Annotated in this window: 49 protein-coding genes and 2 pseudogenes (2 of these 51 only partly in view); 34 read left to right on the top strand and 17 right to left on the bottom strand. The window is 72.4% G+C overall.

All coding sequences use genetic code 11. The features are described from left to right. The 3 genes in view from mrdA to ABLE53_RS03250 are tightly spaced (at most 46 nt apart) and all read left to right on the top strand, a layout consistent with a single transcriptional unit that may run on beyond the window. Positions 1-978 carry the final stretch of a penicillin-binding protein 2 gene (gene mrdA / locus ABLE53_RS03260; protein ID WP_348857184.1) on the top strand. Its footprint begins 1,143 nt before the window's first position, so the window shows 978 of its 2,121 coding nt (coding positions 1,144-2,121); its start codon lies beyond the left edge, outside the window; its stop codon occupies positions 976-978. Beyond that, positions 975-2,159 (top strand): rod shape-determining protein RodA, encoded by a 1,185-nt coding sequence (gene rodA / locus ABLE53_RS03255; RefSeq protein ID WP_348857183.1) that lies wholly within the window; start codon positions 975-977, stop codon positions 2,157-2,159. The genes mrdA and rodA overlap by 4 nt, the downstream gene beginning before the upstream one ends. Before the next feature lie 46 nt (positions 2,160-2,205). Beyond that, a complete protein-coding gene (locus ABLE53_RS03250; RefSeq protein WP_348857181.1) occupies positions 2,206-2,667 on the top strand; it encodes a GNAT family N-acetyltransferase in 462 nt (153 codons plus the stop codon). Between the two features lie 26 nt (positions 2,668-2,693). Here the strand turns inward: ABLE53_RS03250 and ABLE53_RS03245 are convergent, their stop codons facing one another. After that, complete coding sequence (locus ABLE53_RS03245; protein ID WP_348857179.1) at positions 2,694-3,287, bottom strand: HNH endonuclease signature motif containing protein; 594 nt, start codon at positions 3,285-3,287, stop codon at positions 2,694-2,696. After that, entirely contained in the window at positions 3,284-3,937 is a 654-nt protein-coding gene (locus ABLE53_RS03240; protein ID WP_348857178.1) for a DUF222 domain-containing protein, read from the bottom strand. The genes ABLE53_RS03245 and ABLE53_RS03240 overlap by 4 nt, the downstream gene beginning before the upstream one ends. A gap of 295 nt (positions 3,938-4,232) precedes the next feature. Here ABLE53_RS03240 and ABLE53_RS03235 point away from each other — a divergent pair, with 295 nt between their 5' ends. From ABLE53_RS03235 to ABLE53_RS03225, 3 genes are all read left to right on the top strand, one after another. Further along, on the top strand, positions 4,233-5,996 hold the full coding sequence (locus ABLE53_RS03235) for an MDR family MFS transporter (protein WP_348857177.1): 1,764 nt from the start codon (positions 4,233-4,235) through the stop codon (positions 5,994-5,996). 82 nt (positions 5,997-6,078) lie between these two features. Further along, entirely contained in the window at positions 6,079-8,067 is a 1,989-nt protein-coding gene (locus ABLE53_RS03230; RefSeq protein ID WP_348857176.1) for a TIGR03960 family B12-binding radical SAM protein, read from the top strand. Positions 8,068-8,233: 166 nt separating this feature from the next. After that, positions 8,234-9,325 carry an LLM class flavin-dependent oxidoreductase gene (locus ABLE53_RS03225; RefSeq protein WP_348857174.1) on the top strand — a complete coding sequence of 364 codons (1,092 nt, stop codon included), beginning with the start codon at positions 8,234-8,236 and terminating at the stop codon, positions 9,323-9,325. Positions 9,326-9,352: 27 nt separating this feature from the next. Here the strand turns inward: ABLE53_RS03225 and ABLE53_RS03220 are convergent, their stop codons facing one another. Together ABLE53_RS03220 and ABLE53_RS03215 are read right to left on the bottom strand one after the other, a co-directional pair. Continuing rightward, complete coding sequence (locus ABLE53_RS03220) at positions 9,353-10,468, bottom strand: endonuclease/exonuclease/phosphatase family protein (protein WP_348857173.1); 1,116 nt, start codon at positions 10,466-10,468, stop codon at positions 9,353-9,355. Then, positions 10,465-11,670 (bottom strand): MFS transporter, encoded by a 1,206-nt coding sequence (locus tag ABLE53_RS03215; protein WP_348857171.1) that lies wholly within the window; start codon positions 11,668-11,670, stop codon positions 10,465-10,467. The genes ABLE53_RS03220 and ABLE53_RS03215 overlap by 4 nt, the downstream gene beginning before the upstream one ends. Positions 11,671-11,805: 135 nt before the next feature. Here ABLE53_RS03215 and ABLE53_RS03210 point away from each other — a divergent pair, with 135 nt between their 5' ends. The 10 genes and pseudogenes from ABLE53_RS03210 (at position 11,806) to ABLE53_RS03165 (ending at position 22,925) form a co-directional block, all read left to right on the top strand. After that, positions 11,806-12,543, top strand: coding sequence for a TIGR03936 family radical SAM-associated protein (locus ABLE53_RS03210; RefSeq protein WP_348857170.1), 738 nt, complete (start codon positions 11,806-11,808; stop codon positions 12,541-12,543). Positions 12,544-12,960: 417 nt separating this feature from the next. After that, positions 12,961-15,549: pseudogene (locus ABLE53_RS03205) on the top strand (Rne/Rng family ribonuclease); the annotation flags it as partial. A 932-nt stretch (positions 15,550-16,481) separates the two neighbouring features. After that, a complete protein-coding gene (rplU, locus tag ABLE53_RS03200) occupies positions 16,482-16,784 on the top strand; it encodes a 50S ribosomal protein L21 (protein ID WP_348857762.1) in 303 nt (100 codons plus the stop codon). 61 nt (positions 16,785-16,845) lie between these two features. Continuing rightward, positions 16,846-17,100: a 50S ribosomal protein L27 gene (gene rpmA / locus ABLE53_RS03195; protein WP_348857166.1), complete on the top strand. Its 255-nt coding sequence runs from the start codon at positions 16,846-16,848 to the stop codon at positions 17,098-17,100. 197 nt (positions 17,101-17,297) lie between these two features. Then, positions 17,298-18,854 carry a GTPase ObgE gene (obgE, locus tag ABLE53_RS03190; protein WP_348857164.1) on the top strand — a complete coding sequence of 519 codons (1,557 nt, stop codon included), beginning with the start codon at positions 17,298-17,300 and terminating at the stop codon, positions 18,852-18,854. Continuing rightward, the gene (gene proB, locus ABLE53_RS03185) at positions 18,854-19,966 is read left to right on the top strand and encodes a glutamate 5-kinase (protein WP_348857162.1); all 1,113 of its coding nucleotides are present in this window, start codon (positions 18,854-18,856) and stop codon (positions 19,964-19,966) included. The genes obgE and proB overlap by 1 nt, the downstream gene beginning before the upstream one ends. Continuing rightward, the gene (locus tag ABLE53_RS03180; protein WP_348857161.1) at positions 19,963-20,922 is read left to right on the top strand and encodes an endonuclease/exonuclease/phosphatase family protein; all 960 of its coding nucleotides are present in this window, start codon (positions 19,963-19,965) and stop codon (positions 20,920-20,922) included. The genes proB and ABLE53_RS03180 overlap by 4 nt, the downstream gene beginning before the upstream one ends. Before the next feature lie 121 nt (positions 20,923-21,043). Next, positions 21,044-22,273 carry an inorganic phosphate transporter gene (locus ABLE53_RS03175; protein ID WP_348857160.1) on the top strand — a complete coding sequence of 410 codons (1,230 nt, stop codon included), beginning with the start codon at positions 21,044-21,046 and terminating at the stop codon, positions 22,271-22,273. Then, entirely contained in the window at positions 22,270-22,596 is a 327-nt protein-coding gene (locus ABLE53_RS03170) for a hypothetical protein (RefSeq protein WP_348857159.1), read from the top strand. The genes ABLE53_RS03175 and ABLE53_RS03170 overlap by 4 nt, the downstream gene beginning before the upstream one ends. Then, entirely contained in the window at positions 22,596-22,925 is a 330-nt protein-coding gene (locus ABLE53_RS03165) for a DUF3349 domain-containing protein (protein WP_348857158.1), read from the top strand. Before ABLE53_RS03170 ends, ABLE53_RS03165 begins: the two co-directional genes overlap by 1 nt. A 79-nt stretch (positions 22,926-23,004) precedes the next feature. On the opposite strand, the pseudogene ppk2 reads toward ABLE53_RS03165, so the two are convergent. Next, positions 23,005-23,894, bottom strand: a pseudogene (ppk2, locus tag ABLE53_RS03160) (polyphosphate kinase 2). Between the two features lie 95 nt (positions 23,895-23,989). On the opposite strand from ppk2, the gene ABLE53_RS03155 reads away from it, so the two are divergent. From ABLE53_RS03155 to ABLE53_RS03140, 4 genes are all read left to right on the top strand, one after another. Further along, positions 23,990-25,186: a cysteine desulfurase family protein gene (locus ABLE53_RS03155; RefSeq protein WP_348857157.1), complete on the top strand. Its 1,197-nt coding sequence runs from the start codon at positions 23,990-23,992 to the stop codon at positions 25,184-25,186. A gap of 13 nt (positions 25,187-25,199) precedes the next feature. Beyond that, positions 25,200-26,297 carry a tRNA 2-thiouridine(34) synthase MnmA gene (gene mnmA / locus ABLE53_RS03150; RefSeq protein ID WP_348857156.1) on the top strand — a complete coding sequence of 366 codons (1,098 nt, stop codon included), beginning with the start codon at positions 25,200-25,202 and terminating at the stop codon, positions 26,295-26,297. Beyond that, positions 26,294-27,331, top strand: coding sequence for a uroporphyrinogen decarboxylase/cobalamine-independent methonine synthase family protein (locus ABLE53_RS03145; protein WP_348857155.1), 1,038 nt, complete (start codon positions 26,294-26,296; stop codon positions 27,329-27,331). Before mnmA ends, ABLE53_RS03145 begins: the two co-directional genes overlap by 4 nt. A 200-nt stretch (positions 27,332-27,531) precedes the next feature. Next, on the top strand, positions 27,532-28,080 hold the full coding sequence (locus ABLE53_RS03140) for a type 1 glutamine amidotransferase domain-containing protein (protein WP_348857154.1): 549 nt from the start codon (positions 27,532-27,534) through the stop codon (positions 28,078-28,080). A gap of 83 nt (positions 28,081-28,163) precedes the next feature. Here the strand turns inward: ABLE53_RS03140 and ABLE53_RS03135 are convergent, their stop codons facing one another. The 5 genes from ABLE53_RS03135 to ABLE53_RS03115 all read right to left on the bottom strand — a co-directional run bounded on the left by ABLE53_RS03135 (position 28,164) and on the right by ABLE53_RS03115 (position 34,117). Continuing rightward, a complete protein-coding gene (locus ABLE53_RS03135) occupies positions 28,164-29,876 on the bottom strand; it encodes an MFS transporter (protein ID WP_348857152.1) in 1,713 nt (570 codons plus the stop codon). 19 nt (positions 29,877-29,895) lie between these two features. Further along, complete coding sequence (locus ABLE53_RS03130) at positions 29,896-30,621, bottom strand: TetR/AcrR family transcriptional regulator (protein WP_348857151.1); 726 nt, start codon at positions 30,619-30,621, stop codon at positions 29,896-29,898. Between the two features lie 198 nt (positions 30,622-30,819). Next, on the bottom strand, positions 30,820-31,440 hold the full coding sequence (locus tag ABLE53_RS03125) for a response regulator transcription factor (protein ID WP_348857150.1): 621 nt from the start codon (positions 31,438-31,440) through the stop codon (positions 30,820-30,822). Then, positions 31,437-33,401 (bottom strand): histidine kinase, encoded by a 1,965-nt coding sequence (locus tag ABLE53_RS03120; protein ID WP_348857149.1) that lies wholly within the window; start codon positions 33,399-33,401, stop codon positions 31,437-31,439. The genes ABLE53_RS03125 and ABLE53_RS03120 overlap by 4 nt, the downstream gene beginning before the upstream one ends. A gap of 41 nt (positions 33,402-33,442) precedes the next feature. Next, positions 33,443-34,117 (bottom strand): DUF4386 family protein, encoded by a 675-nt coding sequence (locus tag ABLE53_RS03115; RefSeq protein WP_348857148.1) that lies wholly within the window; start codon positions 34,115-34,117, stop codon positions 33,443-33,445. 172 nt (positions 34,118-34,289) lie between these two features. Between ABLE53_RS03115 and ligA the strand changes: the two genes are divergently transcribed. The 10 genes from ligA to ABLE53_RS03065 all read left to right on the top strand — a co-directional run bounded on the left by ligA (position 34,290) and on the right by ABLE53_RS03065 (position 46,266). Further along, complete coding sequence (gene ligA / locus ABLE53_RS03110; RefSeq protein ID WP_348857760.1) at positions 34,290-36,401, top strand: NAD-dependent DNA ligase LigA; 2,112 nt, start codon at positions 34,290-34,292, stop codon at positions 36,399-36,401. An 81-nt stretch (positions 36,402-36,482) separates the two neighbouring features. Continuing rightward, positions 36,483-36,821 (top strand): Asp-tRNA(Asn)/Glu-tRNA(Gln) amidotransferase subunit GatC, encoded by a 339-nt coding sequence (gene gatC / locus ABLE53_RS03105; protein WP_348857147.1) that lies wholly within the window; start codon positions 36,483-36,485, stop codon positions 36,819-36,821. Beyond that, positions 36,818-38,341, top strand: a complete 1,524-nt coding sequence (gene gatA, locus ABLE53_RS03100) for an Asp-tRNA(Asn)/Glu-tRNA(Gln) amidotransferase subunit GatA (protein WP_348857146.1) — start codon at positions 36,818-36,820, stop codon at positions 38,339-38,341. Before gatC ends, gatA begins: the two co-directional genes overlap by 4 nt. After that, positions 38,338-39,831 (top strand): Asp-tRNA(Asn)/Glu-tRNA(Gln) amidotransferase subunit GatB, encoded by a 1,494-nt coding sequence (gatB, locus tag ABLE53_RS03095; protein WP_348857145.1) that lies wholly within the window; start codon positions 38,338-38,340, stop codon positions 39,829-39,831. The genes gatA and gatB overlap by 4 nt, the downstream gene beginning before the upstream one ends. A 1-nt stretch (position 39,832) precedes the next feature. Further along, positions 39,833-40,576, top strand: a complete 744-nt coding sequence (locus tag ABLE53_RS03090) for an NYN domain-containing protein (RefSeq protein WP_348857143.1) — start codon at positions 39,833-39,835, stop codon at positions 40,574-40,576. 256 nt (positions 40,577-40,832) lie between these two features. After that, the gene (locus ABLE53_RS03085) at positions 40,833-41,963 is read left to right on the top strand and encodes a prenyltransferase/squalene oxidase repeat-containing protein (RefSeq protein WP_348857142.1); all 1,131 of its coding nucleotides are present in this window, start codon (positions 40,833-40,835) and stop codon (positions 41,961-41,963) included. Position 41,964: 1 nt separating this feature from the next. Continuing rightward, on the top strand, positions 41,965-42,666 hold the full coding sequence (locus ABLE53_RS03080) for an immunoglobulin domain-containing protein (protein ID WP_348857141.1): 702 nt from the start codon (positions 41,965-41,967) through the stop codon (positions 42,664-42,666). Then, positions 42,663-43,820, top strand: coding sequence for an energy-coupling factor transporter transmembrane component T family protein (locus ABLE53_RS03075; protein ID WP_348857140.1), 1,158 nt, complete (start codon positions 42,663-42,665; stop codon positions 43,818-43,820). Before ABLE53_RS03080 ends, ABLE53_RS03075 begins: the two co-directional genes overlap by 4 nt. Then, entirely contained in the window at positions 43,817-45,472 is a 1,656-nt protein-coding gene (locus ABLE53_RS03070) for an ABC transporter ATP-binding protein (protein WP_348857139.1), read from the top strand. The genes ABLE53_RS03075 and ABLE53_RS03070 overlap by 4 nt, the downstream gene beginning before the upstream one ends. Then, positions 45,469-46,266 carry an ECF transporter S component gene (locus ABLE53_RS03065; RefSeq protein ID WP_348857137.1) on the top strand — a complete coding sequence of 266 codons (798 nt, stop codon included), beginning with the start codon at positions 45,469-45,471 and terminating at the stop codon, positions 46,264-46,266. Before ABLE53_RS03070 ends, ABLE53_RS03065 begins: the two co-directional genes overlap by 4 nt. Positions 46,267-46,281: 15 nt before the next feature. Here ABLE53_RS03065 and ABLE53_RS03060 read toward each other — a convergent pair whose 3' ends face one another. From ABLE53_RS03060 to ABLE53_RS03050, 3 genes are all read right to left on the bottom strand, one after another. Then, positions 46,282-47,211, bottom strand: a complete 930-nt coding sequence (locus tag ABLE53_RS03060; protein WP_348857136.1) for an alpha/beta fold hydrolase — start codon at positions 47,209-47,211, stop codon at positions 46,282-46,284. Beyond that, positions 47,208-47,336 (bottom strand): hypothetical protein, encoded by a 129-nt coding sequence (locus ABLE53_RS03055; protein ID WP_348857135.1) that lies wholly within the window; start codon positions 47,334-47,336, stop codon positions 47,208-47,210. Before ABLE53_RS03055 ends, ABLE53_RS03060 begins: the two co-directional genes overlap by 4 nt. A 194-nt stretch (positions 47,337-47,530) precedes the next feature. After that, positions 47,531-48,394 (bottom strand): EamA family transporter, encoded by an 864-nt coding sequence (locus ABLE53_RS03050; protein WP_348857133.1) that lies wholly within the window; start codon positions 48,392-48,394, stop codon positions 47,531-47,533. Positions 48,395-48,412: 18 nt separating this feature from the next. Here ABLE53_RS03050 and ABLE53_RS03045 point away from each other — a divergent pair, with 18 nt between their 5' ends. Further along, the gene (locus tag ABLE53_RS03045) at positions 48,413-49,495 is read left to right on the top strand and encodes a WD40/YVTN/BNR-like repeat-containing protein (protein ID WP_348857132.1); all 1,083 of its coding nucleotides are present in this window, start codon (positions 48,413-48,415) and stop codon (positions 49,493-49,495) included. A gap of 28 nt (positions 49,496-49,523) precedes the next feature. Here ABLE53_RS03045 and ABLE53_RS03040 read toward each other — a convergent pair whose 3' ends face one another. Together ABLE53_RS03040 and ABLE53_RS03035 are read right to left on the bottom strand one after the other, a co-directional pair. Continuing rightward, positions 49,524-52,139: a glycoside hydrolase family 65 protein gene (locus ABLE53_RS03040; protein ID WP_348857130.1), complete on the bottom strand. Its 2,616-nt coding sequence runs from the start codon at positions 52,137-52,139 to the stop codon at positions 49,524-49,526. A gap of 8 nt (positions 52,140-52,147) precedes the next feature. After that, a complete protein-coding gene (locus ABLE53_RS03035; protein ID WP_348857129.1) occupies positions 52,148-52,903 on the bottom strand; it encodes an HAD family hydrolase in 756 nt (251 codons plus the stop codon). Positions 52,904-53,044: 141 nt separating this feature from the next. On the opposite strand from ABLE53_RS03035, the gene ilvD reads away from it, so the two are divergent. Genes ilvD through ABLE53_RS03020 form a run of 3 tightly spaced genes read left to right on the top strand, consistent with a single transcriptional unit; the run spans position 53,045 to position 56,552 of the window. Beyond that, entirely contained in the window at positions 53,045-54,748 is a 1,704-nt protein-coding gene (gene ilvD / locus ABLE53_RS03030; protein ID WP_348857128.1) for a dihydroxy-acid dehydratase, read from the top strand. Between the two features lie 57 nt (positions 54,749-54,805). Continuing rightward, positions 54,806-55,834, top strand: a complete 1,029-nt coding sequence (locus ABLE53_RS03025) for an FUSC family protein (protein ID WP_348857127.1) — start codon at positions 54,806-54,808, stop codon at positions 55,832-55,834. Positions 55,835-55,844: 10 nt separating this feature from the next. Continuing rightward, a complete protein-coding gene (locus ABLE53_RS03020; protein WP_348857126.1) occupies positions 55,845-56,552 on the top strand; it encodes a GNAT family N-acetyltransferase in 708 nt (235 codons plus the stop codon). On the opposite strand, the gene ABLE53_RS03015 is transcribed toward ABLE53_RS03020, so the two are convergent. Both ABLE53_RS03015 and ABLE53_RS03010 read right to left on the bottom strand, forming a co-directional pair. Further along, the gene (locus ABLE53_RS03015; protein WP_348857124.1) at positions 56,542-57,003 is read right to left on the bottom strand and encodes an NUDIX hydrolase; all 462 of its coding nucleotides are present in this window, start codon (positions 57,001-57,003) and stop codon (positions 56,542-56,544) included. The two genes, ABLE53_RS03020 and ABLE53_RS03015, sit on opposite strands and share 11 nt — an antisense overlap. 94 nt (positions 57,004-57,097) lie before the next feature. Further along, on the bottom strand, positions 57,098-57,671 hold the end of the coding sequence (locus ABLE53_RS03010; protein WP_348857123.1) for an APC family permease. The gene runs 1,100 nt beyond the window's last position; only the last 574 of its 1,674 coding nucleotides appear in the window; its start codon lies beyond the right edge, outside the window — the gene reads right to left on this strand; its stop codon occupies positions 57,098-57,100.

Raw genomic sequence — 57,671 nt, 5'->3', positions numbered from 1 at the left:
ATCGGCAACCGGTTCTTCAAGAACTACGAGTCCGAGTCGTACGGCGACATCTCCTTCGCCGAGGCGCTCAACGTCTCCTGCGACACGTTCTTCTACCGGGTCGGCCTGCACTTCTGGAACAGGTACGGCAGCGACCCCGCCAACGCGAAGGCGAAGGACCCGCTCGCGAGCGCCGCGCACACCTTCGGCTTCGGTGAGCCGACCGGCATCGACGTGCCCGGCGAGGCCAGCGGCCGGGTCGGCGACCGGGTCTGGCGGGCCGACTACTTCAAGGCCATGAAGGGCTACTACTGCCGGATGGACAGGAAGGGGACCGCGCCGGACGCCTACCTCAAGCTGTTCGCCCACGAGTTCTGTCTCGAGGGCAACTACTTCCGCCAGGGCGACGCCGCGAACTTCACCATCGGCCAGGGCGACACGATGGTGACCCCGCTCCAGCTCGCGAGGGCGTACGCCGCGATGTCCAACGGGGGCACCGTCTACGCGCCGACGGTCGGCAAGGCTATCGTCGGCGCCGACGGGACGGTCCTGAAGCGGATCAAGCCCAAGGTCGTCGGCCACGCGAAGGTGAGCAAGAAGGCCATCGACTACGTCAACACCGCCCTCCTCGGCACCCCCAAGGTCCAGGCCTGGAACGGCACCCTGGCCTGGAAGTTCAACGGCTTCCCGCTCGACCAGATCCACCTGCGCGGCAAGACCGGGTCGGCCGAGGTCAACGGCAAGCAGTCGACCAGCTGGGTCGCGACGTACGACAAGAACTACGTGGTCGTGATGATGGTCAGCCAGGGCGGCACCGGGTCCGGCACCTCCGGTCCGGCGGTGCGCAAGATCTGGGAGGCGCTGTACGGCGTCGAGGGCTCCACGGTGAACCCCGACAAGGCGCTCATCCCCGGCACCACCGAGCCGAAGGCGCTCCCAGTCTTCGGCAAGGACGGGTCGATTCTCCCGCCCCACGCCCGCAAGAAGGGGAAGCGATGACGCCCGCGACCGCCCGGCTGCTGCGCCGCGCCACCCGCCTCGACTGGGTCCTGATGGGCGCCGTGCTGCTGCTCCTGCTGCTCGGCTCGCTGCTCGTCTGGTCGGCGACCGCTCACCGTGAGGCGCTCGAGGGCGGCGACCCGACGGCGTACCTCCGCCGCCACCTCGTCAACATCGCCATCGGGCTCGGGCTGCTCGCGCTCGTCCTCGCCACCGACCACCGGTGGGTGCGGATCGTGGCGCCGGCCGTCTACCTGCTCTCACTGGTCGGGCTGGTCCTCGTGCTGGTGGCCGGGGAGACGATCAACGGCTCGCAGTCGTGGCTGGACGTGCTCGGCATGTCGGTCCAGCCCTCGGAGTTCGCCAAGCTCGCCGTCGTCATCGGGATGGCGCTGGTGCTCGCCGAGCGCACCGAGGGGCGGTGGCGGAGCCGGGTCGGCTCCGGCGACGTGGTCGCGATGCTGCTCGTGGCCGGGATCCCCGCGGTGCTCATCGTCATGCAGCCCGACCTCGGCACGCTGCTGGTCCTGACCGCGACGGTCTTCGGCGTCCTCGGGGCGGCCGGCACCCCACGGCGCTGGCTCGGACTGCTCGCGGTCGGCGGCGTCGCCGCGGCGGCGGCGGTGGTCGCCGGCGGGCTGCTCAAGGACTACCAGCTGCACCGCTTCATGGCGTTCACCGACCCCGGCCTCGACCCGCGCGGCGCGGGCTACAACGTGCAGCAGGCCCGGATCGCGATCGGCGACGGCGGGCTGTTCGGGCAGGGGCTGTTCCACGGCTCCCAGACCCGGGCCGGCTTCGTGCCCGAGCAGCACACCGACTTCATCTTCACCGTGGCGGGGGAGGAGCTCGGCCTCGTCGGGTCGGCCGTCCTGATCGGGCTGCTGCTCGTCGTGCTCTGGCGCGCCCTGCGCATCGCCGCCCGTACCGACGACCTCTTCGGCCGGGTCGCGGCGGCCGGGATCGCCTGCTGGTTCGGCTTCCAGGCGTTCCAGAACATCGGGATGTGCCTCGGGATCATGCCGGTGACCGGCGTACCCCTCCCGCTGGTGTCCTACGGCGGCTCCTCGATGTTCGCCTCGCTCCTCGCGGTCGGCCTGCTGCAGAACATCCACGTGCGCGCGACCGCCCCGGCCGCCGTACGCCGGGCCGCCGCCGCGCGGCCGCTCGTGCTGCGCTGACGAACCGGACATCATCCGCGGCTGCTGGTGCACGTGGTTCCACACCATGTCCGCCGACAAGGAGCGCACCGTCGAGGCGAACCGCGCCCTCAAGCAGCGCCTCGTCGAGGAGGGCCGCGCCCACGCGGCGGTCGTCTTCGACGGCGACACCGCGGTCGGGTGGTGCCAGTACGGCTCGCCCGCCGAGCTGCCGGACATCTACCACCGCAGGGAGTACGACGCGGGACTGACTAGCCCGCCGGCGTACCGCATCACCTGCTTCTTCGTGGACCGGCGCTACCGGCGCAAGGCCGTCCCCGCCCTGGCGCTCCGAGGCGCCCTCGACCTCATCGCCGAGGCGGGGGGCGGGACCGTCGAGGGCTACCCGCACGACCTGCAGGGCAAGAAGACCTCCGCGTCGTTCCTCTACAACGGCACCCGGACCCTCTTCGAGCAGGCCGGGTTCAGCTACGACCGCCCGAACGGCAAGAGCAACTGCGTCATGACCGCGACGGTCGCCGCGCGCTGACCTCGCCCGGGTGTCGGAGCCGCCCCTCACGTCCGTCGGTGGAATCTGATGCTGCCGTCGGGGTGTCTCGTCAGGGTGTATGCCGGGTTGTGGGCGAGTCCGTGGTGGTGTCGGCAGAAGAGGACGGCGTTGTTCATGTCGGAGAGGCCGCCGGTGGCCCAGGGGTGGAGGTGGTGGGCGTCGGTCCAGGGGGCGGGGACCTCGCAGCCGTCGACCGCGCAGGTCGGGTATCTGATTCGGAGGGCTTTGCGTTGGGCGGGGGTGAAGAGCCGGGTTTTGCGGCCGAGGTCCAGCACTTCGCTGTGGGTGTCGAGGACGGCGGGGATGATGCCGGCGGTGCAGGCGAGTCGGCGGGCCTCGGCGGCGGAGATCTCGGTGCCGTTGACGCCGCCGTCGCTGCCGATGGATGCCGAACCCAGCTCGCTGTTGAGCTGGTTGACGTCGATGGTGACGATGAGGGTGGTGGCGTCGCCGCCGTGATGGGGCAGGGTGTCGGGGTCGATCCGCTCGAGCATCTGGGTGAACGCGGTGCCGAGGAGCCGGTCGTAGGGGACGGTCTTGCCGCGTTCGGCGAGCTGGGCGAGGCGGGGTTGGGTGAAGGCGTCGAGGTAGGTCTTCAACCGGACCCCGGCCGCCCTGGGCAGCCGGCCGCGGAGGAGGACGTGCCGTCGCCGGGGTCGGTGATGGTCAGGGAGGTCCGCCGGTGGGCCCTCTCCTCCTCGGCGAGCAGTCTCTTGCCGAGCTCGGTCTCGGCGCGGTGGGGGTCGAGGACCTCGAGCAGGTGGGCCCCGACCCTGCGGAGCCGGGCCGGGTCGAGCCGTGCTGCTTCGTCGACCATCACCTGCTCGGCCTTCGCGACCTCGCCGGGGGTGAGGTCGTCGGGCAGCGCCTGGAGGGCTCGGGCGATCACGCGGGCCTGGTCGACCGACACGGTGCCGTCGGCCAGCGCGGCGGCCAGCACCTCGTACCGGTCGAGTGCTTTGGCGAGCTTGAGGTCGGCGCGAGCGGCGCGGTGGTCGGCACGCAGGGCGTCGGCCCACCAGGCGCCCACATCTCGGGCGCCGGTCTGCTCGGCGACCGGCCCGGCCGACGCCATCACCCGCAGCCGCAGTGCGGTGGTCTGGGCCTCGAGGGCGGCCAGCTCCCGCAGCGTCGCCTCGACCTCGTCGGGCCGCGGGAACAGCCCGGTCAGGTGGCTGGCGCGGGCGACCTCGCGGCGGGCGTGCCGCACCGAGGCGAGCACCGCCGGCGCCGGTGTCAGCTCGGCCATGACACACCTCCTCGGGTCCGAGACCGGTTTCGATCTGGTGTTCCCAAAGCTAGCGGCGACCACCGACAGTTCCGGTCCGGCCGTCCACACCGGCCCAGCCGGCCGGCGGGCATGGGCCCAAGCACGCCGGCGATGACTGTGTTGGTCTCGACGCCGGCTTGCTAGCGCACGCCGGGCTCGACCAACGAGGGGGGCTCGACCGACGGGCCACGAGCGACCGAGGGCACCGGCGACCGATGACAACTGTCATGGTTGTTTAACCGGGCCTCAGCATCCTCGATTAGTTTGGTGCCCGATGAGCACGAGCGCCGCTGCGCCGGGTCACGCGGGCCCCGGCGAATACAGCCACAAGCAGATCGTCACGATCCTCACCGGCCTTCTCCTCGGGATGTTCCTCGGGGCGCTGGACCAGACGATCGTGTCGACGTCGATCCGGACGATCGCCGACGACCTGCACGGTCTGGACGTCCAGGCGTGGGTGACGACGGCGTACCTCATCACCGCGACGATCACGACGCCGATCTACGGCAAGCTCGGCGACCTGTGGGGCCGCAAGAAGCTCTTCATGTTCGCGATCAGCGTGTTCATCGTCGGCTCGGCGCTGTGCACGTTCGCGCAGTCGATGTACGAGCTGGCGGCGTTCCGCGCGTTCCAGGGCCTCGGCGCGGGCGGGCTGTTCACGCTCGTGCTGGCCATCGTGGGAGACATCGTCTCGCCGCGGGAGCGGGCGAAGTACACCGGCTACTTCATGGCGACCTTCGGTACGTCGAGCGTGCTCGGGCCGGTTATCGGCGGCTTCTTCGCCGGTACCGACTCGATCGCCGGGATCGCCGGCTGGCGCTGGGTGTTCCTCGTCAACGTCCCGATTGGCATCCTGGCCCTGATCGTCATCTTCCGGACACTCCACGTGCACCACGAGCGGCGCAACGTCCGCGTCGACTGGCCGGGCGCGCTCGCGCTGATCATCTGCCTGGTGCCGCTGCTGACCGTTGCCGAGCAGGGTCGCACCTGGGGCTGGGGTTCGGGCCGCAGTGTCGTCTGCTTCGTCATCGGAGCGGTCGGTCTGCTGCTGTTCGTCGGCGCCGAGGCGAAGATGGGCGACGCGGCACTCATCCCGCTGCGACTGTTCCGGATCGAGCCCGCAGCGGTGACGATCGCCGCCAACCTGCTGGTCGGCGCCGCGCTGTTCGGCGGGATGATGATCCTGCCGCTCTACATGCAGATCGTCCACGGGGCGACGCCGACCGAGTCGGGCTTCCTCATGCTGCCGCTCGTCGCGGGGCTGATGTCCGCCGCGCTGATCTCCGGCAAGCTGATCTCCAAGACCGGCAAGACCCGGATCTACCCGGTCGTGGGCTCGGCGATCATGACCGTCGGGCTGCTGCTCCTCAGCCGGATCACCGCCGACACCAACCTCGTGCTCGTGATGGCGGCGATGCTCGTCGTCGGCTTCGGCATCGGCAACTGCATGCAGCCCCTCATCCTCACCATCCAGTCGGCCGTGCCGCCGCAGGAGATCGGCGTCGCGACCGCCTCGGCGACGTTCTTCCGCCAGATCGGCGGCACGCTCGGCGTGGCGGTCTTCCTCTCGATGCTGTTCTCGTCGGTCCAGGGCAACATCGTCGACGCCTTCCGCGACGCCTCGAACGACTCCGCCTTCACGACCGCGGCCGCGCAGGCGCAGGAGTCCGGTCGCGCCGCGGGTGAGGCGAAGTCCAAGCTGCCGGTCGACGCGGAGTTCGTCAACGAGCTGCGGATCCTCGAGTGTCAGCAGCACAACCAGCACTGCCCGGCGATGCCGAAGAACGGCGTCTTCGCCACCGTCACCTCCGACTCCTCGGTGATCAACTCGCTCGACTCGCGGCTCGCCCACCCGTTCAAGGTCGGCTTCGCGACCTCGATGTCGCGCGTCTTCCTCGCCGCCGGCGGTGTCGGCCTGCTCGCCTTCCTCGTCCTGCTGATGCTCCCCGAGGTCGAGCTGCGTCAGACCTCGGCGTCGGCGGCCGCCCGCGCGCAGGCGCAGGCGGGGGAGCCTGCAGTCCCGGCCGAGAAGGACTGACCGCCGGGTTTCGTGCCGCGGTCGCGGGCCGTCGTACGCTTGAACGACGTCCTTCCCCGACCCAACCGTTGAGGTGTCAGCAGTGCCCGTCGCCACGCGCGATCTCGACCGCGAGCCGGAGTCCGTCTTCCCCCGTCTCGAGCCGCGTCTGGCCCTGGTCTCGAAGCCGGTCCAGTACGTCGGCGGTGAGCTCAACGCCACCGTCAAGGAGTGGAGCTGCGCCCCCGAGGGCGAGACCGTCCGCTGGGCGCTCATGTATCCCGACGCCTACGAGGTCGGGCTGCCCAACCAGGGCGTCCAGATCCTCTACGAGGTGCTCAACGAGCGCGACTGGATCCTCGCCGAGCGGACGTACGCCGTCTGGCCCGACCTCGAGAGGATCATGCGCGAGGGCGACGAGCAGGGCCCGATCCCGCAGTTCACCGTCGACAGCCACCGGCCGGTGCGGGCCTTCGACCTGCTCGGCCTGAGCTTCTCGACCGAGCTCGGCTACACCAACATGCTCACCGCGCTCGACCTCGCCGGGATCCCGCTGCACGCCACGGACCGAACCGACGAGGACCCGATCGTGATCGCCGGCGGCCACGCGGCCTTCAACCCCGAGCCGATCGCGGACTTCCTCGACGCCGCCGTCCTCGGCGACGGCGAGGAGGTCGTGCTCAAGATCTCCGAGGTGACCGCTGAGTGGAAGGCCGAGGACCGGCCCGGTGGCCGCGACGAGCTGCTCCGCCGGCTCGCGGTGAGCGGCGCGGTCTACGTGCCGAAGTTCTACGACGTCGCCTACGACTGCGAGGGGCGGATCGAGGCCGTCGTACCCAACCGTCCCGACGTGCCGTGGCGGGTCCGCAAGCACACCCTGATGGACCTCGACGCGTGGCCCTACCCGCGCAACCCGCTGGTGCCGCTCGCCGAGACCGTCCACGAGCGGTTCAGCGTCGAGATCTTCCGCGGCTGCACCCGCGGCTGCCGGTTCTGCCAGGCGGGGATGATCACGCGCCCGGTGCGGGAACGGTCCATCACCACCATCGGGGACATGGTCGAGAACGGCATCCGCAAGTCCGGCTTCGAGGAGGTCGGCCTGCTGTCGCTGTCGAGCGCCGACCACACCGAGATCGGCGACATCGCGACCGGGCTCGCCGATCGCTACGAGGGCTCCAACGTCTCGCTGTCGCTGCCGTCGACCCGGGTCGACGCCTTCAACATCACGCTCGCCAACGAGTTCTCCCGCAACGGACGGCGCTCCGGGCTCACCTTCGCGCCCGAGGGCGGCAGCGAGCGGATGCGCAAGGTCATCAACAAGATGGTGACCGAGGAGGACCTGATCCGGACCGTCGCCACGGCGTACTCCCACGGCTGGCGTCAGGTGAAGCTCTACTTCATGTGCGGGCTCCCCACCGAGACCGACGAGGACGTCCTCGCGATCGCCGACCTCGCCAAGAAGGTCATCGCCAAGGGGCGCGAGGTCTCCGGCCGCAACGACATCCGCTGCACCGTCTCCATCGGCGGGTTCGTGCCCAAGCCGCACACGCCGTTCCAGTGGGCGGCCCAGCTCGACCACGAGACCACCGACGTCAGGCTCGCCAAGCTCCGCGAGGTGGTCCGCGCCGACAAGCGGTTCGGCCGCGCCATCGGCTTCCGCTACCACGACGGCAAGCCCGGCATCATCGAGGGACTGCTCTCGCGCGGCGACCGCCGTGTGGGCGCGGTCATCGAGGAGGTCTGGCGCGACGGCGGCCGCTTCGACGGCTGGAGCGAGCACTTCTCGTACGACCGCTGGGTGGCCGCCTGCGAGACGGCCCTCGCCGGCACCGGCGTCGACCTCGACTGGTACACCACCCGCGAGCGCGACCTCGACGAGATCCTGCCCTGGGACCACCTCGACTCCGGCCTCGACAAGGACTGGCTCTGGGCCGACTGGGAGGACGCGCTCGCCGCCGCCGACGGGGAGGACATCGAGGTCGAGGACTGCCGCTGGACGCCGTGCTACGACTGCGGCGTCTGCCCCGAGATGGGCACCGAGATCCAGATCGGCCCCACCGGCCGCAAGCTGCTGCCGCTGAGCGTGGTCTGAGGCTGAGGCCTCGGGCCGCGGCTGCACAACCGTGCAGACGTGGGGAAGCGCGGGCAGTCCGGGCGAGCGGAGCCGTCATTTCGGCACACCTGCGGGATTGTGTCAGTCCGCGTGCTCGGCGGTGGATGCATTAAGAACAGCGACTTAGTGTGGTTATGCTGGCGGCATGACGCTCGAGTTCCTCTGGTACATCCCGAACACCGTCGAGTCCGGCCACCGCGGCGACGACACCACCGACGACAGCTGGGGGACCCTGGACTACTCGGTGGACCTGGCACACCGCTGTGAGCGGGCGGGCTGGGGCGGCGCGCTGATCGGGACCGGCTGGGGCCGCCCGGACACCTTCACCGTCGGGACCGCCCTCGCGGCGCACACGACGACGTTCAAGCCGCTGGCCGCCGTACGTCCCGGCTACTGGCAGCCGGCGCAGTTCGCGACGGCCGCGGCGACGCTCGACCACCTCACCGGTGGCCGACTTCTGGTCAACGTCGTCAGCGGGCAGGACAACCCGGCGGCGTACGGCGACCCGGAGGCCGACCAGCCCACGCGCTACGCGCGCACGACCGAGTTCATGCAGCTCGTACGCCGGCTGTGGACCGAGGACGACGTGACCTTCAAGGGCGACCACTACTGGGTGGAGCACGCCACCCTTGCGCTGCGGCCGTACGTCGACGGCGACCGCCTTCACCCGACGCTGTACTTCGGCGGCGCCTCGCCGGCCGCGGAGCTCACCGCGGCGGAGGAGGCCGACGTCCAGCTCTTCTGGGGAGAGCCGCTGGACGGCATCGCCGAGCGGGTCGGCCGGCTCAAGGCCCTCGAGGCGAAGGCCGACCACCGGGCCAAGCCGCTGGAGTACGGGCTGCGCATCACGACCCTGGTGCGCGACACGACCGAGGAGGCGTGGCGGGACGCCGAGGCGAAGGTCGTGAAGTTCGCCGAGAACGCCGACATGTGGCAGGGCAACCGCCACAAGGGCAATGCCGTCGGCCAGAAGCGGCTGCTCGACCTCCAACAGCGCGGCGACGTGCTCGACACCTGCCTCTACACCGTGCCCGGCAAGGTCGGCGGTGGTGGCGCCGGCACGACCTGGCTCGTGGGGTCGGCCGACGACGTGGCCGAGGCGCTGGCGGCGTACCACCGCCTGGGCGTCAGCCACTTCATCCTCTCCGACACGCCGTACCGCGACGAGATCGCCCGGGTCGGCACCTCGGTCATCCCGCGACTGCGGGATCTGGTCGGCGAGACGGTGCCGGTCTGAGGTCAGACACGCGTCCGCCGAGGCGGCTCAGGTGCCGCAGCCTGCCTGCGACCACAGCGCGTAGCCGACCCGGAGCGCCCGGTGGTCCGAGACCGCCGAGGGCCGCACCTGCGCTGTGAGCGGCCGGAGCCAGGAGTTGTGGAGCAGGTAGTCGATGCGGAGGTGGTGCCGGCCGCCGTGGGTGGCGCCGGGACCGGTGCCGACCTCGGCCCAGCTGTCCCTCAGGAAGCCGGTCGCGATGCGCAGGACGTCGCTCCCGGGGACGGAGTTGAGGTCGCCGCCGAGGACCACCGGGTGGTCGACGCCCGCCAGCAGCTGCCGGACGCGGAGCATCTGCAGCCGTCGCGCGGTGGCCGAGGTGTTCTCGAGGTGGGTGTCGTAGATGTCCACCTGCTGTCCCGAGACCGAGATCCGGGCCAGGAGCAGTCCGCGCTGCTGGGTGCCCGCGGGCCGGGGTAGCGGAACGTTCTTCGTCTCCTCGATGGGATAGCGGGAGAGGATCGCGGTGCCGTACTGCCCGACGGCGCCGTGGCGGACGTTGAAGCCGAACGCCGAGGTCATGCCGAGGCGCTTGCCGAGGACGCCGGGTACGTCGAGGTCGCCGCTGCGACTGCGGAACCTGTCGACCTCCTGCAGGAGTACGACGTCGGGCCGGGCCGCCTCGATCTCGGCGGCGATGCGGTCGAGGTCGAACCGGTGCGGCGCCGTGACGCGTACGCCGCCGTGGATGTTGAACGTCATCACCGTGAGCGCCAGCGGCGACAGGCAGCCCGGGAGGGTGGGCAGCATCGACGGGTCGAGGCTCGGCGGGCCCGATGCGCTGCGCGAGGGCGTACGGCTCGCTCCGCCGGTGGCCGCCGACGAGCCGGAGGCCGCCGACGAGCCGGGGGGTGCGGGAGAGCCGGGGAGCCCGGGAGCGCTCGTGCCGGGCGACGGCGTCGGGGCGGGGCCGGCCTGCTCGGGACCGCCGGTCGTACGGAAGAGGACGACCGCGCCGATCAGGACCAGCACCGCGCCGAGGACGAGGGCCGGGGCGAGGTCGCGCCAGCGGACGCGCGCGCCCGGCACGGGCAGGTCGCGCCGCCGGAGCGCGCGGCCCAGGCGGCGGCCCAGCCCGCGGAGCAGGCGGACCAGGGCGTTCACGACGCGGTCACGGGTGTCCGGGACCGCAGCTCGTCCTCGATGTGCAGCCCGCGGCCGACGTACAGGGCCAGGAGGATGTGGGGGGCCTCGAGGAGCGCGAGCGCCACCAGCGGCCAGGTCCAGCCGCCGGTGGCGTCGTGGAGGAGGCCGACCCCGAACGGACCGATGACCGCGAGGCAGTAGCCGAGGGCCTGGGTGACGCTGGAGAGCGCCGCCGTGCCGGCCGGCGTCCGGCTGCGCAGACCGATCAGCACGAGGGCCAGCGGGAACGCCACGGTGCCGACGCCGAGCGCCAGCGCCGCGGGGATCGCCAGCGCGTGCGGGGCGACCAGCAGGCCGGTGTACCCCAGCGGGAAGCAGCAGCAGACGCCGATCACGAGCGCCCGTGGATCGCGCGCCCAGGCGGCCGCGGCGGGGACGAAGAGCGAGAGCGGGATCGCGGTCGCAGCGACCAGGCCGACGAGGAGGCCCGCCCGGCCGGCGGAGTAGCCGGCGTCGCGCCAGAGCGTCGCGAACCATCCGAAGATGGCGTACGCCTGCAGCGACTGGATCCCGAAGAATCCCGCCATCGCGAGGCCGAGGCGGCTGCGCGCGACGTCGACGACGCGGATCGTCTTCGCCGGCGGCGGGCCGGACCGGTCATGGCGTACGAGGCCGAGCCACGGGACGGCGGCGAGGACCGCGAGGACGCCCCAGACGGCGAGGCCGGTGCGCCAGCCACCGCGACCGGTCGAGACCGGCACGGTGAGGACGAGGGCCATCGTCAGGCTGACCGCGATGACGGTCGAGTAGAGCGCGGTGACCGGGCCGATCCGGTCCGGGAAGTGCCGCTTGACCAGGGACGGCAGGAGGACGTTGGCGACCGCCATCCCGGCCAGCGCCACCGCCGAGAGCCCGAGGAAGACCAGGTCGTTGGACGCGAGCGCGCGCGAGAACAGCCCGACCGCGATCGCGAAGAGCGACAGCAGCGTCGCGCGGTGGATGCCGAACAGCCGGGAGAACAGCGGCGCCATCGCACCGAAGACCGCGAACGCCAGCACCGGCAGCGAGGTGAGGACCGACGCCAGCTGCGTCGACATCCCCAGCGACCGGCGTACCTCCTCGAGGACCGGACCCACGCTCACCGCAGCGGGGCGCAGGTTGAGCGCCAGCAGCATGATCCCGGTGAGGAGGAGGGCGGCGGACGTCGTACGGCGGTTCACTGTCGGCATCCTCGCACCAGCCCTCATCGGGGCGCGGAGCGGCTCGCGGGTCTCCCCAAGATGAGGTCGCACGGGCGGACTACGCGCGGCGGTCCCGAATCGTTGCGGCGGTCCGGGCGGATCTACCCTGAGGCCGTGCGTCAGCAGCCCGAGCAGCAAGCCCCGCCGGTCCAGCGGCTGCGGATCCGGTACGCGAAGCGCGGCAGGCTCCGGTTCACCAGCCACCGCGACTTCAGCCGGGCCTTCGAGCGGGCGGTCATGCGGGCGCGGCTGCCGGTGGCGTACTCCTCGGGGTTCAACCCGCACCCGCGGATCTCGTACGCCGGTGCGGCGCCGACAGGGGCGGCGAGCGAGGCGGAGTACCTCGAACTCGCCCTCCAGGAGAGGGTCGAGCCGGCCGCCGCGCGGGCGGCGCTGGACGAGGTCATGCCCGACGGGCTCGACCTGCTCGACGTCGTCGACACCTCCGAGGCGCCGAGCGGCGCGCTGGCGGACCTGCTCGAGGCGAGCAGCTGGATCATCGACCTGCCGACGCCCGTCCAGGAGGCGGCCGCCGCGGTCGAGGCGTTCCTCGCGGCACCGGAGATCCTCGTGGAGCGGATGACGAAGAAGGGGATACGGGAGTTCGACTGCCGCGCGGCCGTGCACACGCTGACCGCTGCTGCGCGCGACGGCGGATCGCGGCTCGAGCTCGTGCTGCGGCACGGCACCCCCGCCGTACGCCCCGACGACGTCGTCACCGGGCTGCAGAAGGTCGGCGGTCTGAAGGTCGGGCCGGAGCACGGCGGCCTCGCGCTGCTCACCCGACTCGCACAGGGGCCGTGGGACGCGTCCTCGGGGTCGATCGGCGACCCGCTGCACCGCGCCTCCTGACCGCCCTCGCGGCGCCGGATCCCGCCCTGCGAACGCGGGGATGCCACGCATCCGTGGGGTCGTGTGCGATACTCGCCACGGTTGGTCACAGCGGCTGGCACCCCGCCGGCACAGCGACCGATCCGACGACGTTCTCGCCGTCACGGGCCCTCCCGGGGGCGCCGGGGCGGCACAGTGGGAGACCACGGCGTCGCCAGACCGCGACGCGGCCCGGCAGGTCGGTGACAGCGACCCGCCCCGGTGAGATCCATCGGAAGCCAGCGACCGCGGCAGGCGACTCGGGTGTTCCAGTGACGCACCGCGGAGGGTGTCGCCGCCACTTGACAAGCTTTGCGCCACGGGCGCGGCCGCAGCTGCGGGCCGCCCGGGCCGATGACCGTCCGGCCGCCTTACCGGCGGCGGACCTAGGAGTACGGCATGGCCGACGAGACCACCGTCGACAGCTTCGGGCCGACCGACAACGATCCGGACAACCCGGAGAGCGGCCCCGCTGCCACGGAGGGGGCCGCCGAGGCCCCCGCGAAGAAGACCGCCGCGCGCAAGACCGCGGCCAAGAAGACCGCAGCCAAGAAGACGGCAGCGAAGAAGACCACCGCGAAGCGGACGACCAGGAAGGCCGCCGCGTCCGCTGACGAGGCCCTCCCCGGGGTCGGAGCGGACGCGGACGCGCCCGCCGCCGACCCCGCTGAGCCGGAGTCGGAGCAGGCCGAGGGGCCCACCGAGGCGGCGGAGACTCCGGCGAAGAAGACCGCCGCGCGCAAGACCGCGGCCAAGAAGACCGCAGCCAAGAAGACGGCAGCGAAGAAGACCACCGCCAAGAAGACCACCGCGAAGCGGACGACCAAGAAGGCGGCTGAGCCGGAGGAGGCCGGGCCGACCGAGTCGACCGTGGTCGAGCCCGACGGCGTCGAGACGCCCGAGACCGCCGAGCAGACCGGCCCCGTCGAGTCGACCGAGGCGACCCAGTCGCCCGAGGACGTCGCCGCGTCCGAGGAGGCGGCCGGCGCACCCGCCGTACTCTTCCAGGCCCCGGAGGCCAAGCCCGCCCGCAAGCGCCCCTCCCGCAAGAAGGCCGCGCCGGAGCCGGAGGAGCCCGCGGAAGAGCCCGCCGAGCCGACCACCGAGACGCTGGTCGAGCCCGGCGAGCGCCAGCGAGCCGGTGACGAGACCAGCACAGCAGCCGACGCAGGCGAGTCGGCCGAGGACAAGGCCGAGGAGGCCGGCGAGGGCGGCGGGGCCCGCCGTCGACGTCGCCGCGGCGGCCGCCGGCGCCGGAAGTCCGGCGGCGACAACGGCGACAACGGTGACAACGGCGACAACGGCGAGGCGGCGGCTACCGACGATACCGCCGAGACCGAGGAGACCGGCGAGGCCGGCGACACCGAAAGCGCCGCGGAGCAAGCGGGCGAGGAGCAGGGCGGTGGCAGCTCGCGTCGCCGTCGTCGCCGTCGCCGTGCCGGTGACTCCGACTCGGCCGACGACGACAACCCGCCGAACACCGTCACCAAGGTCCGCCAGACCCGCTCCGCCGAGGACCAGATCACGGCGCTGTCGGGGTCGACCCGGCTCGAGGCCAAGAAGCAGCGCCGCCGCGAGGGTCGCGAGGCGGGCCGCCGTCGCGCGCCGATCGTGAGCGAGGCGGAGTTCCTGGCCCGCCGCGAGTCGGTCGAGCGGGTCATGGTCATCCGCCAGCGTGACGACCTCACCCAGATCGCGGTGCTCGAGGACAAGGTGCTCGTGGAGCACTACGTCGCCCGCGAGTCGCAGACGTCGCTGATCGGCAACGTCTACCTCGGCAAGGTGCAGAACGTCCTTCCCTCCATGGAGGCGGCGTTCGTCGACATCGGGAAGGGCCGCAACGCCGTCCTGTACGCCGGCGAGGTCAACTGGGCCTCGCTCGGCTGGAAGGAGGGGCAGCCGCGCAAGATCGAGTCGGTCCTCACCACCGGCCAGAAGGTGCTCGTCCAGGTCACCAAGGACCCGATCGGCCACAAGGGCGCGCGACTGACCTCGCAGATCTCGCTGGCCGGCCGCTTCCTGGTCTACGTCCCGGACGGCACCACCAGCGGCATCTCCCGGAAGCTGCCCGACACCGAGCGCAGCCGCCTCAAGACGCTGCTCAAGGAGATCGTCCCGGACAGCGCCGGCGTCATCGTGCGTACGGCGGCCGAGGGCGCCGCCGAGGACGAGCTGACCCGCGACGTCGAGCGCCTCAAGGCCCGCTGGGAGGACATCGAGAAGAAGGCCAAGGGCAACGCGCCGCAGCTGCTCTACGGCGAGCCGGACCTGACGCTGAAGGTCGTCCGCGACCTGTTCACCGAGGACTTCACCCGACTGGTCATCCAGGGCGACGACGCCTGGGCGACGGTCCAGAACTACGTCTCGTACGTCGCACCCGACCTCGAGGAGCGCCTCGAGAAGTACGAGCCGCAGAACGGCTCCCACGCAGACGCCTTCGCGGCGTACCGCATCGACGAGCAGATCGCCAAGGGCCTCGACCGCAAGGTCTGGCTGCCGTCAGGCGGCTCGCTGATCATCGACCGCACCGAGGCGATGACGGTCATCGACGTCAACACCGGCAAGTTCACCGGGTCCGGCGGCAACCTCGAGGAGACCGTCACCAAGAACAACCTCGAGGCCGCGGAGGAGATCGTCCGACAGCTGCGGCTGCGTGACATCGGCGGCATCATCGTCGTCGACTTCATCGACATGGTGCTCGAGTCCAACCGCGACCTCGTGCTCCGCCGGCTCGTCGAGTGCCTCGGTCGCGACCGGACCCGCCATCAGGTCGCCGAGGTCACCTCCCTCGGCCTCGTGCAGATGACCCGGAAGCGGATCGGCACCGGCCTCCTCGAGGCCTTCTCCGAGACCTGCGAGGCCTGCGGCGGCCGCGGCCTGATCATCCACGACCACCCGGTCGAGTCCGGCAAGAGCAGCACCCCCGACGAGCCGCGCAGCCGTCGCCGCCGCAGCGGCCGCGGGAAGGGCAGCAAGGACGAGTCCGAGTCGAGTACCCCGGCCGAGACGCCCAAGACGCCCACGCCCGCCGAGTTCGCCGCCATGGCCCGCCATGCGGAGGAGAAGGCCGAGGCCGAAGCAGCGGCGGCCGCGCAGGCGCAGGCGCCGACCGCCGACGAGGCCGCCGTCACTCCACTCGAGCCCGTCGCCGTCGAGCAGACCGACACCGAGCCCGCCGAGCAGCCCGAGCCGCCCACGGAGCAGACCGAGCAGCCCGGCGAGCCGGCCGAGGAGACGCCAGCAGCCTCTGCTGAGTCGACCGAGCAGCCCGCCGAGACGCCGGTCGAGCCCGGCGAGCGCCAGCGAGCCGGTGCCGAGACCAACACAGTCACCATGGGTGAGGAGCAGCCCGAGCAGCAGCCCGAGCCCGAGCAGCCCGAGGAGGCCGCGAGGCCGAGGGTCGTGACGCGCACCCGCCGCCGGGCGGCGAACCGCCCGGCCGGCTCGCCCGAGCACACCAGCGACGTGCAGCCGGTGGTCGTGGAGGCGTCGCCGGTCGTCGTACCTTCCACCGCGCCGGTCGCCGCCCCCGAGCCGCCGAAGGTGATCACGCGCGAGCGCCGCGGCGCGAGCAGGCCCGCAGGAGCGACCGCGGCGCCCGAGGACGGCGAGTCCTCCGGCGGCGCGGTGATGGTCGAGACCGTCTCCGATGAGGGCGACTCGGACGAGTCCCACATCGAGCACGTCCCGGTCAAGAAGAAGGGGTCGCGCAAGCGCTGACCGCGTGGCTCCGCAGGGTCGCCGCGACGTTTTGCGGTGCTCGCGGGGCTCTGCGTACTATTGATCCTCGGCGCGCGAAGCGCGTCATCTCTGCGGCACCTGCTCGTTCGGATCCTCCGGTCTCACCGTTGGGTCACCAGGGCTGACCGGCGTGCGCAGACCACAGTTCTTGAGTTCCGATGCTGATGAAGGAGACCGCGGTGTACGCGATCGTGAAGGCTGGCAGCACCCAGCAGAAGGTTGCCGTCGGCGACGTCATCGAGATCGACCGCGTCAACGGCGAGGCCGGCTCCTCGGTCACCCTGCCGGTCGTGCTCCTGGTGGACGGCGAGAAGGTCACCTCGACCGGTCTCGACAAGGCCAGCGTGAGCGCCGAGGTCGTCGGCGGCACCAAGGGCCCGAAGATCGTCATCCAGAAGTACAAGAACAAGACCGGCTACAAGAAGCGCCAGGGTCACCGCCAGAAGTACACCCAGGTCAAGGTCACCGCGATCAACTCCTGATCCGGGGCGGCGGCCTGATCGCCCACGGCTCACTCACGACTGACTGAACAAGGACTGAAAGATGGCTCACAAGAAGGGTGCGGCGTCCACCAAGAACGGCCGCGACTCCAACTCCCAGCGCCTCGGCGTCAAGCGCTTCGGCGGCCAGCTCGTCAACGCCGGCGAGATCATCGTGCGCCAGCGCGGGACCCACTTCCACCCGGGCACCGGTGTGGGCCGCGGCGGCGACGACACGCTGTTCGCGCTCGAGGCCGGTGCGGTCGAGTTCGGCACGCGCCGCGGCCGCCGCGTCGTCAACATCGTCCCGTCGGAGTGACCTGACGCTCCTCACGCATCCCCAGCTTCACTCGAAGGGCGTCCCGGTGAGGGGCGCCCTTCGTCGTTCACCGGCGGTCGTACGCCGCCCGAACTCCCGAACCAAAACCGGTCACAACCCCCGAATCAACCGGTCCGAACCCCCGAATCAACCGGTCCGAACCCCCGATTCAACCGGCTAGCAGAGAGAATCGACCCATGGCTGTTCCCACGTTCGTCGACCGTGTGACGCTCCACGTGAGCGCCGGTCGGGGCGGCCACGGCGTCGCGTCGGTGCACCGGGAGAAGTTCAAGCCGCTGGGCGGTCCCGACGGCGGCAACGGCGGCCCCGGCGGGTCGGTGATCCTGCGGGTGGACCCGGACGTCACGACGCTCATCGACTACCACCACAGCCCCAAGCGCAGGGCCGGCAACGGCGGCCAGGGTGCGGGCGGGCTCCGCAACGGCGCCCACGGCGACGACCTCGTCCTGCCCGTCCCCGACGGCACCGTCGTCACCGACATGCAGGGCAACGTCCTCGCCGACCTGGTCGGCGCGGGCACCGAGCTCGTCGTCGCCGAGGGCGGCCGCGGCGGGCTCGGCAACGCCGCGCTGGCCAGCTCGAAGCGGAAGGCTCCCGGCTTCGCGCTGCTGGGGGAGCCCGGCGAGGAGCGCCAGATCGGCCTCGAGCTGAAGGTCGTCGCCGACGTCGGCCTGGTCGGCTTCCCGAGCGCCGGCAAGTCCTCCCTGATCGCCGCGATCTCGCGGGCCCGCCCGAAGATCGCCGACTACCCGTTCACGACGCTGGTGCCGAACCTCGGCGTCGTACGCGCCGGCGAGACGACCTTCACCGTCGCCGACGTCCCGGGCCTGATCGAGGGGGCGAGCGAGGGCCGCGGCCTCGGCCACGAGTTCCTGCGCCACATCGAGCGGTGCGCCGCGATCGTGCACGTCATCGACACGGCCTCGATCGAGCCCGGTCGCAACCCGGTCGACGACCTCGACGTCATCGAGAAGGAGCTCACCCGCCACGGGGGCCTCGACGACCGGCCGCGTCTGGTCGCGCTCAACAAGGTCGACGTGCCCGATGGCCGGGACATCGCCGAGATGACCCTCGAGGAGCTGCGCGACCGGGGCCTGCGGGTCTTCGAGGTCTCCGCGGCGTCCGGCGAGGGCACCCGCGAGCTGGTCTTCGCGATGGCCGAGATCGTCGCGGCGTCCCGCACCGAGAAGCCCGCCGTCGCGCCCACCCGGATCGTGCTGCGGCCCCAGACCGCCGACGGCGGCGCCGACTTCACCGTCAAGGTGACCAAGGACGGGTCGTACGTCGTCCGCGGCCCCAAGCCCGAGCGCTGGGTCCGGCAGACGGACTTCGCCAACGAGGAGGCGGTCGGCTACCTGGCCGACCGGCTCAACCGGCTCGGGGTCGAGGACCGGCTCGTCGAGCTCGGCGCTCAGGAGGGCGACACCGTCGTCATCGGCGAGGCGGAGAACTCCGTGGTCTTCGACTTCCGGCCCTCGGTCGAGGCGGGCGCGGAGATGCTCGGCCGCCGCGGCGAGGACCAGCGCTTCTACGAGGAGCGGCCCGCCGCCCAGCGCCGCCGCGCCATCCAGGAGGGCATGTCCGAGCGCGCCGAGGGCGAGGCGCGTGCCGACGTGGCGCGCCGGATCGACCGCGGGGGCCCGACGTCGTACGAGATCGGCTCGGAGGACGACCCGGACTGGCTGGAGGACGACCCGGGCGAGACCGACGGCGAGACCGACGGCGAGTCCTGATGGCGCGCTCGCAGGTCAGCGACGCGAAGCGCGTCGTCGTCAAGGTCGGCTCGTCCTCGCTGACCACGGCCGCGGGCGGGATCGACCCGGACCGGGTGAGCGCACTGGTCGACGTCCTCGCCGCGGCCCGCAGCCGCGGCGTGGAGGTCGTGCTGGTCTCCTCGGGCGCGATCGCCGCGGGACTGGCGCCGCTCGGCCTGAAGCGGCGCCCGCGCCAGCTCGCCGCCCAGCAGGCCTCGGCCTCGGTGGGGCAGGGGCTGCTGGTCCATCGCTACACCGAGGAGCTCGCCCGGCACGACATCATCGCGGGGCAGATCCTCCTGACCGTCGACGACGTGACCCGGCGATCGCACTACCGCAACGCCAACTCCACGTTCACGAAGCTGCTCGAGCTCGGTGTGCTGCCGATCGTCAACGAGAACGACACCGTCGCCACCTCCGAGATCAGGTTCGGCGACAACGACCGGCTGGCCGCCCTCGTCGCCCATCTCGTGCACGCGGATCTGCTGGTGCTGCTGAGCGATGTCGACGGGCTGTACGACGCCCCGCCCTCCGACCCGGCCGCGCGGTTGGTGCCCGAGGTCCGCGCCATGACGGAGCTCGCCGGCGTCACGATCGGCAAGAGCGGGCCGGCCGGGGTCGGCACCGGCGGGATGGCCACGAAGCTGGAGGCCGCCCGGATCGCGGTGGAGGCCGGCATCCCGGTCGTCCTCGCCTCCGCGGAGGACGCCGGTGCGGCCGTCGTCGGCGAGCCGGTCGGCACGCTCTTCCACGCGACCGGGCGGCGGCGTCCCTCCCGCCTGCTCTGGCTCGAGCACGCGACCGAGCCGATGGGCTCGGTCGCGCTCGACGCGGGGGCCGTCCGGGCGGTCGTCGACCGGCGCGCCTCGCTCCTCGCCGCGGGGGTGACCGGCGCGACCGGCACCTTCCACGCCGGCGACCCGATCGACCTGGTCGGCCCCGACGGCGTCGCCGTCGCGCGCGGCCTGGTCAACTTCGACGCCGAGGAGATCCCCCAGCTCGTCGGGCGGACCTCGTCGCAGCTCGAGCAGCAGCTCGGGCCTGCCTACGCCCGAGAGGTCGTCCACCGCGACGACATGGTCATCCTGTGAGTCGGGTCGGCGCCGTCGTCGCCTGGGTGGTCGGGGTCGTTCTCGGCGTACCCGCGGTCGCCATCACCCTCGCCCGGCTGAGCGGCGCCACCTGGAAGCCCGCCGTCGTCCTGCAGGCGGCGGCACCCCTCGCGCTCCTCGCGTACGCCGGCGTGCTGCTGCTCCTGGTCGCCGTCCGCCTCGCGGCGGGCCGTCGGCGCTGGCTGCCGCTCGCCGCGGTGCTCGCCGTGGCCGGTCTGGCCCTGCACGCGTGGTGGGAGGCGCCGCTGCTCACCGGCAGCACGCCCGAGGCCGCACCGGGCGGCGCCCGGCTCACGGTCATGACGAGCAACATCGAGCTCGGCGGCGGCGACGTGGCGGCCGTGGCCCGGCAGGCGCGCGAGCGCCATGCCGACGTGCTCGCGGTCGAGGAGGTCACCCCGGGCGCGCTGCGGCGGCTGGAGGCGACCGGGCTGCTCGACGAGCTGCGCTACCGCGCAGGCGAGCCGGGCTCCGGGGTCCACGGCACGATGGTCTTCTCGCGCACGCCGCTGACCGACGTACGCCGGATCCCCACCCGGATGGGCAGCTGGGCATTCACGGTCCGGGGCTGGCGGGTCGTCGCCGTACACCCGTCGTCGCCGGAGACCGACCACTGGGCCGCCGACCAGGGCGTGCTCCGCGACGCGGCCGCGCGCGAGCATCCCGACGTCATGCTCGGCGACTTCAACGCGACCCTGGACCACCGGCCGTTCCGGCAGATCCTCGGCACCGGTCTCGAGGACGCCGCGCGGCTCACCAACGCCGGCTGGCAGCCGACCTGGCCGGTCGGTGGGTTCGGCGGGTTCCCGCTGCCGCCGTACGCCGCGATCGACCACGTCCTGCTCGGTCACGACGTCACCGCGATCTCCACCGCCACCGTCACGATCCCGGACACCGACCACAAGGCGCTGGTCGCCGTTCTCGCCGCCCGCTGAGGGGCCGGTCGCTGCGGCCTCCCGGACAGCTCCGCTGAGCCGGCGTGGTGCGGGTGAACATCGCGCGAACAACCTGTCGGCGACCTTGTCGCCGCCGAAGGCGGGTGGGCACGGTTCCGGTGTGAACGCGGAGACTCTCGCCCTCGTCATCGTCGTGGTGACCGCTCTGGGATTCGACTTCACCAACGGGTTCCACGACACGGGCAACGCGATGGCGACCTCGATCGCCACCGGCGCCCTCAAGCCCAAGCTCGCGGTCGCCCTCTCGGCCGTGCTGAACCTCCTCGGGGCCTTCCTCTCCGTGGCCGTGGCCCTGACCGTCACCAACGCGGTCGTCCACGTGCAGCAGTCGGACGGGACCCCGGACCCGGCCCTCGTCTCGGACGGGGGCGACAAGCTGATGATGATCGTGCTCGCCGGGCTGGTCGGCGCGATCATCTGGAACCTCCTGACCTGGCTCTTCGGCCTGCCGTCCAGCTCGTCCCACGCCCTCTTCGGCGGCCTGATCGGCTCGACGATCGCGTCGCTCGGCTGGGACGGCGTCAACTGGGTCGGGGACGGCACGAAGCTCGACGGCGTCGTCGGGAAGGTCATCCTCCCGGCGGTGCTCTCGCCGATCGTGGCCGCGTTCGTCGCGGCGATCGGCACCTGGCTCGTCTACCGGATCGTCGTCGGCGTCGCGGCCAGGTTCACCTCCAACGGCTTCCGCTGGGGCCAGGTCGGCACTGCCTCGCTGGTGAGCCTGGCGCACGGCACCGGCGACGCGCAGAAGACCATGGGCGTCATCACGCTGGCCCTGATCGCGTCGGGACACTGGAGTCACACCGACTCGATCCCGTTCTGGGTCAAGCTCGTCTGCGCGCTGGCGATCGCGCTCGGCACCTACCTCGGCGGGTGGCGGGTGATCCGTACGCTCGGCAAGGGCCTCGTCGAGATCGAGTCCCCGCAGGGGATGTCGGCGGAGGCGTCCTCGGCGGCGGTCATCCTCGCCTCCAGCCACCTCGGCTTCGCGCTCTCCACGACCCACGTGGCCACCGGCTCGATCCTCGGCACCGGCCTCGGCAAGCCGGGCGCGGAGGTTCGCTGGGGCGTCGCCGGCCGGATGGTCGCCGGCTGGCTGCTGACCCTGCCGGCGGCCGCCGTCGTCGGCGGCTTCATGTGGGCGATCGGGCACGTGTGCGGTGAGACCGGCGGGCCGATCGTCGTGTTCGTCGTCCTGCTCGCGCTGTCCGGCTACATCTACCTGCGCTCCCGCAGGAACGCCGTCGGGGCGCACAATGTCAACGACGACTGGGAGGGCATGCCGACGACGGCGCCGCAGCCCGAGCTCGCCACCGGAGGTGTCGCATGATCCCACTCACCAGTGCGTTCAACGAGGACGTGAAGTTCACGCTCGAGGCGATCTGGAAGGTCCTCCTCGCCAGCCTCGTGCTCGGCGCCGGCCTCTCCGCGGTCTTCGCGCTGGGGATCCGCTCCCTGGCGTGGGGCGCCGGCGGCGACGCGGAGGTCAGGCACGCCCAGGGCAACCCCGCCGGCCGGGTCATCGCCGGCATCCTCTTCCTGCTGGTGGTGTACGGCGTGGTCGCCGGCCTGCTCTTCATCATCGCCAGCGGGCAGGGCAAGGAGCTCACCTTCTCCCACGTCATCCCGTGGATCCAGGAGAAGACCGACTGATGACCGGCAACGGCACGCCCAACGGCCCGGTCTCGCGGATCCTCGACTGGCTCCGCGCCGGCTACCCGTCCGGGATCCCCAAGACCGACTACGTCCCGCTCCTCGAGGTGCTCCACCGCAACCTGACCGAGGAGGAGATCGCGCAGTCCGCCGACCTCCTCGCGGCGGAGTCCACGGGCGAGCCGATCACGGCCGACGACATCCGCGCGATGGTCCGCGAGCACGTCTACGAGCAGTGCAGCGACGAGGACCTCATCCGGGTGTCCGTACGCCTCGCGGCGGCCGGCTGGCCGCTCGCCTCCGACGTCGCGAAGGTCGCCGGCTCGTGACCTCTCTCTGACCGCGACATGGAGCGCCCCGGGGACTCGGCCCGGGGCGCTTCGCACTCCCTCGGCGTACGCCGGCGGCTCAGTCGCCCACGGTCTCGATGCCGCGCTTGACGATGAGCGGGTCCGGCGTCCCGACGACCTCGTGGTCCTTCTCGTCGTACTCGTGCTGCCGGAGGAAGTGGCGCATCGCGTTGAGCCGGGCGCGCTTCTTGTCGTTGCTCTTGACCGTGGTCCACGGCGCCCACTCGGTGTCCGTACGCCGCAGCATCGCCTCCTTCGCGGCGGTGTAGTCGTCCCACCGGTCCAGCGACTGCACGTCGATGGGGGAGAGCTTCCACTGCCGGACCGGGTCGATCTGCCGGATGATGAACCGGGTCCGCTGCTCCGAGCGGGTGACCGAGAACCAGAACTTCGTGAGCGTGATGCCGCTCTCGACGAGCATCCGCTCGAACAGCGGGACCTGGGTCATGAACTGCTCGTACTGGTCAGGGGTCGCGAAGCCCATCACCCGCTCGACGCCGGCGCGGTTGTACCAGGACCGGTCGAAGAGGACCATCTCGCCGGCGGTCGGGAGGTGCTGGACGTAGCGCTGGAAGTACCACTGGTTCTGCTCGCGGTCGCTGGGCTTGGTGAGGGCGACGACGCGGGCGTACGGGGGTTCATGTGCTCCATGAACCGCTTGATCGTGCCGCCCTTGCCGGCCGCGTCGCGGCCCTCGAAGAGGATCACGTGGCGCCCGCCGGTCGCCTCGTTCCAACGCTGGAACTTCAGCAGCTCGACCTGGAGGAGGTACTTCTGCTCGTCGTACTCCTTGCGGTCGATGCGCTCGTCGTACGGGTAGTTCTCGCGCCAGGTGTCGACGGCGCGGCCGGTCGGGTCGATGAGCACCGGGTCGTCGTCGTGGTCCTCGCCGATGGTGTGGCCGTCGATGACGAGGTTGTCGATGTACGCGCGCAGATCCTGGGACATGGCCGCAGGCTAGGGAGCGCTGTTGAACGCCGGGTTACGCAGATGGCTCCGCCGGTTGAGTACGCGCGGTGCCGGGGCCGTACATTGGAGGTGCGATGACTGCCCGGACCGTCTACCTCGACCACGCCGCGACCACGCCGATGGTGCCCGCGGCGATCGAGGCCATGACGAGGGAGTTCGCCGAGGTCGGCAACGCCAGCTCGCTGCACGCCTCCGGGCGCCGGGCGCGCCGCGTCGTGGAGGAGTCGCGCGAGACGATCGCGGAGGCGGTCGGATGCCGGCCGGGCGAGGTGGTCTTCACCTCGGGCGGCACCGAGTCCGACAACCTCGCGCTCAAGGGGATCTTCTGGTCGCGCCGGTCCGCCGACCCGCGGCGTACGCGCATCCTGACCACGGGGGTCGAGCACCACGCCGTGCTCGACTCGCTCCACTGGCTGGAGGAGCGCGAGGGCGCGCAGGTCGAGCAGCTCCCGGTCGACCGGACCGGCCGGCTGCAGGTCGACGCGCTCCGTGACGCGATCGGGCGCGACCCCGACTCCGTCGCGCTGGTCTCGGTCATGTGGGCCAACAACGAGGTCGGCACCCTGCAGCCGGTGTCCGAGGTCGTCGAGGTCGCGCACGCGCACGGCGTCCCCGTCCACACCGACGCCGTCCAGGCGGTGGGCGCGGTGCCGGTCGACTTCGCCGCCAGCGGTGCAGATGCCCTCTCACTCACCGGCCACAAGCTCGGCGGCCCGGTGGGTGCCGGCGCCCTCGTCTGCCGCCGCGAGCTCGAGGTCACCGCGCTTGTCCACGGCGGCGGCCAGGAGCGGGACATCCGCAGCGGCACCAGCGCCACCCCGGCGATCGCCGGCTTCGCCGCGGCGGTCGAGCTGGCGGTGAAGCAGCAGCCCGAGTACGCCGTACGCGTCGGGGCGCTGCGGCAGCGGCTCGTCGACGGGGTTCTCCGCGCGGTGCCCGACGCCGTGCTCAACGGCGCCGCCCTCGAGCCCGTCGGCGCGCACCGGCTGCCCGGCAACGCCCACCTCTCCTTCCCGGGCTGCGAGGGCGACTCGCTCCTCATGCTGCTCGACGCCCGCGGGATCGAGTGCTCGACCGGGTCGGCCTGCTCGGCCGGCGTGCCGCAGGCCTCCCACGTGCTGATCGCGATGGGGCACGACGAGGCCACCGCCCGCAGCTCGCTGCGGTTCTCGCTCGGCCACAGCTCCACGGAGGGCGACGTCGACGCGCTCCTCGAGGCGATCGGGCCGTGCGTCGAGCGCGCCCGCGCCGCCGGGGTGGCCGCCCGATGAGAGAGTCCCCACGATGAGGGTCGTCGCCGCCATGTCCGGTGGCGTCGACTCGGCCGTCGCCGCCGCCCGGGCCAAGGACGCCGGCCACGACGTGACGGGCGTTCATCTCGCGCTGTCGCGCAACCCGGCGTCGTACCGATCGGGCGCCCGCGGCTGCTGCACGATCGAGGACGCCAACGACGCCCGCCGCGCCGCCGACGTCATCGGCATCCCGTTCTACGTCTGGGACCTCTCCGACCGCTTCCACGAGGACGTCGTGGAGGACTTCATGGACGAGTACGCCGCCGGCCGCACTCCGAACCCCTGCCTGCGGTGCAACGAGAGGATCAAGTTCGCCGCGGTGCTCGACCGGGCGCTCGCGCTCGGGTTCGATGCGGTGGCCACCGGCCACTACGCCACCCTCCGCGAGGGCGACGACGGGCTGGTCGAGCTGCACCGCGCCGTCGACGGGGCGAAGGACCAGTCCTACGTGCTCGGCGTGCTCGACCAGGGGCAGCTGCGGCACTCGCTCTTCCCGCTCGGCGACACCCCCAAGCCGCAGGTGCGGGCCGAGGCCGCCGAGCGCGGTCTGCTGGTGGCCGACAAGCCCGACAGCCACGACATCTGCTTCGTCGCCGACGGCGACAACGCCGGCTGGCTGCGGGAGAAGCTCGGCGACCGGGCGCCGAACTCCGGTGGCGCGATCCTCGACGAGGCAGGCGTGGAGCTCGGACGTCACGACGGCACGTACGCGTTCACGATCGGGCAGCGCAAGGGGCTGCGGCTCGGGCGGCCCGCGCCGGACGGCCGCCCGCGGTTCGTGCTCGACATCGAGCCGGTCTCGGGCACGGTGACCGTCGGACCGCGCGAGCACCTCGCCGTCGACGGGTTGACCGGGATCCGGCCGCGCTGGTGCGGCTCGGTGCCCGATGTGCTGGAGGGCACCGTGCAGCTGCGCGCCCACGGGGAGGAGCACCGCGCCCGGGTCGCCGTCGTCGGCGACGCCGTGGACATCGAGCTGCTCGATCCGGCCTACGGCATCGCGCCCGGGCAGGCGGCGGTCATCTACGACGGCAGCCGGGTCGTCGGCTCGGCGACGATCTCGGCCACCCGCCGGGTGCAGGCGGCGTGAGTCTCGCGACAGGGGTCGGGTCGCTCCCCGGTGAGTCGTACGCCGAGGCGGTCCGCGTGGTGCTCGGCGAGCTGCCCGATCTGCCGCACGTGCCGGAGCTGCCCGCGCGCGGGGCAGTGGCGACGATGACCGGGCGCGCGCTGGCCGTCGTCGAGGGCCTCGACGCCGACCTGCAGCCCGCCGGGTGGAGGCTGACCGGCTCGTCCGGGTCGCCCGGCGTCGACCACCGCCGCGCGCGCTCGCTGCTCGCCCAGGACCTCGACACGGTCGAGGAGCTGACCCAGGGCTACGAGGGCCCGTTCAAGCTGCAGGTCGCCGGCCCGTGGACCCTCGCCGCCACCGTCGAGCGCCCGCGGGGAGACAAGATCCTCGCCGACTACGGAGCCCGTCGCGAGCTGGCCCAGGCACTCGCCGAGGGGGTCCGCGCCCACCTGCGCGACGTACGCCGCCGCGTACCGGGCGCCACCCGGCTCGTCGTACAGCTGGACGAGCCGGCACTCCCGGCCGTACTCGACGGCAAGGTCCCGACCGCCTCGGGCTACGGCCGGCACCGCTCCGTCGAGCCGCCCGAGGCGTCGCAGGCGCTCGGCTGGGTCCTCGAGGCGATCGCGGCGGAGGGCGCGGAGCCGTGGGTGCACTCGTGCGCGGCCGGTACGCCGCTCGGGCTGCTCCGCGGAGCCCTTCGAGACGCCGGCTCGTCCCTCGCCGGCTCCTCAGGAACCACGGGGGCGAGGGGGCTCTCGGTCGACCTCGGGATGGTGGACGCCGCCGGCACCGAGCAGCTTGCCGAGGCTCTCGAAGCCGGTGAGACCGTCGCGCTCGGCGTCGTACCCTCCCTCGAGCCGGACGAGGCGATGTCCGACAAGGCGGTCACCGAGCGGGTCCTGCGCTGGCTCGACCTCGTCGGCCTCGACGCCGAGGAGGTCGCCGACCGGCTCGTCGTCACCCCTGCGTGCGGCCTCGCCGGAGCGACCACCACCTGGGCCCGTGAGGCCCTCCGGCTGGCGCGTACGGCGGCCGCCAACCTCGGTTGAATCGGGGATTGCGGCACGTCGAGTCGGGGGTTCGAACCCGTCGAGTCGGGGATTCGGGCCACCGCCCGGAACCACAACCCCCGAATCGACAGGTCAGAACTCCCGATTCGACCGGTCAGAACCCCGGATTCGACGTTCGTGGGGGAGGGCTGTCGGATACCGGGAGGGCTGGCACACCCACCGACGAAGGAGGTACTGCCGTGTCCCACCTGACGGGCAAGAGGATCGCGATCATCGCGGGCGACTACTTCGAGGAGCCCGAGCTGCTCGTGCCGCGCGACAAGCTGCGCGAGGCGGGCGCCGAGGTGAAGGTCTACAGCGCCGACGGGCAGCCGATCCAGGCGACCCAGGGCGATGTGAACCCGACCCAGAAGGTGGACGTCGACGGGACCCTCGACGACGTCGACCCGGGCGCCATCGACGCCCTGGTGGTGCCGGGCGGGTCGGTCAACGCCGACCACCTCCGGATGGACGCCAAGGCGCAGCAGCTGCTGCAGCAGGTCGACGAGGCGGGCAAGCCGCTCGCCATCATCTGCCACGGTCCGTGGCTGCTGGTCTCGGCCGGCCGCGCCAAGGGCCGCCGGGTGACCAGCTGGCCGAGCCTCGCCGACGACCTGCGCAACGCGGGCGCCGAGTGGACCGACGAGGAGGTCGTCGTCGACGGCAACCTCATCACCAGCCGCAAGCCCGACGACCTGCCGGCCTTCGTGGGCGCCATCGAGAACGCGCTCGCCGGCGCCACCGTCTGAGGCCCACACGCAGAACGTGGCCGCTCCCGCATGGGGAGCGGCCACGTCCGCGTCAGGGGTACGCCGGCGGCGTACTCCCCTCCTCAGTCGGCCGGCACCGCGTCGGGTCCGCCCAGGGACGCGGGCACGGCCTCGCTGCCGTCGTGCCGCGGCTCGGGAAGCGCGGCCTCCGGCCCGTCGGTGGCGAGCTCGGTGTGCTTGACGTTGAGCAGCAGCCAGATGAGCGCCGAGGCGGCGAGCATCATGATCGAGCCCACCTCGAAGGCGTGGGTCGCGCCCTCGGTGAAGCTGGCCTGGAAGACCGAGCCGTCGAGGTAGCTCGTGGTGCCGCCCGGGATCGTCGACGACGGGTCGACGCCGGCGTTCTGGATCCCGGAGGCGAGCGCCGGGGCGACCTCGGCGCCGCGCTGGTTGATGAAGTGCAGCGCCACCGTGCTGAGGGTCGCGAGCCCGAGGGCGCCGCCGACCTGCTGCATGGTGTTGAGCACGCCCGAGCCGATCCCGGAGTCCTCCGCCCGCACGTGGTGGACGGCGGTCAGGGTCAGCGACACGAAGGTCGCGCCCATGCCGATCGCCATGGTGACCACGAACGGGAAGATGTTGGTCCAGTAGTTCAGCCCGTCACCGGCCGTCTCGCCCTTGACCAGGTGCGAGAGCACGCCGGCCGGGGAGTCGTCGATCGACACCCGCGAGAACATGAACAGCGAGAACGCCGCCAGCAGGGTGCCGAAGCCGGCGAACCACCGCGGGTCGATCCGCGAGACCAGGTTGGAGGTCACGGTCGCGCCGATGACGATCCCGAACGAGAACGGCAGGAACGCGAAGCCGGCGTGCAGCGGGCTGTAGCCGACGATCTGCTGGATGAACAGGCTCAGGTAGTAGAACATCGCGAACATCGCCGCCGGAGCGAGCATCATCGTCGCGAAGCTCACCGCGCGGGTGCGGCTGGCGAAGATCCTGATCGGCAGGAGCGGGTGCTCCACGCGGGACTCGATCACGGCGAACGTCACCAGCAGCAGCGCGCCGGCGGCCAGCGCGCCGATGGTCTGGCCGGAGCCCCAGCCGTAGGCCGCCTCTCCGGCCCGGTTGAGGCCGAAGACGATGCCCATCAGCCCGAGGGTGCCGGTGATGGCGCCCGGGATGTCGAGCCAGCCGGTGTGCCGCTGGGACTCGCTGAGGAACCGCGGCGCGAGCGCGGCGGCCACGAGACCGATCGGGACGTTGATCAGGAAGGTCAGCCGCCATCCGTCGATGGAGGCGCCGAAGACGCTGTCGAGGCCGGTGAGCCAGCCGCCGAGGATCAGCCCGACGGCGGCGCCGGCACCGGACATCGCCGCGTAGACGGCGAACGCCCGGTTGCGGGCCGGGCCCGCGGGGAACGTCGTGGTGATGAGCGCGAGCGCGGCCGGCGAGGCCATCGCCGCACCGAAGCCCTGGAGGCCCCGCGCGGCGAGGAGCAGGCCCTCGTTCTGGGCCAGGCCGCCCGCCAGCGAGGCGATCGCGAACACGGTCAGGCCGGCCATGAAGATCCGGCGCCGGCCGTAGAGGTCGCCCAGCCGTCCACCGAGCAGCAGCAGCCCGCCGAAGGCGAGCGCGTAGCCGGTCACGATCCAGGTCAGGTCGGCCTGGCTGATGTGGAGGTCGGCCCCGATGTAGGGAAGGGCGATGTTGGCGATGGTCGCGTCGAGCACGACCATCAGCTGGGCGACATTGATCAGCACGAGCGCCCAGCCGAGGTGACGGGAGCGTCCGCCTGAGGTGTCGGGCGGGGTCGCCGCCGCTTGGTTGGTGGTCATGGAGTGGTCCCCCTGGTTGTTACTTTGCTGAGGTCTGGGTGGGTCGTGTGGCCGACGTCCGAGTCGATGCTCGGCCCGACGACTTGGCGTCGGGTGTGGCCTTGGTGGTGGACGACTTGGACGACTTGGACGCCGGCGTACGCCGCGGTGCGGCCGCGACCGCCGGCAGGACGACCTCGTCGACTACGCGGGCGATGAGGTCCTGGGTCGGGGCGTCGCCCAGCAGGAACATGCGGTGCAGGACGATCCCGGGCAGGGCCGGGGCGATGACGTCGAGGTCGGCGTCGGGGCTGACCTCGCCGCGCGCGATCGCCCGCTCGAAGATCTGCCGGCTGACCATGACCTTCGGCTCGATGAAGTCGCGGCGGAACGCCTCCGCGAACTCCTCGTCACGGGAGATCGCCGTGATGACGCTGCCGAGGATCCCGATCTGGCGGGAGTCGGTCAGACCGCCCATCCCGCAGAACGTGCCGAGCAGGTCTTCCCGGAGACTGCCCGTGTCGGCCGGCACGAGCGGCTCCTTGTCGACGAGCAGGGCGTCGATGACGAGGTTGGCCTTGCTCTTCCAGCGGCGGTAGAGCGTCGCCTTCGAGACCCGGGCCCGCGTCGCGACGGCATCCATCGTGAGCCGGTCGTAGCCGGCCTCCGCGAGGACGTCGAGGGTCGTGGTCAGGATCTCCAGCTCGCGGTCGCCCTCGACGCGCGGGCGGATGCAGCCTCGCATCGCGCTCGGTCGGATCATCATGGGTCGGCCTCCGGGTTGAGGATGAAACGAAACGGTTTCGTTTCATCGCCTACAAGACATTACGAGCGCGATCCATTCCCGCCAAGGGATTTTTGTCATGACCCGGAGACTGTCTCCGGCAGGCGGGCGGCGCACGGACCGGCGTACGTCCTCGTCGTCGCGACCAGCGTCTCGCGGCAGCCGGACAGGATCGGTCCGCTATCCGTCCCGTCGGGGCTGGAGGCCGCGGGCGCGTAGCGCGGCCTGCGTCCGGTCGCGCACCTGGAGCTTCGCGAGGAGCGAGGAGACGTGGTTCTGCACGGTCTTGAGGCTGATGCCGAGCTCGTGGGCGATCTCGGGGTTGCTACGACCGCCCGCGACGAGCGCCAGCACCTGCGACTCCCGCTCGGTCAGCGCGCCGACGCGTCGGTCGGCAGTGAGGTAGCGCCGGGCGGCGCCCGCCCCGAGGACCGCGCCGCCTGCGGCGACCGTCCGCACCGCCGCAAGCACTTCCTCCTGCGCGGCCCCCTTGAGCAGGTAGCCGCGGGCACCGACCTGCATGGCGGCGGCCACGGCATCGTCGTCGTCGACCATCGTGAGCACGAGGACCGCCGGCGCCGGGTCGAGTCGGGCGATCCGGCGGATGGCCTCGAGGCCGGGCAGCCCGGGCATGCTGAGGTCCATGAGGACGACGTCGGGACGGAGCTCGGCGCTCCGGCGTACGGCCGTCTCGCCGTCGCCCGCCGAGCCGACCACCTCGACCTCGTCGACGGTCGCGAGCAGGCCGGTCAGCCCGTCGCGGAAGAGCGGGTGGTCGTCGACGACCAGGACGGTGATCATCGGCCCCGGCCGCCGATCGGGAGACGTGCGCTGACCCGGGTGCCGTGGCCCCCGTCGGCGGTCAGCGTGAACGCGCCCCCGATCTCCTCGGCCCGCGCTCTCATGCTTCCCAGCCCCACGCCGTCGGCGCGCGGTCGGAGCCGGCCGCACCCGTCGTCGGCGACGGACAGCTCGAGATCACCGCGACGAAGGGAGAGGTGTACGTCGGCGCGAGTCGCGTCGGCATGTCGTACGACGTTGGTGAGCGCCTCCTGGGCGATCCGGTACGCCGCCACCTCGACGGCCGCAGGCAGGCGGGGAAGGTCGTCACCGGCGACCGAGACGCGCAGTGCGGTGCCGTCGGCGAGACGGTCGGCCAGCTGATGGATCGCCTCGAGGAGGCCCAGGTCGTCGAGGGCGGTCGGCCGCAGGCCCTCGACGAGACGGCGTACGTCGGCAACTGCGTCCTGGATCCCGGCACGCAGGCCGAGCAGGCCGGTGTCCGCGGCGGGGTCACGGAGGATGTTGCGGAGCGTGTCGACCCGGAGGGTGAGCCCCGCCAGGGCCGGTCCGAGGCCGTCGTGGAGGTCGCGGCGGAGTCGACGACGCTCCTCCTCGCGGGCGAGCACCAGGCGCTCCTGCGCGGCGCGGACCGAGCCGAGGAGACCATGGGCGTGCACGACCGCGCCGAGCTGGGCGGCCAGATCCACGAGCAGGGCACGGTCGGTCTCCCTGAGCGGCCGTCTCGTCCATCGCAGCAACCCGACGCAGGCGCCGTACGCGGTCAGGGGGAGCTCCTCCACCTCGCCGGCGCCGGTTCCGGCGGCGGCCAGGACGCCGCCGGCGTCGTCGACCACCTCGACCCGGCCGAGGCGCAGATCGCCGGCCAGGTCGCCGGCCAGGGACTGCAGGAGCGACGGCACGTCGGCGGCGTCGGCGAGTCGGCGGCCGGTGCGGGCGAGGACCTCGCCCGGCTGCGACCACTGGCCGTAGGTGATCCGGTTGGCGGCGCGCTGGAGGATGTCGCGCAGGGGCGCGAAGCTGGCGGCGACCACCCCTGCGGCGAGCCACGGAAGCCAGGGAGCGCCGCGCTGCCGGAGGGCCGCGCCCACGCCGCCGACGGTCACCGCATAGAGAGCGGCGATCGCGAGGCACAGGGCGGCGTACGTCAGCGAGCGGTTGACGGCGAGGGGAAGGTCGTAGAGGCGACGCTGCAGCACCGCGACACCGATGGCGACGGGGAGCGGGAGCGAGGCGACGCCGAAGAGCCAGGGATCGGCGGCGTCCGCGAAGCTCGCCCCGAGTGCCAGCAGCGGAGGCAGGAAGGCCAGGCCGAAGATCACCGTCTGCTGCCGGTCGAGAGGACCACCGGCCCGGAACCGCTGGGCGAGGCAGGCCACGGCCAGTCCGACGGCGACGACGCCGAGGAGCAGGCTCAGCCCCCCGAGAGCGTCGACCGCCCGGCCGAGCGCTCCCGGCGCGCCGATCGGGCTGTCGACCTCCTCGACCCGGGTGTCGGTGAGCCGAGGGGAGAAGAGCGCCACGGCGGAGGACGCGGCGAGCGTGGCCACCGCGACCCGGGTCGCGGCCCGATGCAGACGCGTGGGTGAGGCCGGCCGATCAGGGAAGCGCAGCGGCAGCCAGACGACGGCGACCACCCACGGGAGGCCACGCAGGGTGCTGCCGAGGACCGAGCCGAGCGCCGCCAGCCGGTCGTCGGGACGGCTCGCCAGCGTGTGGTACGACATGGCGACCAGCGCCTCGCCGACGCCCCACATCGGGGGCAGCACGATGGCGATCCGGCCGATCGGGTGCGCGGGCCGGTGGACGAGGATGAGGAGGCCGACGGCGGCGTACGCCACGGGAACGGTCGCGAACGCGGCCTCGTTCCACCGGGCTGCTCCCGGGGGCGAGGCCGCGATCGCGACCGCCTCGCCGGCGACCCCGAGCGCGGCGGCCAGGGCGGCGACAGCCCGCTGCACGTGCTCAGCGTGGCCCCCTGACGGCATCTTGGGTAGGGACTTCAGCCGCGTTCGGGGGCGCGCAGGCACAACAGCGCGAGCCCGACCCACCACACGGTCTGGACCAGCCCGACGGCGTTGTGGGCGAACGGCGTCACGACCAGGCCGACCGCACCGACGCCGACGCCGCACCAGCCGGCCCACCGGACCATCACCCGCTCACGGACCGCGGCCACCCCGAGCGCGAGGGCCATGGCGAGGCTGATCGCCACCTGCAGGACGTAGCCGTAGTTCCTGATGTCGTTGACCATCGCGATCGCGCGTACGTCGACGCCGTGGTGCGCCGCGTAGAGCGCGGCGGCACCCGGGGCGAACCCGACGGCGAGCGTCGCGGCGCTGTAGACGAGTCCCAGGCCGAGGAAGGTGTGGGCGGCCACGCGACCGCTCTCGGTCCGGCGGCCGAAGAGCCGTGCGAGGAGGACGAGCGCGGGGACGAGGACGACGAAGGCGAGCGCCTCGACGTACCCGCCGGCGTACACACGGGTGAGCGAGGCGCCGCCGTACGTCTTCTGGAGGTCGGAGAGCGAGGTGCTGTGGTCGACCGTCACCTCCTGGCTGAAGCCGGCGAACAGAAGGACGACGTGGGCGAGGGCGAGGCCGCCGGCCCAGCGCCACAGGCTCCTGGAGGCGGGCTCGGGCGCGGTGGCGGTGGACGGAGTGGTGAGTTGGACGGTCATGGTCTCCTCCTGGTGACGGCGGTGCTGGTGCGGTGCTCAGGAGGCGAGCCTGGCCGCCCTCGTGGGAAAGCGGATCGGGCTGCTTCCCGGACCGGCCGGGAGGATCTCCCGACCCTGCGGAGTGTCGGCGGGAGCGGGCAAGATGGTCCCCATGACCGACCTGTCCGAGGAGATGCCGGCCGCGGTGGCCGAGACGACCGTCGAGGTGGCCGGCGCGCCCGCGGAGGCGCGGCAGGAGCATCAGCAGCTGTCGGAGGAGATCGAGGAGGCGAGGTACCGCTACTACGTCCTCGACGACCCGACGCTCTCGGACGCCGACTACGACGTGAGGTGGCGCCGGCTGCTGGAGCTGGAGGGGCAGTTCCCGGAGCTGGTGACGCCGGACAGCCCGAGCCAGAAGGTCGGCGGGACGTTCTCCACCGAGTTCACGGCGGTCGACCACCTGCAGCGGATGGAGAGCCTGGACAACATCTTCTCCTTCGAGGAGCTGGAGGGGTGGTACGCCCGGCTGGCCCGCGACGGCGTCGAGAAGCCGGCGCTGCTGTGCGAGCTGAAGGTGGACGGGCTGGCGATCAACCTCCTCTACGAGCAGGGCCGTCTGGTCCGGGCGCTGACGCGCGGCGACGGCCGCACCGGCGAGGACGTCACGCCCAACGTGATGACGATCCGCTCCGTCCCGCACCGGCTGACCGGGACCAAGCGGTTCCCGGTGCCCGACCTGGTGGAGGTGCGCGGGGAGGTCTTCCTCTCGCCGGCGGCCTTCGAGCGGCTCAACGCCGCGCTGGTGGACGCCGGCAAGCCGATGTTCGCCAACCCGCGCAACTCCGCCGCCGGGTCGCTGCGCCAGAAGGACCCGCGGGTGACCGCCAGCCGGGAGCTGGGCATGGTCTGCCACGGGATCGGCGCCCGGCGGGGCTTCGAGCCGAAGGCGCAGTCTCAGGCCTACGACGCGCTCAAGGCGTGGGGGCTGCCGACCTCGGACCGGGTCCGGGTGGTGCCCGACCTGACGGCGGTCGAGGAGTTCATCGAGTTCTACGGCGAGCACCGCCACGACGTCACCGAGCACGAGATCGACGGGGTGGTGATCAAGGTCGACGACGTGAGCCTGCAGCGCCGGCTCGGGTCGACCAGCCGGGCGCCGCGGTGGGCGACGGCCTACAAGTACCCGCCGGAGGAGGTCAACACCAAGCTGATCTCGATCGAGGTCAACACCGGCCGCACCGGCCGGGTGACGCCGTTCGCGGTGATGGAGCCGACCAAGGTGGCCGGGTCCACCGTCGAGCGCGCGACCCTCCACAACGCCCACGAGGTCAAGCGCAAGGACGTCCGCCCGGGCGACACCGTCATCCTGCGCAAGGCCGGCGACGTGATCCCCGAGATCGTCGGGCCGGTCCTCGGGCTGCGCCCCGACGGGCTGGAGGAGTGGGTGATGCCCACGACCTGTCCCTCCTGCGGCACCGAGCTGGCCCAGGAGAAGGAGGGCGACAAGGACCTGCGCTGCCCCAACCACCGGTCCTGCCCGGCCCAGGTGCTGGAGCGGGTCTACCACGTGGCCAGCCGGGGCGCCTTCGACATCGAGGGCCTGGGCTCCGAGGCGGCGTACGCCCTGATCGAGGCCGGTGCGCTGGAGAACGAGGGCGACGTCTTCGCGCTCGACGAGGAGAAGCTGCTGCAGGCGCCGCTGTTCACCCGGGCGCCGAAGAAGGGCGAGGAGGGCCCGCAGCTGACGGCCAACGGCGCCAAGCTGCTCGCCAACCTCGAGGAGCGCAAGGACGTCCCGCTGTGGCGGGTGCTGGTCGCGCTCTCCATCCGCCACGTCGGCCCGACCGCCGCGCGTGCGCTGGCGGCCGAGTTCGGCTCCCTCGAGGCGATCGAGCAGGCGACCGAGGCGCAGATCGCCGACGCCGAGGGGGTCGGCCCGACGATCGCCGAGGCGGTCGTGGAGTGGTTCGACGTCGACTGGCACCAGGAGATCGTGCGCAAGTGGCGCGACGCCGGCGTACGCCTCGCGGACGAGCGCGACGAGTCCGCCCCGCGCACCCTCGAGGGGCTCACCGTCGTGGTCACCGGCTCGCTGGTCGGCTTCAGCCGCGACGAGGCCAAGGAGGCGATCATCAGTCGCGGCGGCAAGGCCGCAGGGTCGGTGTCGAAGAAGACCGACTACGTCGTCGTCGGCGACAACGCCGGCTCCAAGGCCGACAAGGCCGAGCAGCTCGGCGTCCCGATCCTCGACGAGGACGGCTTCGTCAAGCTCCTCGAGGGCGGACCCGACGCGCTCGGCTAGCGTCAGGTGTGTCGGCTGCCGCGATCAGCTGGGCGCGGAACCGACGTGAGCGCCCCGGACGCGGGCACCTAGGATGAACCCATGCCTGAGACCCTTGGATCGAGCCCGCGAGGGACGAGCGGCGTCGAGATCTCCCGCGACGAGGTGGCGCACCTGGCCGACCTCGCCCGGATCGACCTGAGCGACGCCGAGCTGGACCACCTCGCGCCCCAGCTGCAGGTGATCCTCGAGTCGGTCGCGTCCATCCAAGGGCTGGCCGGCGACGACGTACCGCCGACCTCGCACCCGTTCCCGCTGACCAACGTCTTCCGGGACGACGTCGTGGAGCCCTGCCTGAGCCCGGCCGAGGCGCTGTCGGGCGCTCCGGCGGTCGAGCAGCAGCGGTTCGTCGTCCCGCGGATCCTGGGGGACGAGCAGTGATCACGAAGACGGCCGCCGAGCTGGCCGACCTCCTCGCCGCCGGCGAGACCACCTCCGTCGAGCTGACCCGGGCCCACCTCGACCGGATCGCCGCGGTCGACGGCGACGTGCACGCCTTCCTCCACGTCGACACCGAGGGCGCGCTGGCGACGGCGCGCGAGTCCGACGAGCGGCGCGCGGCGGGCTCGCCGCTGCACGCCCTCGACGGCGTACCCATCGCGGTCAAGGACGTCCTCACCACGCGCGGGCTTCCCACCACCTGCGGCAGCCGGATCCTGGAGGGCTGGGTGCCGCCGTACGACGCCACGGTGGTCGCGAAGCTGAAGGCCGCCGGCCTCCCGATCCTCGGCAAGACCAACATGGACGAGTTCGCGATGGGCTCCTCCACCGAGCACTCCGCCTACGGCCCGACGCGCAACCCGTGGGACCTCGACCGGATCCCCGGCGGCTCGGGCGGCGGCTCCGCGGCCGCCGTCGCGGCCTACGAGGCGCCGCTGGCCATCGGCACCGACACGGGCGGCTCGATCCGCCAGCCGGGTGCGGTGACCGGCACCGTGGGCGTCAAGCCGACCTACGGCTCGGTGTCCCGCTACGGCCTCGTCGCGCTGGCCAACAGCCTCGACCAGGCCGGACCGGTGACCCGCACCGTCCTCGACGCGGCCCTGCTCCACGAGCTCATCGGCGGCCACGACCCCAAGGACTCCACCTCGGTCACCGACCCGGTGACCGGGCTCGTCGACGCCGCCCGCCGGGGTGCGTCGGGCGATCTGTCCGGCGTGAAGGTCGGCGTGATCACCGAGCTGGCGGGCGACGGCTGGCAGCCGGGTGTGACCGCACGCTTCCAGGAGTCGGTCGACCTGCTGGTCAAGATGGGTGCCGAGGTCGTCGAGGTCTCCTGCCCGACGTTCGTGCACGCGATGGCGGCGTACTACCTGATCCTTCCGGCCGAGGCGAGCTCCAACCTCGCGAAGTTCGACGCGATGCGCTACGGCCTGCGCGTCAGCCCGGGTCGGCCAGGAAGTTCAGCACAGCCGAGCGCCGAGGACGTCATGAAGGCCACCCGCGACGCCGGCTTCGGCGACGAGGTGAAGCGCCGCATCATCCTCGGGACCTACGCCCTCTCGTCGGGCTACTACGACGCCTACTACGGCCAGGCCCAGAAGATCCGCACGCTGATCATCCGCGACTTCGAGAAGGCGTACGAGCAGGTCGACGTCCTGGTCTCCCCGACGGCGCCGACGACGGCGTTCAGGCTGGGGGAGAAGCTCGACGACCCGCTCGCGATGTACCTCAACGACCTCGCGACCATCCCGGCCAACCTCGCTGGCGTCCCCGGCATCTCGGTGCCCTCGGGCCTCGCCGACGAGGACGGCCTGCCGGTCGGGCTGCAGATCCTCGCGCCCGCCCTGGCCGACGCCCGGCTCTACCGGGTCGGCGCGGCCGTCGAGGCAGCACTCACCGAGCAGTGGGGCGGTCCGCTGCTCTCCCAGGCCCCAGCTCTGTCGGAGGTGTCAGCATGACCGCGACGTTGGTCCCGTTCGAGCAGGTGCTGGAGACCTACGACCCGGCGATGGGCCTCGAGGTCCACGTCGAGCTCAACACCAACACCAAGATGTTCTGCGGCTGCCCGACGACGTTCGGCGCCGAGCCCAACACACAGGTCTGCCCGACCTGCCTCGGCCTGCCCGGGGCGATGCCGGTGGTCAACGGCAAGGCGGTGGAGTCGGCGATCCGGATCGGCCTGGCGCTCAACTGCCAGATCGCGGAGTGGTGCCGGTTCGCGCGGAAGAACTACTTCTACCCGGACATGCCGAAGAACTTCCAGACCAGCCAGTACGACGAGCCGATCTGCTTCGACGGCTGGACGGACGTCGAGGTCGACGGCGAGACCTTCCGGATCGAGATCGAGCGCGCCCACATGGAGGAGGACACCGGCAAGACCACGCACATCGGTGGCTCGACCGGCCGCATCCATGGCGCCGAGTACTCCCTGGTCGACTACAACCGTGCCGGCATCCCGCTGATCGAGATCGTCACCAAGCCGATCCTCGGCACCGGCGAGAAGGCGCCCCAGGTGGCGAGGGCGTACGTCGCCGCGCTCCGCGAGATGCTTCTCGCGCTCGGCGTCTCCGACGTACGCATGGACCAGGGCTCGATGCGCTGCGACGTCAACCTGTCGCTCGCAGCCGTTGGGTCCGGCGTGCTCGGGACGCGCACCGAGACGAAGAACGTCAACAGCCTGCGCTCGGTCGAGCGCGCGGTGCGCTTCGAGATGTCGCGTCAGGCGGGCGTGCTCGACTCCGGCGCGAAGGTGCTCCAGGAGACCCGCCACTTCCACGAGGACACCGGCACCACGTCGCCGGGCCGGGAGAAGTCGGACGCCGAGGACTACCGCTACTTCCCCGAGCCCGACCTCGTGCCCGTCGCGCCCTCGCGCGCGTGGGTGGAGGAGCTCCGCGCGACGCTGCCCGAACCGCCGAGCGTACGCCGCGCCCGGCTGCAGCAGGAGTGGGGCTTCTCCGACCTCGAGATGCGCGACGCCTGGGCCTCGGGCGCGCTGCCGCTCATCGAGCAGACCGTCGCGCACGGCGCCGCGCCGCAGGCGGCCCGGAAGTGGTGGCTGGGCGAGCTCGCCCGGACGGCCAACGAGACCGGCGCCGAGCTCGCAGAGCTGCCGGTCGGCCCGGCCGAGGTCGCCGAGGTCCAGAAGCTCGTCGAGGGCGGCACCCTCAACGACAAGCTGGCCCGGCAGGTCTTCGAGGGGATGCTCGCCGGCGAGGGGACGCCGGCCGAGGTGATCGAGAAGCGCGGCCTCGCGCTGGTCTCCGACGACGGCGCGCTCGGTGCCGCGGTCGACAACGCCATCGCCGCCAACCCCGACGTCGCCCAGAAGATCCGGGACGGCAAGGTCGCCGCGGCAGGCGCGCTCATCGGTGCGGTCATGAAGGAGATGCGCGGCCAGGCCGACGCGGCCCGCGTTCGCGAGCTCATCCTCGAGAAGCTCACCTGACGTGAGCTCGACCGACGGAGCCGACCGCTTCAGGATCGCATTGCTCATCGACGCCGACAACGCCGACGCCAAGAAGATCGACGCGGTCCTGAACGACCTGGCCGAGTACGGCGAGGTGACGATCAGGCGGGCGTACGCCAACTGGACCAAGCCCGGGCTCAAGTCCTGGATCGACGAGCTGCACGACGCGGCGATCCGGCCGATGCAGCAGTTCGACCTCACGACGCACAAGAACGCCTCGGACATGGCCCTGGCGATCGACGCGGTCGAGCTGCTCCACTCGGCGGTTCCGGACGCCTTCGCGGTCATGTCGAGCGACTCCGACTTCACCCCGCTCGTCCACTACCTGCGGGAGAAGGGGCGCGAGGTCTACGGCTACGGCCGGGAGAAGACGCCGTCGCCGTTCAAGAGCGCCTGCACCCGGTTCACGGTCGTCGAGAACCTCGGCGCGCCCGAGGAGCGGGAGGAGCCGAGCGCCCCGCGGCAGGCGCCGGCGCAGAAACTCAAGGGCGACGCCCGGCTGGTGCAGCTGCTCCGCAACGCGATCGCCGCCGCCGCCGACGAGGAGGGCTGGGCGCTGGTGAGCACCGTCGGGGCCCGCATCCGCAACCAGTCGTCGCAGGACCCGCGCAACTTCGGCTACGCCAGCTGGACCAAGCTGCTCAAGGCCATCGACCTGTTCGAGCTCAAGGACGAGGGCACCTCCTCGGTCGCCGTACGCGACAAGAGGGCGGGGAAGGGCTGAGCGCCGAGTCGGCGGAGGGGGCTCGGGCGGACTAGGCTGCGCGCGTACTCGGGACAACTCAACATCCACGCACGCCCGTGGCGGGGGAAGCCGGTCGAAGTCCGGCGCTGACCCGCAACCGTAGGTCCGCTGTCGCCGGCAGCGGGCGAGCCGGAGCACCTGCCGCGTCGCGCCTGACCACAGCGCTGCCGAGGTATGCAGCGGGTCGGCCCGCCTGAACCACGGAGCCCTCCCGCTGTGCAGCGGGAAGGACACCATGCAGACCACCATCCGCCGTTCGGCCACCGCTGCCTCGGCGGCCGCCGCCCTCATCTTCCTCGCCGGCGTCGCCGGGTGCGGCTCGGACGACGACGCCGGCGGCTCCGGCTCCTCGAGCGGCAGCAGCGCGCCGGCGTACGACACCGGGGCGCAGACCAGGGCGGCCGACTGGCTCGCCGGCCAGCTGGACGACGGCGTCGCCCGCAACCGGCAGTACAAGTACGACGACTACAGCCTCACCGCCGACATCGCGTTCGGCCTCGACACGCTCGACAGCCACGACCAGGACGTCGACGCCGCCGCGACGGCGGTCGCCGATCACCTGAAGACGTACGTCGCGCCCGGCTACGGCACTCTCACCTCGGCCGGCTCGGCGGCCAAGGCGCTCGTGCTGGAGGAGGAGGCCGACGCCGACACCGCCGGGCTGGTCAAGACGGTCAGCGGCACGGTGACGACCGGCGGGCCGAGCAAGGGCCGGATCGCCGACGTACTCGACCCCAAGAGCAAGAAGGCGGTCGACTACGCGAACACGATCGGGCAGAGCTACGCCGTCGAGGGGCTGGCGGAGGCGGAGAGCCCGCTCGCCGAGAGCGTGACCGCGTTCCTGCTGGAGCAGCAGTGCTCCGACGGCTGGTTCCGGGTCACCTTCACCGCCGATCCGAAGGCGAAGGACCAGAGCTGCGACGGCGACCCGAAGGCGACCCCCGACGTCGACGCGACCGCCTTCGCGGCGCTCGCCCTGGAGTCGCTCGACGACCCCTCTGCGGACGCGAAGGCGGCGCTGGCAAAGGCGGTCGCCTGGCTGGAGTCGCAGCAGGCGGCCGACGGCTCGTACACCTCCGCCAGCCCGAAGGTCGCCAACGCCAACAGCACGGGGATGGCGGGCTGGGCGCTCGGCGAGGCCGGCGAGACCGACCCTGCGGGCAGGGCGGCGACCTGGGTCGCGAAGCACCAGGTCGGGTGCGGCCCGGCCGCCGGCGCCATCGCGTACGACGACACCGGGCTGGCCCAGCTGCGCAACAAGGGGATCACCGTGGCGACCGAGGGTCAGGTCCGGCTCGCGACCGCCCAGGCACTCCCCGTGCTGCAGTGGCTCCCCGCCGGCGCAGCCGCGGAGGAGAGCTGCTGACGTGGCGCTCGTCCGGCTCGCCTTCCTCGTCCTGGTCCCAGTCCTGGCCCTCGTGGCCGGGGCCGGGCAGGCCGTCGCACCGGCGTATGCCGTGGCGGGCGCGGGCGCGCCTGCTGCCCGGCAGGCCGGCTGCTCCGGCGGCCACGGCGTCGCGGTGGTCGTCGAGCCGAACGCGCTCGGGGGCGAGCCCGAGATGTCCTGCGACGAGGACGGAGGCGGCCGGACCGCCGACCGGATCTTCGCGGACGCCGGCCACACGCTGACGGCGGTCCGGACCGCCCCGGACTTCGTCTGCCGGGTCGACGGACGGCCCGCCGACGCGTCGTGCGCCCAGGTGCCGCCGGCCGACGCCTACTGGTCGCTGTGGTGGACCGACGGCAGCTCGCCGTGGGTCTACTCCTCGCTCGCCGCGGGCGGGCTCGAGGTGCCGGACGGGGGAGCGGTGGCGTTCACCTGGGTCCAGGGCGCAAGCAAGGGGACCCCGGCGACGGGCGTCGCGGCGGCGGTGGGGGACGCCGCGGCTCCGTCGGCCGGCTCGGTCTCGACAGGCTCGACCACCGGTTCGGACGGCTCGAGCACCGACGCCCGGTCGGAGACCGACGACAGCTCGGGCGGTGGGGGGCTTCCCGGCTGGGTGGCGCCGGTCGTCGTACTCGTCGTCCTCGGCGGTGCGGTCGCGGTGGGCCGTAGGCGGCGGTCGTGAGCGTCGCGACGAGCGCCCGGGCGGTGATGCGGGCACGGGTGAGCAGCGGCGCCAGGCTGCCGCGCGACCTCCACCCGGTCGCGTGGTGGGTGTGGGGGATCGGACTGGCGGCGTACGCGTCCAGCACGACGAATCCCTGGCTCCTGGTCCTCCTCGTCGCCGTCGCCGTGCTCGTGGTCCTCGCCCGCCGCTCGGACCAGCCGTGGGCGCGGGTGTTCCGGCTCTACCTGGCGGTCGGGGCGTTCATCGTCGTCGTACGCGTGCTCTTCCGGATCCTCCTCGGCGGCGTGCCCGGCCACGTGCTGGTCGACCTGCCGACCGTGCCGCTGCCCGACTGGGTTCTCGGCATCCGGCTGCTCGGGCCGGTGACGCGGGAGGGCCTGCTGGCGGGCCTGTACGACGGGCTCAGGCTGGCCGCGATCGTGGTCTGCCTCGGCGCGGTCAACGCGCTCGCCAACCCGAAGCGGCTGCTGCGGTCGATGCCGCCCGCGCTGTACGAGGTGGGCACCGCTCTCGTCGTCGCCGTCACCGTCCTCCCGCAGCTCGCCGACTCCGCCCGCCGGGTGCGGGCCGCGCAGGCGCTGCGCGCCGGGATCGAGCCCACGGGGTGGGGCAGGCGGGTCGGCCGGCTGCGCCGGTTCGTCGTGCCGGTCCTCGAGGACGCGCTCGAGCGCTCGCTGTCGCTGGCGGCGGGGATGGACACCCGCGGCTATGGCCGGGCCGGGCGGCTCAGTCCCGCGCAACGGAGGCTCACCTCGGCGGCGATACTGGTCGGTCTGGTCGGGCTCGGTGTCGGGGCGTACGCCGTCCTCGACCCCACGGCGCCGCGCTGGCTCGTCGCGCCGATGGTGGTCGGCGGGCTCGCCGCCGCCGCGCTCGGCCTCGTGCTGGCCGGCCGGCGGGTGGAGCGGACGGTCTACCGCCCGGACCCGTGGCGCTGGCCGGAGCTGGCCGTCGTGGCGACCGGGGTCGCGGTCGGCGTCGCCGGCTGGTGGGTCGGCCACCACGACGTACCCGTCGCCTACCCCGACGTCTCCGCGAGCCCGACCGTAAGCGCCGTGGCGCTCGCCGGCGTACTCCTCGGGCTGGTGCCTGCCGTGGCCGCCCCGGTGCCTGTCTCGATGGCCGTCGGCGAGCAGGAGGCGGTCGCGTGATCGAGCTGCAGGACATCACCTTCCGCCACGAGGACACCCCCGACGGTCCGGCCGCACCCGTGCTCGACGGCGTCAGCCTCACGATCGAGGAGGGCGAGCTGCTCCTCGTCTCCGGGCCGACCGGGTCGGGCAAGTCGACGCTGCTGGGCGTGCTCTCCGGGCTGGTGCCGCGGTTCACCGGCGGCACGCTCGCCGGTGACCTGCTGCTCGACGGCGTCTCGATCGTGCGTACGCCGCCGCGGGAGCGCGCCGCCGACATCGGGTACGTCGGCCAGGACCCGGCCGCGGGCTTCGTCACCGACACGGTGGAGGAGGAGCTCGCGTACGGGATGGAGCAGCTCGGGCTGCCGCCGGCCACCATGCGGCGCCGGGTGGAGGAGACTCTCGACCTGCTCGGGATCGCCGACCTCCGCCACCGTGCGCTGCGCAGCCTGTCGGGCGGGCAGCAGCAGCGGGTCGCGATCGGCTCGGTGCTCACCATGCACCCGCGGGTTCTCGTCCTCGACGAGCCGACCTCGGCCCTCGACCCCACCGCCGCCGAGGACGTGCTCGCCACCATCACGCGGCTCGTCCACGACCTCGGCACCTCGGTCGTGCTCGCCGAGCACCGGCTGGAGCGCGTCGTGCCCTTCGCCGACCGGATGGCGCTGCTGCCGGGCGACGGCCGGGTGCTCGTGGGAGAGCCCGCCGACCTGCTGCGCACCTCGCCCGTCGTACCTCCCCTCATGGAGCTCGGCCGCGCTCTCGGCTGGGACCCGCTCCCGCTCACCGTCCGCGACGCGCGCCGGCGGGCGCGGGGGGTGGCGCTGCCGGAGCCGGGGAGCCGGGTTTCCCCGGCCGGCCGGGGAAACCCGAGGTTGTCGGCTGTTCAGACACCCCACAACATCGGAATTTCCCTGACAACCTCCGGCCTCAGCGTGATCCTCGGCAAGACGATCGCGCTCAAGGAGGTGGACCTGACCCTCGCCGCGGGGCGCGTGACGGCGCTGATGGGTCGCAACGGGTCGGGGAAGTCGACGCTGCTGTGGACGCTGCAGGGCACCCGGCGGCGTACGGCGGGCTCGGTCGACGTCGCGGGGAGCGACCCGGCCAGGCTCGACGCCGCCGGTCGGCGAGCGCTCGTCGGGCTGCTGCCTCAGACCGCGGCCGACCTGCTCTACCTCGAGACCGTCGACGACGAGTGCGCCTCCGGCGGCCCGCGCACCCGCGAGATCCTCGACCGGCTGGTGCCCGGTCTGCCCGGCGAGCGGCACCCGCGGGACCTGTCGGAGGGCCAGCGGCTCGCCCTGGCGCTGGCGCTGGTGCTGGCGGCTGACCCGCCCGTCGTACTCCTCGACGAGCCCACCCGCGGTCTCGACTACGCCGCGAAGGCTGCCCTCGGCACCATCCTGCGCGACCTCGCCCGGGCCGGTCGGGCCGTCATGGTGGCGACCCACGACGTCGAGTTCACCGCGCAGGTGGCCGACGACGTCGTCGTCCTGGCCGAGGGCGAGGTGGTCTCCGCCGGAGATGTACGCCGGGTGGTCGCCGAGTCGCCTGCCTTCGCGCCCCAGGTGAGCAAGGTCCTCGGTCCCGGCTGGGTCCGGGTCGAGGACGTGACCGCCGCCCTGGCGACCCGGGGCGGTCGGGCGGCAGAGGAGAGCGGCCGGTGAGCGGCGTACGCGTCTCCTCGTGGTCGGCGGCGATCCTCGCGGCCGCCTCCGCCGGCGGCCTGCTCATGCTGATGTGGCCCCTGCTGGTCGGCGGTGACCGGGTCCAGCCGCCGTTCCTGTTCCTCGCCCTGATGCCCGTCATGATCGCTGTCACCCTGGCGGAGCTCGCCCAGGGCGGTCTCGACCCGCGCGTGCTGGCGATCCTCGGGGTGCTGAGCGCGATCGAGGCGGTCCTGCGCGGACTCTCGGCGGGGACGGCGGGGGTGGAGCTGGTCTTCTTCCTGCTGGTGCTGGCCGGCCGGGTGTTCGGGCCCGGCTTCGGGTTCGTGCTGGGCTGCACCTCGTTGTTCGCCTCCGCGCTGACGACGGCCGGGGTGGGGCCGTGGCTGCCGTACCAGATGCTTGTCGCCGGCTGGGTCGGCCTCGGGGCGGGCCTGCTGCCGCGCCGCGTCACCGGTCGCTGGGAGATCGCCCTGCTCGCGGCGTACGGCGTGCTGGCGTCCTACGTCTACGGGCTGCTGCTCAACCTCCAGGGCTGGCCGCTGCTCACCGGGGTGGCGGTGCCGGGCCACACGGGCAACCTCTCCTTCGACCCGTCCGCGTCGGTGGGGGAGAACCTCGCGACCTTCCTGCGCTACACGCTGCTGACCTCGACGACCAGCTGGGACACCGGCCGCGCCGTCACGACCGCGATCGCCACCTGCGTCCTCGGCCCGGCCGTGCTCACGACGCTGCGCCGCGCCGCGCGACGGGCCACCGTGACCGGCCGGGTGGCGACGAGCGCCCCTCAGTAGCCGCCCGGCCGCCCCTCAGTAGCGGACGGGCCGCCCGGCGTCGACGCGGCGCAGGAAGTCGAGGAGCAGCTGGTGGACCAGCTCGGGCTGCTCCATCTGCACGAAGTGGCTGCCGCGGAGCTCGACGTACGTGCCGTCGGGGACGCGCTCGGCGGCGGTGGCCATGTGGCGGGCGCCGGCGAGGATGTCCCAGCTGCCGGCGACGAAGACGACGGGAACCTTGATCCGGCGCAGCGAGACCCGGCCGTGCTCGGAGGTGCGGAGGGCGAGGTGGAAGTACCAGTCGACCGGCGTGGAGAGGAACTCCTCCAGCGCCAGGGCCGCCAGCTCGCGGTCGGGCACCTTGAAGAGCAGCCCGGTGTGGCTGAGGACGTCGATGACCCGGGGGCTGACCTCGACCCGCGATGCGAGCGGGGTCAGGAGGCGCCCGGTCGCCTTGAGCCAGCGCGACGCCGTCACGGTGATCGCGCGCGCCGCCGGGCGCGGGAGGCGGAGCGGCCCGAGCATGGTCGAGAAGGTGTCGCCGGGCACGCCGGCGACGGCGAACAGCCCAGCGACCCGCTCGGGGTGCTCGGCGGCGAGCTCGAACATGGTGTTGACGCCGACCGACCAGCCCATCACGACCGGCCGGTCGAGCCCGAAGTGGTCCATGACCGACAGCGCGTCCTCGACGAACTGGGTGACCCCCACCTTCTTCTGGTCGAGCGGGCGGTCCGAGCCCGAGGTGCCCCGGTGGTGCCACGAGACCACGCGTACGCCGCAGTCGGTGTGGAGGAGGGCGGGCCAGTTCCACGGGGAGGTGCCGAGCCCGTTGCAGAGCAGGACGGTGGGGCCGTCGACGACGCCGTCGGGGTCGTTGGTCCAGGCGCGCAGCAGCGTGCCGTCGTCAGATAGCACGTCGCGGAACTCGACGGTCGACTCGACGACGGCGCGCGGAAGGGTCACGCGGTGATTCTGCCCGACGTCAGGTCGTCGAGGTACCTGTCGACCTCCTCGCGCTCGGCCCGGCGGGCCGCGAGGGCGGTGTTGGCAACAAGGGCGTTGCGGCGCGAACGGGCCTGGGAGGCCACGGGCCAGCTGAGGATGGATCGGACGGGGTGCAGGGGAAGGAGGGCGAGCACGACGACTCCAGGCGGGGGCGAAGACGTGCGACCCAGGCTAGGTCGCAGGCCCGGGCGGACGGGTCACGCAAAGGTGAGATCTGTGTGAACCTCTCCTCACGCGCGCGGTCGTTCGGCCCGGGACCGAGGTCCCGGTCGCCCGGTCAGACGACCGCCGGTGCCGGCGACGAGCGCGTCGCGCCGACGCTCGCGACGACGACGCACACGATCGCGAGCCACTGCAGCAGGCTCAGGGTCTCGCCGACCACGAGGAGCCCGGCCAGCGCCGCGGCGGCGGGCTCGAGCGACATCAGGATCCCGAACACCGCCGAGGACAGGCTGCGCAGCGCCACCAGCTCGCAGCTGTACGGCACGACCGAGCTGAGCACGCCCACCAGCGCCCCGAGCAGCCAGACCCGCGGCGAGTCCAGCCCGTCGGCGTACGCCAGCGCGACCGGGGCGAGCCCCACCGCCGCGATGGTGGAGGCCACCGCCAGGCCGTCGATGCCGGCCCAGCGGGCGCCGGTCGCCTGGCTCAACAGGATGTACGCCGCCCAGGCCGTCCCCGCCAGCAGGGCGAACCCGACCCCGGCCCAGGTGACGGTGCCCGGCTCGATACCGAGGAAGACCACGCCGCAGGCGGCCAGCAGGACCCAGAGCAGGTCGCGCGGGCGCCGCGAGCCGAGCACAGCGAGCGCGAGCGGCCCGACGAACTCGAGGGTCACGGCGATCCCGAGCGGGATCCGGGAGAACGCCTGGTAGATCGACCAGTTCATCAGTCCCAGGGCCGCTCCGAAGCCGACGACGACCTGCCAGTCCCGGCGCGAGCGGCCGCGCAGCCGCGGCCGGGCCCACGCCAGCAGGACCACGGCGGAGGTGAGCAGCCGCAGCCAGACCACGGTGGTCGGCGAGGCGACGTCGAAGAGGTCCTTGGCGACGGCGGCCCCGAACTGCACCGACAGGATGCCCACCATCACCAGCAGCACCGGAGATCTGAGGTAGCCGGGTACTGGCAGGACGGCGGTCACGGGGTCAGGGTAGGGACCATGGCGACAGTGCTCATGGTCGGGACCCGCAAAGGGCTGTGGGTCGGCCGCTCCGACGACGCGCGTGAGACCTGGGAGTTCACCGGGCCGCACTTCGACCTCCAAGAGGTCTACTCCTGCATGGTCGACACCCGCGGCGGAACGCCCCGGCTCTACGCCGGCGCGACCAGCATGTGGATCGGCCCGCAGGTCCACATCTCCGACGACCTCGGCGAGACCTGGAAGGAGGCGGCGCAGCCCCCGCGCTTCCCGGACGACGTCGACGCGAGCGTCGAGCGGATCTGGGCGCTGGCGCCCGGCGCCGAGCCCGGCACCGTGTGGGCCGGCACCGAGCCCGGCGCGGTCTTCACCTCGTACGACGGCGGGGAGACCTTCGGGCTCCAGCGATCACTGTGGGACCACCCGCACCGGCCCGAGTGGAATGCCGGCTTCGGCGGGCAGGCCTTCCACACCCTGCTGCCCCACCCCACCGACCCGGAGGAGGCGCTGGTCGCGATCTCGACCGGCGGCGTCTACGCCACGACCGACGGCGGCGCCAGCTGGGCGCCCCGCAACCGGGGGATCAAGGTGGTCTTCGCCCCCGACGGGCAGGAGTACCCCGAGTTCGGCCAGTGCGTCCACAAGATGGCGCGGCACCCCTCCCGCCCCGAGCGGATCTACCTGCAGAACCACGGCGGCGTCTACCGCAGCGACGACGCCGGTGGCTCGTGGACCTCGATCGCCGACGGGCTGCCCTCCGACTTCGGCTTCCCGATGGTCGTCCACCCGCACGAGCCGGACACCGTCTTCGTCTTCCCGCTCGACGACCGGCGCTGCCCGCCGGACGGGAAGGCGCTGGTCTGGCGCTCGACCGACGCGGGCGAGACCTGGCAGCCGTACGGCGCCGGCCTGCCCGATCCGTGCTACGTCGCGGTGCTGCGCGACGCGATGACCACCGACGACCACGGACCCGAGGTGGGCGCCGGGCTGTACGCCGGGTTCCGCAACGGCGAGGTGCTCGTCTCCACCGACGCAGGCGGGAGTTGGCGGGTCGCCGCCGAGAACCTCCCCGACGTCGTCTGCGTGCGCGCCGGCGCGGTCTGAGCGCAGGTCTGAGCGCGGTCTGGGTCGGTCAGCGCTCGCCGGCCGGCAGGTGGCCGTTCTCCGGGACCGGTCCGGAGGTCTCCTCGGTGCGGGTCGGCGGCTCCGGCCCGATCGAGGGGACGGTGCCGGTGTGGGCGTGCGCCTCCTCGTAGTCCTCCGGCTCGATCGCGGCGGGCACCGACGAGGTGATCGTGCTGCCGTCGGGACGGGTGCCGCCGACGAGCGGCTTCTCGCCCAGCTGGCCGTCGATCCGCGGCCCCTGGTCGGGGAGCGGGACGAGCAGTGGCGAGCCCTTGGAGACGGAGTACGTCGTGCCGCGCACCGTCAGCGGGACGTCGGGCTGCATCCCCTCCGTCTCGACGGTGAAGCGCGCCTCGTCCTCGGTGATCTCCACCTTGATCCGCGACCCCCGCCAGGCGACCCGGAAGGAGAGGCACTCCCACGGCTCGGGCAGCCGCGGGTCGAAGCGGAGACCGTCGGCATGGTCGCGCAGCCCGCCGAAGCCGTACGCCAGCGTGCTCCACACGCCGCCGGTCGAGGCGATGTGCATGCCGTCGACGGTGTTGCCGTGGAGGTTGTCGAGGTCGACGTACAGCGCATCGTGGAAGTAGCGCAGCGCCACCTCGTGGTAGCCCACCTCGGCGGCGATGATCGACTGCACGACGGCCGACAGCGTGGAGTCGCCGGTGGTGATCGGGTCGTAGTACTCGAAGTCGGCGCGCTTCTCCTCGAGCGTGAACCGGTCGCCCTGCAAGAAGAGCGCGAGCACGACGTCGGCCTGCTTGAGCACCTGGAACCGGTAGATCACCAGCGGGTGGTAGTGCAGCAGCAGGGGGCGCAGCTCCGCGGGCGTCTTGGAGAGGTCCCACACCTCGCGGGAGAGGAACAGGTCGTCCTGCGGGTGGATGCCGAGACCCTCGTCGAACGGGATGTACATCCCCTCGGCGCAGCGCTTCCACTCCTCGACCTCGTCGTCGGTGAGCTGGAGCCGGCCCGCCACGAGCTCGTACTCGTGCGGGTGGTCCTTCCTGATCCGGTGGACCGCCTGGGCTGCCTTCTCGAGGTTGTAGCGGGCCATCACGTTGGTGAACAGGTTGTTGTTGACCACCGTGGTGTACTCGTCCGGCCCGGTCACGCCGTGGATGTGGAACGAGGGCGTGCCGTTGTGGCGCCAGAAGCCGAGGTCGGCCCACATCCGGGCACACTCCACCAGGATGTCGATGCCCTCGCGCATGAGGAAGCCCATGTCGCCGGCGGCGTAGACGTACTTCATCAGGGCGTAGGAGATGTCCGCGTCGATGTGCATCTGCGCGGTGCCGGCGGCGTAGTACGCCGAGGCCTCCTCGCCGTTGATGGTCCGCCACGGGTACATCGCGCCGTTCTGCGCCATCTGGGCCGCGCGGCGCCGGGCGGAGGGCAGCATCACGGACCGGAAGTGGAGCACGTTGCGCGCGATCTCGGGCTGGGTGTGGCACAGGAACGGGACGACGTAGATCTCGGTGTCCCAGAAGTAGTGGCCCTCGTAGCCCGACCCGGTGACGCCCTTGGCGGGGACGCCGAGCCCGTCGGTGCGGGCGGTGGCCTGGGCCAGGGAGAAGAGGTTGAACCGCACCGCCTGCTGGACGGCCTGGATCTCCCGGCCCGGTCCGGAGATCTCGACGTCGGCGCGGTCCCAGAAGTCGGCGTACCACGCCTTCTGGTCTTCGAGGAAGTGGTCGAGGCCGAGCCGGGCGGCGCGGTCGAGGGTGCGGTCGCAGCGGTCGGACAGCTCCCGGACGGGGACGCCGCGGGAGGAGTGGTAGGAGACGACCTTCTCCAGCCGCAGCGTGTTGCCCTCGGTCGCGTCGGCCCGGAAGACGACCTTGGTGAGGTCCTCCTCGGAGCGCAGCACCGTCTCGACCGGGTCGGGGGTCTCGATCCGGTGGTCCGCGGCCACGGCGATCGTCATCCCGGACCGGGCGCACTGGTAGCCGAGCAGCATCCGCTCCTCGGTGCAGTAGCTCATCCGCGGCAGCAGCACGCGGTCCTCGAACGCCGAGGCCTTCCGCGGGTCGGCGCCGTGGCCGAGCGCATCGGAGGCGACGTGGTACTCGTCCTTGCCGTCCTGCCGGTTGAGCAGCTGGGAGGAGATCACGACCGGCGCGCTGCCGGTCAGCATGGTCACCTCGAGCGTCATCAGGGCGAGGTGGCGCTGGGTCATCGACACCATCCGCGTCGAGCGGATGCAGACCCGCTTGCCGGACGGCGTACGCCACACCAGGCTGCGGCGCAGCACGCCGTCACGGAAGTCGAGCACCCGCTCGTAGTCCTCGAGGTCGGCGGTGCCGAAGGTCAGCGGCTCGTCGTCGACGTAGATCTTCATGACCTTGGCGTCGGGGACGTTGACGATGGTCTGGCCCGTCTCCGCGAAGCCGTACGCCGCCTCCGCGTGCCGGATCGGCCAGGTCTCGTGAAAGCCGTTGAGGAACGTCCCGTGGGCGTACGCCGGCCGGCCCTCCTCGGGGTTGGCCCGCATGCCGAGGTAGCCGTTGGCCACGGAGAAGAGGGTCTCGGTCAGGCCGAGGTCCTCGGGGGAGTAGCTGCGCTCGACCAGGCGCCACGGGTCGACGGGGAACCGGGCGCGGTCGAGGGGATCGGGACCCACACCGCTCTTCACTGCGTACCCCCCTGCGGGACGAGCTCCGCCAGATCACTGACGACCAGGTCGGCGCCCGCCTCCGCGAGGGCGTCGTGGCCGGCACCGCGGTCGACGCCGACGACCAGCCCGAAGGCGCCGGCCGCGCCGGCCTTGACGCCGGACACGGCGTCCTCGAGCACGACCGCGTCGGCGGCCGCCGCGCCGAGCTCGACGGCCGCGAACAGGAACGTGTCGGGCCGCGGCTTGCCCGGCAGGTTGTGCTCGGCGGCCACGGCGCCGCTCACGACCACGCCGAAGCGGTCGAGCAGCCCGGCCGACTCCAGCACCGACGGCGCGTTGACCGAGGAGGAGACGACGGCGAGGGGGGTGCCGAGCGTGGCGAGGTAGTCGAGGAACTGGACCGAGCCCGGGTAGGCCTCGACGCCGTCGCGGGCGAGGACGGCGTTGAAGGCGTCGTTCTTCCGGTTGCCGAGACCGCAGACGGTCTCCGCCGTCGGCGGGTCGGCCGGCGTCCCCTCCGGCAGCGTGATGCCGCGGGACGCGAGGAAGTCGCGAACCCCGTCGTAGCGGGGCTTGCCGTCGACGTGGGCGAAGTAGTCCTCGTCGGTGTAGGGCGCCGCGTCGGGCGCCTTCTCCTGGAGGAAGGCGTTGAACATCTCCGCCCACGCGCGCATGTGGACGACCGCCGTCGGCGTGACCACGCCGTCGAGGTCGAACAGCACGGCGGCGTACTTCTCCCACGTCACGTCAGTCACCTGGGTGGTGTCCATGTGGCAAGGCTAGGACCTTTCACCACGAGATGGATGAACCGGAGGTGACGGTCACGTCGTACACAGCCTGCGACGGGCTCCGCGACGCCGTCCCTGAGACCGGCGCCGCCGGCGTAGTCCGACCGGATTAACCTGTGCGTCATGACCGATGCCTCATCTCCCGACGCCGGGACCCCCGACATCAAGCCACGCTCCCGAGTCGTCACCGACGGCCTCGAGGCGACCGCCGCGCGCGGGATGCTGCGGGCGGTAGGGCTCGGGGACGAGGACTTCGCCAAGCCGCAGATCGGGGTCGCCTCGTCGTGGAACGAGATCACCCCCTGCAACCTCTCCCTCGACCGGCTGGCCAAGGCGGTCAAGAACGGCGTGCACGCCGCCGGGGGCTACCCGCTCGAGTTCGGCACCATCTCCGTCTCGGACGGCATCTCGATGGGCCACGAGGGGATGCACTTCTCGCTGGTCTCGCGCGAGGTGATCGCGGACTCGGTCGAGACCGTCATGAACGCCGAGCGCCTCGACGGCTCGGTGCTGCTCGCCGGCTGCGACAAGTCGCTGCCCGGCATGCTGATGGCCGCCGCCCGCCTCGACCTCGCCGCGGTCTTCCTGTACGCCGGCAGCACCATGCCCGGACAGGTCGACGGCAAGGACGTCACGATCATCGACGCCTTCGAGGCCGTCGGCGCCTGCTTCGCCGGCCGGATGAGCCGTGACCAGGTGGCCCGGATCGAGAAGGCCATCTGCCCGGGCGAGGGCGCCTGTGGCGGCATGTACACCGCCAACACGATGGCCTCGGTCGCAGAGGCGCTCGGCATGTCGCTGCCGGGCTCTGCGGCGCCGCCCGCCGTCGACCGGCGACGCGACGGCTTCGCCCACCGCTCGGGGGAGGCGGTCGTCAACCTGCTGCGCAAGGGCATCACCGCGCGGCAGATCATGACCAAGGAGGCGTTCGAGAACGCCATCACCGTCGTGATGGCGCTCGGCGGCTCCACCAACGCGGTGCTCCACCTGCTCGCGATCGCGAACGAGGCCGAGGTCGACCTGACCCTCGACGACTTCAACCGGATCGGCGAGAAGGTGCCCCACCTCGGTGACCTCAAGCCGTTCGGCCGCTACGTCATGAACGACGTCGACAAGGTCGGCGGCATCCCGGTGGTGATGAAGGCGCTGCTCGACGCCGGGCTCCTCCACGGCGAGGCGCTGACCGTCACCGGGAAGACGATGGCCGAGAACCTCGAGGAGCTCGCCCCCGCCCCGATCGACGGCGACGTCATCCGCACCATGGACAAGCCGATCCACAAGACCGGTGGCCTCACCATCCTCAAGGGCACGCTCGCCCCGGAGGGCGCGGTCGTGAAGACCGCCGGCTTCGACGACACGGTCTTCCGCGGCACCGCCCGGGTCTTCGACGGCGAGCGCGCCGCCATGGACGCGCTCGAGGCGGGCGGCATCAAGCCCGGCGACGTGGTGGTGATCCGCTACGAGGGTCCGAAGGGCGGCCCGGGGATGCGGGAGATGCTCGCCATCACCGGCGCGATCAAGGGAGCCGGCCTCGGCAAGGACGTCCTGCTCATCACCGACGGCCGGTTCTCCGGCGGCACGACCGGACTCTGTGTGGGCCACATCGCGCCCGAGGCGGTCGACGCCGGCCCGATCGCGTTCGTGCAGGACGGCGACACCATCGTCCTCGACGTGCTCAACAAGATCCTCGACGTCGAGGTGGAGCCCGACGAGCTCGAGCGCCGCCAGGTCGGCTGGGAGCCGCTCCCTGCCAGGTACGCCCGCGGCGTCCTCGGGAAGTACGCCAAAACGGTGAAGTCGGCGGCTGTGGGCGCTGTCACGAGCTGACCGCCTCCGGCGCGACCGGCGCCGGATCGCCCTGCCCGCTCTGAGAGGATCACGGCGATGTCCGCCCTGGTCTCCCGCCTCGTCACGATCGGGCCGCACGCGGGGTCCCACCGGATCGCCGTCCGCGCGACGGTCTCGATCACGGTGCCGCTGCTCGTGCTGCTCGCGGCCGACCATCTGTCCTGGTCGATCTATGCCGCATTCGGCGCGTTCACGTCGCTCTACGGCCGGGAGAGGGCCGGTCTCCACCGGATGAGGCTCCAGCTGACCGTCGGCGCCGTCCAGACGGCGATGGTGACGCTCGGGGTCCTCGTCGGGCTCTCCGGTCAGCGGGCGTGGCTGTCGGTGCCGCTCGCGGCGATGGTCGCCGTCGGGGCCTCCGCGCTGTCCGCGCGACAGGGCTGGCACCCGCCCGGCTCGCTCTTCCAGGTCTTCGGGTTCGCCGCGGTCGCCTCGATCCCGGCGGAGCCGGGCGACGTCCCGCGCGCCCTCGCCGTCTCGGCGGCCTCGGCGCTCTTCGCCGTCGCCGTCGGCAATGTCGGCTCGCTGTGGCGCCGTGTACGCCGGCCCGGTCCGGCCGTGCTCCCCGACCGGCCGATCGGCGGCGCTGTCGAGGGCGTGTGGCGCTACGCGCTGCAGTCCGGCGTCGGGGTCGGGCTGGCGGGAGCGCTCGCGACCGGCTCCGGGATCGGCCGGCCGTACTGGGCGATGGTCTCCGCCGTCGTACCCCTCGCGGCGCGGGCCCTCCCCGTCCAACTCGTCCGTGGCCTCCACCGCGTCGTCGGCACCGCGCTCGGCCTCGCCCTGGCCTGGGTGATCCTGGAGCTCGGCCTCGAGGGCATCGCCGTCGTGGTCGTCGTCGCCGCCATGCAGGCGGGCGCGGAGCTCCTCGTCGGTCGCAACTACGCGCTCGCGCTGGTCTTCGTGACCCCGCTCGCGCTGCTCATGGTCCACCTGGTGGCGCCGGTCCCCACCGGGGAGCTCCTCGCCGACCGGGGGCTCGAGACGCTCATGGGCGTCGTCGTCGGCCTGGTCGTGGGCTACGTGAGCCGACCGGGTGAGCGCGTCCGGTCGTACGCCGGTTAGCGTCACGGCCGTGCCCGAGATCGACGACCACGGCCAGGCCGTCGGCGACGTCGTCGCCGGCTGGGAGGAGCGCCCGCGGCCCGAGCCGGTGACCCTCGAGGGGCGCTACGTGCGGGTGGAGCCGCTGAGCTCGGCGGCGTACGCCGATCTCTACGCGGCCACCTGCGGTCCCGACGACGGCCGGCTGTGGACCTATCGCACGATCGGGCGGCCGGGCTCGCTGGCGGAGCTGTGGATGCACCTCGCCGGCGTCGTCGACACCCCGGACACGCTCACGTTCGCGCTGGTGCCGACCGAGGGGGAGCGGGCCGGCCTCGCCACCGGCATCGCGGCGTACGCCGCCGTGGTGCCCGCCCACGGGTCCATCGAGATCGGCGGGGTGCTGTTCGGCCGCACCCTCCAGCGGACCCGGGCGGCCACCGAGGCGCTCCACCTGCTGATGCGGCACGCGCTCGACACGCTCGGCTACCGTCGGCTGGAGTGGAAGTGCGACAGCCTCAACGAGCCGTCGCGACGGGCGGCGGCGCGGCTCGGCTTCACCTACGAGGGGCGCTTCCGCCACCACCTCGTCGTGAAGGGCCGCAACCGCGACACCGACTGGTTCTCGGTGACGGCGGAGGAGTGGCCCGTCGTACGCGCCGCCCACGAGCGCTGGCTCGACCCCGGCAGCTTCGACGCCGACGGTCGCCAGCTGACCAGCCTGCGGGTCAGGTCTTGACCCAGACGTCGATCAGGTCCTGGAGCCCCTCGGGGAGGAGCGGCACGTCGAGGAGCCCGGTCACCGGCCGCCACTCGACGTAGCGGTCCTTGTCGAGGTCGCGGAAGGGCCGGCCCTCGTCCGGGATCGCCTCCTGCTCGGCCAGCCGACCGGCGTACACGAAGACGATCTCGTGCCCGCTCTCGCCCTCGATGGTGAAGAGGCTCTCGAGCACGCCGAGCAGCACCGGCTCCACGAAGGTGGCCCCGAGCTCCTCGGCCACCTCGCGTACGACGGCCTCCGAGCTGTGCTCCCCGTGCTTGACCGACCCGCCGAGCGGCCGGTGGAACACCGGGTTCTCCGCCGTCGCCATGCGCGCGACGGCGTGCCTCTCCGCGGTCCTGTCGAGGATGACAGCGAACGCCTTGACCCGGATGCGGCGTCGGTCGACCGGCTTGTAGGGGAGGATCACCTTACGCAGCGTATCCGGGTGAGCGCCCCGAGGGACCCCCGCGCGGCGAAAGTGAAGGCCGCCGGCGCGGGGGGCCGCCCGTCATCGGGTCCGCTCAGTGGGTGCCGCCGAGCGCGGCTGCCTCCTCGACCGACTCCTCCTCGGCCTCGGCGATGTGACGCTCGATCTGCTCCCTCGACAGCGCGTTGCGCACGCCGAGGTAGTAGATGACGACCGAGAACGCCACGAGGATGATGATCGACGTCCAGAAGCCGACCCAGCCCTGGCCGCCGTCGAAGTCGCCGACGTACGACATGATCGCGAGGCCGGCGAGCCACGGGATCACCCAGACGGCGCCCGACGGCAGCTCGAGCGGAGGAGTCTCCGCGGAGATGAGCTCGTGGATCGCGAACAGGGCGTAGCCGAGCAGGATCGCGACGAACAGCTTCCAGTCGGTGTTCCAGCCGGTCCAGTAGATGATCAGGTTGCTGGAGGCGAACCCGAGGATCGGGATCAGGTCGCCGCCCGGCACGCGGAAGGGCCGCTCGTGCTCGGGGATCCGGCGGCGCAGCGCGCCGACGGCGAGCGGTCCGGGGCCGAAGGAGAGCACCGTCGCCGAGGTGATGAACCCGACCAGTTGCTGCCAGCTCGGGAACGGCAGGAACGCGATGATGCCCACGATGAACGCC

The sequence above is a fragment of the Nocardioides asiaticus genome (genome assembly GCF_040049175.1).
GTDB lineage: Bacteria > Actinomycetota > Actinomycetes > Propionibacteriales > Nocardioidaceae > Nocardioides > Nocardioides cheoyonin.
Note: the sequence above shows the minus strand (reverse complement) of the source record. Positions and strands in the feature narration are given on the sequence as shown.

What these genes read in the sequence shown, in the direction of transcription:
- rodA (WP_348857183.1), top strand. Translation starts at nt 975, where the DNA reads ATGACGCCCGCGACCGCCCGGCTGCTGCGCCGCGCCACCCGCCTCGAC.
- ABLE53_RS03250 (WP_348857181.1), top strand. Translation starts at nt 2,206, where the DNA reads ATGTCCGCCGACAAGGAGCGCACCGTCGAGGCGAACCGCGCCCTCAAG.
- ABLE53_RS03240 (WP_348857178.1), bottom strand. Translation starts at nt 3,937, where the DNA reads ATGGCCGAGCTGACACCGGCGCCGGCGGTGCTCGCCTCGGTGCGGCAC.
- ABLE53_RS03235 (WP_348857177.1), top strand. Translation starts at nt 4,233, where the DNA reads ATGAGCACGAGCGCCGCTGCGCCGGGTCACGCGGGCCCCGGCGAATAC.
- ABLE53_RS03225 (WP_348857174.1), top strand. Translation starts at nt 8,234, where the DNA reads ATGACGCTCGAGTTCCTCTGGTACATCCCGAACACCGTCGAGTCCGGC.
- rpmA (WP_348857166.1), top strand. Translation starts at nt 16,846, where the DNA reads ATGGCTCACAAGAAGGGTGCGGCGTCCACCAAGAACGGCCGCGACTCC.
- obgE (WP_348857164.1), top strand. Translation starts at nt 17,298, where the DNA reads ATGGCTGTTCCCACGTTCGTCGACCGTGTGACGCTCCACGTGAGCGCC.
- proB (WP_348857162.1), top strand. Translation starts at nt 18,854, where the DNA reads ATGGCGCGCTCGCAGGTCAGCGACGCGAAGCGCGTCGTCGTCAAGGTC.
- ABLE53_RS03170 (WP_348857159.1), top strand. Translation starts at nt 22,270, where the DNA reads ATGATCCCACTCACCAGTGCGTTCAACGAGGACGTGAAGTTCACGCTC.
- ABLE53_RS03165 (WP_348857158.1), top strand. Translation starts at nt 22,596, where the DNA reads ATGACCGGCAACGGCACGCCCAACGGCCCGGTCTCGCGGATCCTCGAC.
- ABLE53_RS03155 (WP_348857157.1), top strand. Translation starts at nt 23,990, where the DNA reads ATGACTGCCCGGACCGTCTACCTCGACCACGCCGCGACCACGCCGATG.
- mnmA (WP_348857156.1), top strand. Translation starts at nt 25,200, where the DNA reads ATGAGGGTCGTCGCCGCCATGTCCGGTGGCGTCGACTCGGCCGTCGCC.
- ABLE53_RS03135 (WP_348857152.1), bottom strand. Translation starts at nt 29,876, where the DNA reads ATGACCACCAACCAAGCGGCGGCGACCCCGCCCGACACCTCAGGCGGA.
- ABLE53_RS03130 (WP_348857151.1), bottom strand. Translation starts at nt 30,621, where the DNA reads ATGATGATCCGACCGAGCGCGATGCGAGGCTGCATCCGCCCGCGCGTC.
- ABLE53_RS03125 (WP_348857150.1), bottom strand. Translation starts at nt 31,440, where the DNA reads ATGATCACCGTCCTGGTCGTCGACGACCACCCGCTCTTCCGCGACGGG.
- ABLE53_RS03115 (WP_348857148.1), bottom strand. Translation starts at nt 34,117, where the DNA reads ATGACCGTCCAACTCACCACTCCGTCCACCGCCACCGCGCCCGAGCCC.
- ligA (WP_348857760.1), top strand. Translation starts at nt 34,290, where the DNA reads ATGCCGGCCGCGGTGGCCGAGACGACCGTCGAGGTGGCCGGCGCGCCC.
- gatC (WP_348857147.1), top strand. Translation starts at nt 36,483, where the DNA reads ATGCCTGAGACCCTTGGATCGAGCCCGCGAGGGACGAGCGGCGTCGAG.
- gatB (WP_348857145.1), top strand. Translation starts at nt 38,338, where the DNA reads ATGACCGCGACGTTGGTCCCGTTCGAGCAGGTGCTGGAGACCTACGAC.
- ABLE53_RS03085 (WP_348857142.1), top strand. Translation starts at nt 40,833, where the DNA reads ATGCAGACCACCATCCGCCGTTCGGCCACCGCTGCCTCGGCGGCCGCC.
- ABLE53_RS03045 (WP_348857132.1), top strand. Translation starts at nt 48,413, where the DNA reads ATGGCGACAGTGCTCATGGTCGGGACCCGCAAAGGGCTGTGGGTCGGC.
- ABLE53_RS03035 (WP_348857129.1), bottom strand. Translation starts at nt 52,903, where the DNA reads ATGGACACCACCCAGGTGACTGACGTGACGTGGGAGAAGTACGCCGCC.
- ilvD (WP_348857128.1), top strand. Translation starts at nt 53,045, where the DNA reads ATGACCGATGCCTCATCTCCCGACGCCGGGACCCCCGACATCAAGCCA.
- ABLE53_RS03025 (WP_348857127.1), top strand. Translation starts at nt 54,806, where the DNA reads ATGTCCGCCCTGGTCTCCCGCCTCGTCACGATCGGGCCGCACGCGGGG.